28 protein-coding genes and 5 pseudogenes are annotated in these 40,501 nt (G+C 35.6%); 7 read left to right on the top strand and 26 right to left on the bottom strand.

What is annotated here, in order from left to right; genetic code table 11:
- Window positions 1-98, top strand: a pseudogene (locus GC105_RS17320) (cobalamin-binding protein); the annotation flags it as partial.
- Between the two features lie 31 nt (window positions 99-129).
- Window positions 130-1,107, top strand: a complete 978-nt coding sequence (locus tag GC105_RS13190) for a uroporphyrinogen decarboxylase family protein (RefSeq protein ID WP_152805613.1) — start codon at window positions 130-132, stop codon at window positions 1,105-1,107.
- A 300-nt stretch (window positions 1,108-1,407) separates the two neighbouring features.
- Here GC105_RS13190 and GC105_RS13185 read toward each other — a convergent pair whose 3' ends face one another.
- Both GC105_RS13185 and GC105_RS13180 read right to left on the bottom strand, forming a co-directional pair.
- Window positions 1,408-3,441 (bottom strand): hydantoinase/oxoprolinase family protein, encoded by a 2,034-nt coding sequence (locus GC105_RS13185; RefSeq protein ID WP_152805609.1) that lies wholly within the window; start codon window positions 3,439-3,441, stop codon window positions 1,408-1,410.
- An 89-nt stretch (window positions 3,442-3,530) separates the two neighbouring features.
- A complete protein-coding gene (locus GC105_RS13180) occupies window positions 3,531-4,484 on the bottom strand; it encodes a glycyl-radical enzyme activating protein (protein ID WP_152805606.1) in 954 nt (317 codons plus the stop codon).
- Window positions 4,485-4,646: 162 nt separating this feature from the next.
- Between GC105_RS13180 and GC105_RS13175 the strand changes: the two genes are divergently transcribed.
- Window positions 4,647-7,136 (top strand): glycyl radical protein, encoded by a 2,490-nt coding sequence (locus GC105_RS13175; protein ID WP_152805603.1) that lies wholly within the window; start codon window positions 4,647-4,649, stop codon window positions 7,134-7,136.
- 245 nt (window positions 7,137-7,381) lie between these two features.
- Here the strand turns inward: GC105_RS13175 and GC105_RS13170 are convergent, their stop codons facing one another.
- From GC105_RS13170 to GC105_RS13150, 5 genes are all read right to left on the bottom strand, one after another.
- Window positions 7,382-7,699, bottom strand: coding sequence for a TfoX/Sxy family protein (locus GC105_RS13170; RefSeq protein WP_152805600.1), 318 nt, complete (start codon window positions 7,697-7,699; stop codon window positions 7,382-7,384).
- 20 nt (window positions 7,700-7,719) lie between these two features.
- The gene (locus GC105_RS13165; protein ID WP_152805597.1) at window positions 7,720-8,160 is read right to left on the bottom strand and encodes a GyrI-like domain-containing protein; all 441 of its coding nucleotides are present in this window, start codon (window positions 8,158-8,160) and stop codon (window positions 7,720-7,722) included.
- Between the two features lie 67 nt (window positions 8,161-8,227).
- Window positions 8,228-9,124: a helix-turn-helix transcriptional regulator gene (locus GC105_RS13160; RefSeq protein WP_152805594.1), complete on the bottom strand. Its 897-nt coding sequence runs from the start codon at window positions 9,122-9,124 to the stop codon at window positions 8,228-8,230.
- A 135-nt stretch (window positions 9,125-9,259) separates the two neighbouring features.
- The gene (locus tag GC105_RS13155) at window positions 9,260-10,045 is read right to left on the bottom strand and encodes a 4Fe-4S dicluster domain-containing protein (protein ID WP_152805591.1); all 786 of its coding nucleotides are present in this window, start codon (window positions 10,043-10,045) and stop codon (window positions 9,260-9,262) included.
- On the bottom strand, window positions 10,032-11,747 hold the full coding sequence (locus tag GC105_RS13150) for a PatB family C-S lyase (protein ID WP_193708419.1): 1,716 nt from the start codon (window positions 11,745-11,747) through the stop codon (window positions 10,032-10,034). The genes GC105_RS13155 and GC105_RS13150 overlap by 14 nt, the downstream gene beginning before the upstream one ends.
- A gap of 951 nt (window positions 11,748-12,698) precedes the next feature.
- Here GC105_RS13150 and GC105_RS13145 point away from each other — a divergent pair.
- A complete protein-coding gene (locus tag GC105_RS13145; RefSeq protein WP_152805588.1) occupies window positions 12,699-13,262 on the top strand; it encodes a DUF421 domain-containing protein in 564 nt (187 codons plus the stop codon).
- A gap of 319 nt (window positions 13,263-13,581) precedes the next feature.
- Here GC105_RS13145 and GC105_RS13140 read toward each other — a convergent pair whose 3' ends face one another.
- The 6 genes from GC105_RS13140 to GC105_RS13115 all read right to left on the bottom strand — a co-directional run bounded on the left by GC105_RS13140 (window position 13,582) and on the right by GC105_RS13115 (window position 19,050).
- Window positions 13,582-14,400, bottom strand: a complete 819-nt coding sequence (locus tag GC105_RS13140) for a TIGR03943 family putative permease subunit (RefSeq protein WP_152805585.1) — start codon at window positions 14,398-14,400, stop codon at window positions 13,582-13,584.
- Between the two features lie 2 nt (window positions 14,401-14,402).
- Complete coding sequence (locus GC105_RS13135; RefSeq protein WP_152805582.1) at window positions 14,403-15,983, bottom strand: permease; 1,581 nt, start codon at window positions 15,981-15,983, stop codon at window positions 14,403-14,405.
- A gap of 4 nt (window positions 15,984-15,987) precedes the next feature.
- Entirely contained in the window at window positions 15,988-16,932 is a 945-nt protein-coding gene (locus GC105_RS13130; protein WP_343030034.1) for a CobW family GTP-binding protein, read from the bottom strand.
- A 35-nt stretch (window positions 16,933-16,967) separates the two neighbouring features.
- The gene (locus GC105_RS13125; protein WP_152805579.1) at window positions 16,968-17,399 is read right to left on the bottom strand and encodes a Fur family transcriptional regulator; all 432 of its coding nucleotides are present in this window, start codon (window positions 17,397-17,399) and stop codon (window positions 16,968-16,970) included.
- 165 nt (window positions 17,400-17,564) lie between these two features.
- Window positions 17,565-18,380, bottom strand: a complete 816-nt coding sequence (locus tag GC105_RS13120) for a metal ABC transporter permease (protein ID WP_343030033.1) — start codon at window positions 18,378-18,380, stop codon at window positions 17,565-17,567.
- Window positions 18,367-19,050, bottom strand: coding sequence for a metal ABC transporter ATP-binding protein (locus GC105_RS13115; RefSeq protein ID WP_152805574.1), 684 nt, complete (start codon window positions 19,048-19,050; stop codon window positions 18,367-18,369). The genes GC105_RS13120 and GC105_RS13115 overlap by 14 nt, the downstream gene beginning before the upstream one ends.
- Window positions 19,051-19,183: 133 nt before the next feature.
- Here GC105_RS13115 and GC105_RS13110 point away from each other — a divergent pair, with 133 nt between their 5' ends.
- A complete protein-coding gene (locus GC105_RS13110; protein ID WP_152805571.1) occupies window positions 19,184-20,173 on the top strand; it encodes a metal ABC transporter substrate-binding protein in 990 nt (329 codons plus the stop codon).
- Between the two features lie 416 nt (window positions 20,174-20,589).
- On the opposite strand, the pseudogene GC105_RS13105 reads toward GC105_RS13110, so the two are convergent.
- The 12 genes and pseudogenes from GC105_RS13105 to GC105_RS13060 all read right to left on the bottom strand — a co-directional run.
- Window positions 20,590-20,676: pseudogene (locus tag GC105_RS13105) on the bottom strand (23S rRNA (pseudouridine(1915)-N(3))-methyltransferase RlmH); the annotation flags it as partial.
- 111 nt (window positions 20,677-20,787) lie between these two features.
- Window positions 20,788-21,432: a hypothetical protein gene (locus GC105_RS13100; protein WP_193708418.1), complete on the bottom strand. Its 645-nt coding sequence runs from the start codon at window positions 21,430-21,432 to the stop codon at window positions 20,788-20,790.
- 163 nt (window positions 21,433-21,595) lie between these two features.
- A complete protein-coding gene (locus GC105_RS13095) occupies window positions 21,596-22,249 on the bottom strand; it encodes a double-CXXCG motif protein (protein WP_152805564.1) in 654 nt (217 codons plus the stop codon).
- Window positions 22,250-22,258: 9 nt separating this feature from the next.
- Entirely contained in the window at window positions 22,259-29,662 is a 7,404-nt protein-coding gene (locus GC105_RS13090) for a DNRLRE domain-containing protein (protein ID WP_152805561.1), read from the bottom strand.
- Window positions 29,663-30,076: 414 nt separating this feature from the next.
- A pseudogene (locus GC105_RS13085) lies at window positions 30,077-30,714 on the bottom strand (cobalamin B12-binding domain-containing protein).
- A gap of 328 nt (window positions 30,715-31,042) precedes the next feature.
- A pseudogene (locus tag GC105_RS13080) lies at window positions 31,043-31,851 on the bottom strand (methyltetrahydrofolate cobalamin methyltransferase).
- Between the two features lie 121 nt (window positions 31,852-31,972).
- Window positions 31,973-32,611, bottom strand: coding sequence for a cobalamin B12-binding domain-containing protein (locus GC105_RS13075; RefSeq protein ID WP_152805558.1), 639 nt, complete (start codon window positions 32,609-32,611; stop codon window positions 31,973-31,975).
- A gap of 521 nt (window positions 32,612-33,132) precedes the next feature.
- Window positions 33,133-34,389, bottom strand: a complete 1,257-nt coding sequence (locus GC105_RS13070; protein ID WP_152805556.1) for an MFS transporter — start codon at window positions 34,387-34,389, stop codon at window positions 33,133-33,135.
- A 253-nt stretch (window positions 34,390-34,642) separates the two neighbouring features.
- Window positions 34,643-34,777, bottom strand: a complete 135-nt coding sequence (locus GC105_RS17515; RefSeq protein ID WP_281350133.1) for a hypothetical protein — start codon at window positions 34,775-34,777, stop codon at window positions 34,643-34,645.
- 12 nt (window positions 34,778-34,789) lie between these two features.
- On the bottom strand, window positions 34,790-35,938 hold the full coding sequence (locus GC105_RS13065; RefSeq protein ID WP_152805553.1) for a uroporphyrinogen decarboxylase family protein: 1,149 nt from the start codon (window positions 35,936-35,938) through the stop codon (window positions 34,790-34,792).
- Window positions 35,939-36,041: 103 nt separating this feature from the next.
- Window positions 36,042-36,173 (bottom strand): hypothetical protein, encoded by a 132-nt coding sequence (locus GC105_RS17510; protein ID WP_281350132.1) that lies wholly within the window; start codon window positions 36,171-36,173, stop codon window positions 36,042-36,044.
- A 379-nt stretch (window positions 36,174-36,552) separates the two neighbouring features.
- Complete coding sequence (locus GC105_RS13060; RefSeq protein WP_152805549.1) at window positions 36,553-38,550, bottom strand: oxidoreductase; 1,998 nt, start codon at window positions 38,548-38,550, stop codon at window positions 36,553-36,555.
- A gap of 159 nt (window positions 38,551-38,709) precedes the next feature.
- On the opposite strand from GC105_RS13060, the gene GC105_RS13055 reads away from it, so the two are divergent.
- The gene (locus GC105_RS13055) at window positions 38,710-39,306 is read left to right on the top strand and encodes a TetR family transcriptional regulator (protein ID WP_152805546.1); all 597 of its coding nucleotides are present in this window, start codon (window positions 38,710-38,712) and stop codon (window positions 39,304-39,306) included.
- A gap of 383 nt (window positions 39,307-39,689) precedes the next feature.
- On the opposite strand, the pseudogene GC105_RS13050 reads toward GC105_RS13055, so the two are convergent.
- Window positions 39,690-39,851, bottom strand: a pseudogene (locus GC105_RS13050) (group II intron reverse transcriptase/maturase); the annotation flags it as partial.
- A 136-nt stretch (window positions 39,852-39,987) separates the two neighbouring features.
- Between GC105_RS13050 and GC105_RS13045 the strand changes: the two are divergent.
- Window positions 39,988-40,326 carry a hypothetical protein gene (locus GC105_RS13045; protein WP_152805543.1) on the top strand — a complete coding sequence of 113 codons (339 nt, stop codon included), beginning with the start codon at window positions 39,988-39,990 and terminating at the stop codon, window positions 40,324-40,326.
- Window positions 40,327-40,501 lie beyond the last annotated feature (175 nt).

Here is a 40,501-nt window from a genome sequence, read left to right as displayed (position 1 = left end):
CTGTAACTCCTGAATATGCAGCTGAAATTGGCGCAGATGGTTATGCTCCTGATGCAGGTAGTGCTGCTGTAAAATCTAAAGAATTAGTAACAGCTTAAAAACTTACCTAAATATAAGGAGGCATAATATATGTTAACTAAAAGACAAAATTTATTAGAAACAATAAAAGGTGGTAATCCTGATAGATTTGTAAACCAATATGAATTTATGGAATTAGTAATGGAAGCTCCTTTAGGAACAATGGTAGGTCCAGGTCAAGAAATAAAAAATGAATGGGGAGTTACATTTAGATGGCCAGAAGGTCAACTTGGAGGTTTCCCTGTACATGATGAAGAACATATTGTATTAAAAGATATTACAGAGTGGAGCAAGTATGTTAAAGCACCTGCTGTACCAACTTCTGATGAAGCATGGGCGGCTGCTGTAGAACATGCAAATAATATAGATCGTAACGAAGTATTTGTTGCAGCCTTTGTTGCACCTGGTCTATTTGAAATGACTCATCACCTTATGCGTATGGAAGAAGCATTAATGGCATTCTATGAAGAACCTGAAGCAATGCATGAACTAATTGCTTATCTTACTGAATATGAATTAGCATATGCTAAAGAAATGATTAATCGTCTTCATCCTGATTGCATATTTCATCACGATGATTGGGGTAGTCAAATTTCTTCATTCCTTTCACCTGATATGTTTGAAGAATTCTTTGTACCAGCTTATAAGAAAATATATGGCTACTACAAAGCAAATGGTGTTGAACTTATTGTCCATCATAGTGATACATATGGAGTTAACCTAGTTCCTTCTATGATCGAAGTAGGCATAGATATTTGGCAGGGAGTTATGACTACTAACAACACTCCTGAACTTATAAAAGAATACGGTAGCCAAATAACATTCATGGGCGAAATTGATAGCGGTAAAGTTGATTTCCCTGAATGGACACCTGAAATAGTAGCTGAGCATGTGGAAAAAGCTTGTAAGTCATGTGGTAAGTTATATTTTATTCCAAACTTAACTCAGGGCTTGAATTTTAGCTCATTCCCAGGAGTATATGAAGAAACAAGTGCTGCAATTGATAGAATGAGTAAAGAAATGTTTTAATTAACACACTTAAAATAACAGTCTAGATATAATACCTAGATAAAGGATTCATAATTTATAGCATGTTTCCCATGAAAAACACCCTCCAATGGGAGGGTGTTTTTATATTTTTAGCCATCCATTATTTTTGTCCACTTGACAAAAGTATTATTTTTCATACTTTTAAAAACTACTAAATCCACAAATCAATTAATTCTTCATTTTCATTCATCCATACCCTTGCAGATTTCAACCCACCTATGATTCCTTTAAAAGCTGCTAATATTCTAGTAATACTACAAACAGAGTCATTTTCAAAAACTAATTAGTCCCTATAGAAATTCTTCCAACTGCAGTAACACTTATAGTAGTACTCAAAAATACACTTGCAAGCTCTTTTATAGCTTCTGAATTATCTATATTAACTGTAACTGTAATTTCACCTGACGCACCACGTCTTCTTGCTTCATCTATAGCTTCTTTTTTTGCTTCATTTGTGGCAATTTCTAAAGCCTCTGTATAATCATCAGTATATTTGTTCTGAGATTTACAAAATACAATAAAACCTTTCTCATCATCCGGTTTCACATAAATATCATGTACAACACGTATATTACCTACGATAGCACCTATAGCATTGGCTACTCCCGCATTCTCAGGTATCACACATTGTGTTCCTAACACTTTTGCTACATCAGGCAAAAATAAATGAATAGGTGCTCCAACTCCAACTAGACTTGCAGATGGAATTAAAAATTGAACATTTAAAAATGCAGGGGTCTCATCCTTAGAATTTTTCCAGCTATCCTTAATGATTTGTTCCATGTTTTCATCTATACCATTCTTCTTATAATTTTCATATTTGTCTTCAAGAAGCATTCTTACTATATTAAAATATAAAGTCTCTTTAACTAGATCATAAACTTTATTACAAAAATCTTCGATTGTTATCTTTGTATTACTTGTACGTTGATTCAAATGATTATATAGATTTGATAGATAAGATACACCTAGTTCTGCAGCTTTTGTATTAAACTCACAAAAATCTCCTTTAATATGCATAATATCAGTTGGAGTCACTCCACATCTCATTATAATTCCTTCACTCTCTAATCGTCTTAGTTGAGATGTATAACCACGCTTTTGTAACAATTCTACTGCCTCTTGATAAAGAAGTGGCCCATCTACTAATGCAGTACATAGTGCTAATTCCTCTTTACTATAAGAATTTGAACTTGAAATGTCTTTTACAATGCAAAAAAATTCATGTAAAGGATCAAAAGAAAACTGACCTTGCCCAATTAGCTTATTCAATTTTTTTATGATTTGTGGCCATCTTTTTGCTGCAATAGATAAGGGTATGACACGACTAGTACCTAAACTTAGTTCACCGTGTTTATCTACTCTTACAGAGCTATCGCCACCTAACCCAAAGGTATCAATATACACAGCCTTAACAAAAGTTTGCCAATCTCCTATTTTAACACCTGCTCGGGCTTTCACCGGTATTCCGTCCTTTACCAATGCCATATCTGTGGTTGTTCCTCCCATGTCGATGATAACACAATCTTTCTTTCCTGTTAGTTCTATTCCTCCCATAACACTAGCTGCTGGACCACACAATAGCGTTTCTACAGGTCTAATATTAGTAAAACTCTCAGACATTAAGCTTCCATCACTACGTACAATAACAACTGGAGCTAAAATCTCTCGTTTATTTAATGATTTTTTTATTGCATCCAAAAACTGTTCTATTACTGGTATCAATCTTGCATTTAATAGAGTAGATGAGCCTCTTTTCACATAATTCAAATCAGAAAACAATTCATGTCCACATACCGTGTTTAATCCATATTCCTTAGTAATGATTGCCTTTGCCTTTTCTTCACTCCCTGAATTCCTAATTCCAAGGTGCTGAACAACTGCTATTGCATCTGCATCTTTTATCCATTCTTTAGAATCTACTTTAAATGCTTCCCAATCTGGTTCTTTTTCTATCTCACCACTATAGCTAATTTCACCATCTAAAAAAAATATTTCACTAGAGTCTGGCAAACCGTAAGACTTTCCAGTACGGTCAATCACATCCTTATCTGCCCCAATAAAGATAAGCTTTCCTCTCCCACCTATACCTTCTACACAGGCGTTGGTAGCCAAAGTAGTGGAAAGTGAAACCAAGCTAGCTTGTTTTAGAATTTGTGATGGCAATTGATCTAAAGCATTTCCAATTCCTATGGATAAATCCTGCTTTGTAGTAAGTGCCTTTGCTGAAAATAATATTTCTTTTTCACTAAATTCATATATTACAATATCCGTATATGTACCTCCAGTATCAATACCTATTCCTATTTTCATAAGAAAACCCCTTTTGTTTAAATATTCATTTTAATCTATATTATAATATAAGTATATCTTATTATTCAATATAGGGGCTTCTCCTTTAATTAATGTATCCTAACCTTTAACCCGTAACCTTCAAGTTGTTCCTTACGGGCTTGCATTAACTTATCATTTGGAGGCTCTGAAACAAATACCTTTTGATTATTAAGAAGTCGATCATACTTTGATATACCCATCTTATGGTAAGGAAGAAGTTGTACAATGTCTATGTTATATTTTATATCTCTTAGAAATTCACCATATTTTTCAAAATGTTCTTTCGAATCATTTAGCATCGGAATAACAGGAATACGAATCCAGAACCGCCCACCCTTATTTGCAATTTTTCGTGCATTTTCTAATATTAGCTCGTTAGGCACTCCGATAATTTTCTTGTGAAGTTCGCTATCCATGCACTTAAGATCGTAAAGAAATAAATCACTATAGGGTAGCGCTTTTTCTATGTTTTGCCACTTAACAAATCCAGTAGTATCAATAGCTGTATTTATTTGATTTTCCTTGCATTTTTTCAAAAGTTCAATAGTAAACTCAGGTTGACAGAGGCACTCTCCTCCTGAAATAGTCACACCACCATTTGATTCGTCAAAAAATGGCTTGTCACGAATTAAGCGGTTTACTACCTCATCAACGGACTGGTCAACTCCACATATATAAAGTGCGTCTGCTTTGCAGACATTAGCGCATACGCCGCAGTCATTGCATTTGGACTTATCTACATGAGGGTATACAATATCATCCCCCAACTCTATATGGTTAATCAGACCACGGTTAATTGCATCATTGGGACAAACACCAATACACATTCCACAGTCATCAATGCCAATGCAGCGAATACTCATCCAATTTAGTTCACTAGAAAACTCTTTGGATTCAGGACTGTGACACCACGGGCAATCCAGAGGACAACCTTTAAGAAAAACTGTAGTACGGATGCCAGGACCATCCTGTACGCTAAATCCTTGTATATCATAGGTCTTTCCCGTAATTACTTTTTCCATATTAAAATACCTCCATATATAATCTGCTTTGCCTTATTTCAGTATATCAAAAGAATAGATTATTTCAATAGATCTTTCTCTTTTAAACTATAAATTTTCTTAATTTTACAAATTATTGTGGTATAATATATAATAACTAAATTATGGAAAGGAGAATTACCTATGTTTGAATTTTTTCCTGTATCTGATCGAATTAAGCGCATCCGTGAGAAGCGTGATGTATTTACTAGCGGTCGAAATATGACTATTAATTCTGAGCGTACAAAAATCTATACAGATTATTATGAGGCACATGAAAACGAGTATCCCATCCTGAAGCGCGCAGGCGCCTTCTATACATGGTGTGCTACTAAACAGATTAATATTTTTGACGATGATATCTTTGTTGGAACTCCAGGTCCCGATGAACGCTCCCTAAGTCCTTATGTAGAGTGGAGCTGTCAGTGGATACCTGGCATTGTAGATGACACTGATGATAACTTTAAAAAGGCATGGCAAACATCCGACTCCATCTATATGAGCGACGAACAACGAATAATATTTCGTGAAGCAAATGAATTCTGGAAGGACAGAACTATCTCCAGAATGGTTGAAGGAGCGCTCTCCGATGACTTCTGGGACGCTGCTGGCAATGGTTGTATCCTTGGAACAGGTAAAAACGACCCATTTTTCTTTGGCGTATCAGGTATGCCTCAGGGGCATTTTATTGCCAACTTTAACAAGGTTATTAATGTAGGCTTCGGCGAAGTCCGAAAAGAAGCGTTGGAGAAACTCGAAGCACAAAAGGGAAAGATTTTCGGTAATGCTGCCAAGTCTCACGCTTTTTATAATGCAGTTGTTCGCATCTGTGATGGTGCTATCTTACTATCTAAACGTTATGCTGAAGGCTGCCGCCAAAAGGCGAGTATAGAAACTCTCGAGAGAAAAAGCGAACTTCTAAGCATGGCGGATTCACTTGATTGGATCATGGAGAACCCTGCACGCACCTATTGGGAAGGTCTACAGGCTACTATATTCTATCAATTAATGCTATCCACTGACGCACAACAACATGGACAGTCTATCGGTCGTATTGATAAATATACAGGTCATCTTCTTCAAAATCAACTGGATCAGGGTACTATTACACAAGAACAAGCTCAAGAATACTCAGATGCCTTTATTCTTCGCTTGAGCGACATTATTGTGCTACCAGGTTTCTTCATGGACAACAAACGCATCATCGATTTGATTGCCCAAGGTCAGAGCCTATATTCTTCAATTTATAATGGTCTAACTCCTACTGCCGGGATAAACCTTACATTAGGTGGTCATAAAGCTGACGGATCAGATGAAACCACCCCTGTCACCTACTCACTACTTCAGACCTATGGCAGAATGAATTTTCCAGATCCTACTGTTGCACTCCGAGTACATAAAAATACTCCAGATGATGTCTGGAGATTGGGTATTGAGTCTAGCAAACTTTGTGGTGGTATCCCTCAGATACAAAATGACGATGTTATTATTAAATCTCTAATGGATATTGGTTTTTCTCATGAAGACGCTTGTGACTACAGTATTGTTGGTTGTGTAGAGCCAGGGGGTACCGGTAATGAGTGGCCTGCTTGCGGTATGACAGGACGAGAATCTATCTGGAATATGGTTGACGTAGTGCAGCTCACCATAAATGGTGGCATCAATCCGAGAACAGGCAAAATGGCGCTACCTTGTAAAAAACTCTATGAGTATGAGAGTTTCGACCAGGTCAAAGAAGCCTTCAAAGCTGAGATGCAGTATGTCCTTGATTGGACTGTCTCATACGCCAATACTTTTGAAATGGTGTATTCCCAGTACTTCCCATCCATTGTTGCTTCATCTATGATGGAAGGATGCATGGAAAAAGGTAAAGATGTTACAGAGGGCGGCGCTAAATACAACCGTACAGGTTTAACCGCTTGTGGTACAGCTAATGTAGGCGATAGCCTAATGACTATAAAAAAACTCTGCTTTGACGACAAGACTGTTCCTTTAAAAGAACTATATGACGCTCTGATGAATAATTGGGAAGGCTACGAGCAGCTTCGCCAAACTGTGATCAATGAAGTACCACATTACGGTAATGACAACGATGAAGTAGATGAGCTGGCTTCATGGGCATTAGGTCTCTTTGCAGATATCATGGCCAATGCAGATGGTCCCAGAGGTAAATACTCCGGTGGCACATTTACCATGACTGCTCATATCTATATGGGCGAAATGCTAGGCGCTACACCTGACGGTAGAAAAAACGGTGAACCCATAGCTGATGCTATCTCACCACGTCAAGGTTTTGACAAAAATGGTCCTACCTCCTACCTAAGAAGTGCCGCTAAACTGCCTCACCAAGCGCTATCCAACGGAGATCAATTGAATATTCGATTTACTCCATCATCTGTCGAGGGAGAAGATGGCGCCGAAAAGCTAAAGCAACTTATTAAGGCTTATTTTTCCTTAGGTGGTATGCAAGTTCAGTTCAATGTAGTTAGTACTGCAGCACTCCAAGAAGCACAAAAAAATCCCGACGAACACAAGAACCTAATAGTGCGTATAGCAGGCTTCTCAACCTATTTTGTAACTCTGAGTAAGAACACTCAGGACGACTTTATACAACGTACCGAGCAAGCTATTTAATACTTTTATTTATAATACTAGTAAGATATATCTAATTTCTTGCAAAGGACCAGTTTAATCTTTCGAATACTAACCCTCTAGATGAAAGTCATATCTTGCACTTAGACTTAAGAAAAACCTACATTACTACTGCAAATCTTCATCTAGTTCATCCAAGGCATATGGACAGTGTGATTTCTAATTACATCCATTATGACGAAATTAATATAGTTAAGCGCCAGAATTGAAAAATTCTGGCGGCTATTTTAAATTTTCTTTCTTGGCTTTGGCAAAGGAATTACTTTTTCTAAAGAGAGTATTACATCTTTGCTAAAATCTTTATTATCAATATCTAAAATATAATGAGCCTTAGAACCCGTATACGGAATACCTGTTTGTTCATTTTTCATTTGTTCCGCGATACAATCAAGACATTTTACATATACAGTGCTATCACAAACCAGTAGGATTGGTTTGTCATTCACATACAACATATATTCACCGAACATCTTTTTATATCGGATATCACCGATTCCCCTTATTTGGTCACATATATACTCCATGTATTCTACTGATGTTGCCATATTGCAACTCCTTTATCCCATTATTTTAATGCAATATAAATATCAATATCTGCATTCGCAAAGTCGCTGTTTATGTATTCTTCAAAATCGCCTGTAAAACTCCTGTCTAAATCCATACTCCATATTTTGCCCCATGCTTGCGCAACTGCTTTTTCCATATGTCCACGCACAGAGAATTTTGCATATCTACCAGCAGGAATAACTTTTGTTGTAAGCTCATCATTTTCTGACTTTTCTACTTCATTTCCTGCGGTCACAATATAACCGTTTTCTGTATAATTAGAATAAAGCCCTATTGCATAATTATTCACTTTATTATTTATTTTTGCATTAACGCCACCTTGATATAACTCTGCCCAAAGCTTGCCGATTTTCTCACCCATTTTGGGATCTTCGTTACTTGTTTCCGTGCTTACACCAACAATAATTTTTTCTTCAAGATTTACTATTTCATAATTCATTTTAAACGACCTCCATATATTTGATATGGTTAGTATAAACAAGGTAATATGACAACAGCGTGTCATATTATAAATAATTATTCAAAGTCTTTTGGAATTCCTCTTTAATTGAGTTTCTTATATCTAAAGGTTCCAACACCTCACAGTTACTACCAAAAGAAGATATATAAGCGAACAACCACTCACCCACAGGATATACTGTTTGGATAATAAAACTACCATCCGGTTCTATGGTATAATTATCAAATTCATCATAAATCCGAAAAGCCATATTAGGGGATAGCTTTAATTTTAAAGTAATATATTGCTCCTCAAACATATTATCTGTCTTGAATACGGGTCTCGTAACTATTCGCTCAAAATGTTTCTCTGTAACCACATTATCTTTTATTCGACTTAGTTTAAAAAAGCGAAAATCCTGTCTCAAAATGCAATAAGCGTACAAATATCGTGACATCCCTTTAAAACAAAGCTTCAAAGGCTCAACCTCTCGTGAAGTTTTTTCGCCCTTTCCACTTGAATAGGTAAAGTTTATTATTTTCTTAGATAGAATAGCGGACTTAATATCATTAAAAGTTTCAGACTCTTTCTCTGAATTGTACCATGATGAAAAATCTACCTCAATCCAATCCGAGTTATTTTCTCCAAATAGGCTGTTTAACTTTTTTAATGCAGAATCTGTTGCATTAAAATTAATTGCACCTACTGCTTTCATCGAGGATAAAACATCAGTTTTTTCTTCCTCTGTTAATACAGCTTTATTCAGTACATAGTCATCTAAAATTGATATCCCACCACCTTTGCCTTTGCTCATAAAAATAGGAATTCCTGCTGATGATAAAGTTTCAATATCACGATAAATTGTTCTTTGAGAAACTTCAAATCTCTCTGCCAATTCTCTTGCTTTAACAGTTTTCTTATCAATAAGTATATATATTATTTCAAACATTCGGTTAATTTGCATCTCATCACCTCTATATGACAACCTTATGTCATATTTATGTGGTATTTTTTAATTAATTCAATTATCAACTTTTCGCCTCTATATGTAAAGAGATGTAAAACAAGTCAATTATAGAGAATAAGCTGACAAGTATTTTTAAATGAATATCTCCGGTTTTTTTCTTTCTTGGTTCATAGCGGCTAAAAGTTTGCTTTGCATAATAAATTCAGATACTGTAATGCTTCGAGCATTTTCAGTACAATCCCTAATGCATTTAAAACACAAAATACATCTGAAATTATCTGATCGGGTGTAATCATAAGGGTCAATTGCTTTCATGGGGCAACCAATCTGACATTTACCGCAACCCACGCATTTTTCTTCATCAGTTTCTGGTGAAATGTGAATATCCTTAACATATTTATATGGGTCATTACCAGGGATTTTAATGCAAACTTCATCAAAAATGGATATGTTCTCTATCTTTCCAGCTACTTTTTGACCAAAATCTATTTGCATCTTTTCATCTTTTTCATCAGGTCTTGCATTAGCTACTTCATTATTCCATGCGTGTTCTCCTATGAATGCAGCTGCAGAAATTACTTTAAATCCACTTTTTCCTGATTTGTTTTTTAATTCAATCAGTGCATCCTCATAGGCTCTGTTACCATATACCACAACAGCAATACAGGGAGTACCCTTAGCCTCAGTTCGATTGAATATTTCTTTTGCTGTGGGAGCTATTCTGCCACCGTAAACCGGCATACCAATAATCACTAGTTCATCTGCTTCAAACTTTCTTTTTTTCCAACGCATATCAAAGTCCGTTAAATCCATATGGATAATCTCGTTAATAGCTATACCTTTTGCAATATTTTCTATTGTCTTCTTTGTGGTATCTGTTGGCGAGAAGTACATTAATGTTGCCTTAGTAAATTTCATTTTGACCCTCCTCTAACTTTTCAAGCATTTCGTCAACATTAGGAATATCAGCCGGATTCAGTCCATATTTAATATACATCACCTTTTGATTTCCATCAAAAAGAACAACAGCAGGAAATTGTAGTTCATTTCCTTCATATTCTCCATGCTTAAGCCCAAGCTCTGTCGCCTTCAATACTTTTTCTAAAACAGATTCACAGAACATACCAGCCATGCTGTATGCAGTATTTACATTGTATAATTTATAGACTTCTTGTAGCGGATCACAAATGATTTCAAAGGGTATATCTTTCTCTAATACTTGCTTGCACAAAGTTTGTGGCAGGCTCTGCAATACGACAAACACCTGTGAATCTTTATCTATAAATTCTTGGTATCTTTCCTTGATTTGCATCATATCCAGTTGACAAATTGGACATCCATAATATCTTAAGAACATTAAATAAGTTTTTTTATGTACTTTAGTTTGAAAATTAATGCCCTGCTTCCAAGGTGAGTCATAAGTAAAATTACGTAGTTTCTCACCTATGCGTACTTTATTCATCGTTTTAGAAATACGATTAAGACATTCCGTAAGGATACTTCTTGGGCAGGCTACATTTATTCTTTGAAAAACTTCTCCTTCAGTACCAAACATATTACCCCCATCTAATAGTACCTTTGCATCTTTCACCAACAAATCGTTTAACTCTTCGCCATTAAACCCATAGGCCTCAAAATCGATCCATGCAAGATATGTTCCTTCAGATGGTATAAATTTTGTTTCAGGTAAGTTTTTATGTAAAAATTTCTTTAAATAATTCATATTGTCATCAATATAATCATTTACCTGATCCATCCAATCCTCACATTCATCATAAGCCGCTTGTACCGCCCATATAGAGATTGGATTAAGCATTTGCATACCCGAGACTTCTTTCCATCTTTTTTGATATGCCTTGTTTTTTATCACAATATGTGAAGTTTGAAGTCCTGCCAGATTAAAGGATTTACTTGGTGCAGTGCATGTAATGATTCTATCATCATGGGGAAATAGCTTATCTAGGATTGTATGGGAACAACCTTTTCTCACAATGTCGTAATGAATCTCATCAGACACCAATATTACATTATTTCCTAAACATATCTCACCAACTTGTTTTAACTCCTCTGCTTTCCATACTCTGCCAACAGGATTATGGGGAGAACAAAGAATCATCATCTTATTCTTTGGATCCTTTGCTTTCTGTTCCAAATCATCGAAATCCATGGTATAGTAACCATTGTTATTGACTAGTGCGTTATTTACAACTACACGGTGATTTTCTTCTATACTAGAAGAAAAAGGATAGTATACTGGTCTTTGAATAATTACTCCATCACCTTCATCTGAAAAGCATTTAATCAAACAACTTAACGCTGGCACTACTCCAGAAAATATAAAAATATCATTTGAATTTACATACCAATCAAATCTTCTCTGCATCCATGATCCCACAGATCTGAAATACTCTCCGGTCAAATGCATACTATAGCCATAAATCTCCCTATTTATTCTTGCTTTCATTGCTTCTTGTATGGGTCTAGCAACTGCAAAATCCATGTCTGCTACCCAGAGCGGCAATGTATCCAAATCTGCTTTTGGATTAATCATTGCACCAAACTCATATTTTGCACTATTTGTACCCAAGCGATTAACAATTCTATCTAAATCATAATTCATGCTACCACTCTCCTTCTTTTATTTATAGCGAATATGATATAATATGCGCACCAGCAGATTGGTTCGCAGAATTCATATGATTTTCCGTGCTTGCACGAGAAAAACAAATGACTTCTATGAACAAGTGCCAACGACTGAGACCGCAAAGCGGTCGAAGCAATCTGCGGAGGATAAAGTAGACAATAGGTACTGCTACTACGAATATTCACAAACAAGTATCTGTAAGCAATGGTCTATGAGCAATGTCTTAATAATAGAGTTTGGCTAACTGTTATTGTATCAGACGGAATTGCCTCTTTTATACCATAAAAGCTACAATAAGCTTTAAAAGTACTACCTGTTACTACACGTGCTTATATTCGTTTATTTTTTTACACTTTGTACCTCTTGTATTATAATATTTCTATTATCCCTTTCAATTAATATACCTTTTGTTCCTTTAGTATTCATAATGATTTAATATCCTATTTTTCATTATTTTACCATAAAAACTATAAAAAAGCTTTAAAGTAAACTACATAATTTAAATACCAATAAACAGGAATTGTGATAAAATTCTGTCTTTGACAGTTGTAAGAGATAAAAAAGCTTGTAACCCATATAAATAAGGACTTACAAGCTTTCTTTATTTTAAAAAAAGTGCGTATTTTTTTCTTTTTTAGAGTCTTTGAATATGGGTTTATATCTATTTGCTTAATGGAAGCATATTCATCTTTTAATCTCTCTCAATATTATATTTATATTGTTTAGACTTTACCTATTAATGAATTACCTTGAAAAATCCTTTCTATCTTTTCTTATAATTACTCATCTGTGTTATATTCTTTATCCATAGAACTGTTCCCTTTGCTTATATGAGTAAATATCTCATGAAGTTATTAAAATATCGCATATATCCTTTGAGTAAGTCAAAACTATGTATAATAATCTTCTTAGGATGTGATGAATTATATGGAACTAGCGTTAATAAAAGAATCCATTATTCTCGTATTAACAGGTGTGATTTTGCTTCGGATCTCTGGTCGAAAATCCATTTCCCAGATGACCATAGCGCAAACAGTAGTTATGATCTCAATTGGATCTATTATTATTCAACCTATTATTGAAGACAGTATCAAGAGAACAGCTATCGCAGCTGCTGTATTTGTTACTTCCATGATGTTAATGGAATATTTGCAAGTGCGATATAACTTTATAGAAAAGCTACTTACGGGTAAGTCAAAAATTGTTATTAAAGATGGAGAAATTGTTTTAACAAATTTAAGAAAGCTAAGATTTACAGCTGACCAACTGGAGATGCGACTTCGCCAGAAGGGAATCTCCAATATAACAGATGTAAAAACTGCCACCTTAGAACCAAATGGACAACTTGGATATGAACTTATGCCAGATGCAAAGCCTTTAACTGTAGGAGATTTAAAACAAATGTTTGAACCTTACCTTCAACAACAGCAGCCACGATCCAACTCATCCAATATTTTTGACGAAATAAGAAACACAGATAATCAACCTTAATGTATTTATACTAAATATTGTCTAGAAATAACGAATAAAGCCTCCTATAACTTTAATAGGAGACCCTTTTTATCATATAATAGTAAGTACGACATCAAATATCTTCACAAAAAAGTAACATTTTTGTACCGAGCTGTAAACTTCTGTGAACTTCACTTATATACACATTATAACTACTCCATCAGTAATCTTCAATTTTATCAACTATCATTGCTTATATTTGGTTTTGAGGTATGTATCTTAGTAATGTTAATAAATTCTGTAAACCCGCATTGCAACAAGTATTGCATTAGAACAGTGTGAACAGCGGTGCATTAATTTAATATAGATAGACATATCCCTCTACCGCCTCTGCGGGCGTAATATTTGTGACATTAATCTGTGGATCATCATAGTTCTTTCCATCATATTCGTATTGCCCGATAAAGAAAGTTCCTTCAACCGTTATCCATGTATCATTTTTTAGGTCAGAAACATCGTCATGTTTACATAATAATCCAGCAGGTGCTAAATCCGCAACGCAGCAGGACATTATCAGGTGGGCAAGTATAAACTCATCCTCTTCCAGTACTTCAGAATTTTTTAATACGAACCCCGTCATGATAATCGTATACCCTTCATATTTCTCCATATTCATATGTATTTCAGAAAGCCATTTGCCGAAATCATCATTTGATACGGTAATTTTTTTATTTACTGTATCTAATCCAGGTAATTCCGGCACATTGGTTTGCGTGTAGAGATTAGTGGTATCTGTCGGTGATCTATCTTCCAATGATAAATCATTTGAGTTCTGCTCACGACGATTGGCAAATGTATTTCCACCGATAAAATTATCTGAAAAATCGGAAGTGCTTAGTGGACCATGGGGAAGCAAAAACAACAATATAGGAATAACCAGCACAAAACAGTGCATGGAGCGTACTTTGTGTTGCGGGCGAAACATCCTGCCAAGCACTGCCAAAGCCCATATTCCCATGATGATTGCCGTAAAATATAGATAAGGCTCCATTCTAGGTGTAACATACGAAAGGTACTTACCACTGCTAATCAAATAAAGCATCAATCCCGCAAAAGCGGAATAGCACAAAAATTCTAAAAATATTTGAGGATTAAAAGCTTTTACCCTCGTTTGCATAGTTACATCACTCCCAACCCATAAAGTATAAAGACAACGGCAAAGCACACGATAAACATAGTATACAATAGTTTTCCGATAAAGCGCTTTGAAAATCCCGAAGAGAGCATCATCACGTTCTTGATATCCATCATCGGCCCAAACACAAGAAATCCCATGATCGCGCCCATTGGAAATTGCATGGAAAAGCTGCGCGCCACTATGGCGTCCGAGGATGAACATAGGGAAAGTACAAAGGACATTACCATCATAATAATGATGGATAAAGCCAGACCCGCGCCGCTCTGAGCGGTGGTAAATAAGCCAGTTCCAAAAATCTGAAAGACAGACGCTACAAACGATCCAATCACCAAATATTTTCCTACATTGAAAAATTCCGCTTGAGAATGCCGTATGAACAGCCTTACCTTTCCTTTGAATGTGGTAATTGATTCTATATCTTCATAACAGCCGCAGCTGCACATCAGCCTGTCAAGCCCTCCCCCGGATAATACATGACCTTTTGGAGGACGAATTGCAAAAACAAACCCAATGATAAAAGAGGCAATAATTCCAAGAGCCACACGCCCAATCACGATGTTTAAATCTCCACTAAAAGCATAATAGGTTGACAATATAACCACAGGATTAATGACCGGCGAAGCTGTCATAAATGTTATTGCTACTGGCAAAGGAATTCCCTTTTTTACCAGACTTCTAAAAACGGGAATAGACGCACAGTCGCAAACTGGTAAACAAAAACCGGCTAAAATCGCTACCAGCATTCCAATACCAATCGATTTGGGAAATCTGCGTTCAATTACGCTTTGAGGAACAAAAACCTGTATTGCTGATGAAAGCAACACTCCAATCAACAAAAAAGGTATAGCCTGCAGGATAATTCCCAAAAATACATTGATAATCGTATTAACAGGTATCTGAAAAATCTCTAAAATTGGTTTGACCATAATGTGAATGGCCACGATAAAGACGAGTGCCGCAAAGAAAAAGTTGACAGGATTTTCTTTTTTCCTAAACAGCTGTTTATATAAATCATCATACTCTTTTATGTCATATATATCAACGCCTGGGTTGATGCCATTCAACAGGCGACGAATTCGTTTATAAGTAACTGCCACACTCACATTACGCAGGACTACAAAATCACTATTTGCAATCTGCTCGAGCAAAGCGCCGCCTGTCCTGCCTAGCAGATTTTCTATATTCGCGGCATCCGCTATATGTACTGTTTTTTGGATCTTGCACAGAAAACGTAGCGACGGATCCAAAAACATTGACTGTAGCTCTGAAAAAGGGACGACGCCGTTCCACTCGATCCAAATTTCATCAAGTTCTTCTTCATGGCTTTGTAAATAACCATTTATTTGACTGATAATCTGCTTTGGCTGTTGCTCAAGTACTTTTTTGGGAAAGGATATTTTATGGCAATTTCCGTTCTGGCTTTGAAATACTTCCTCACCGGTTTCAAACTGTATAATAAGTATCCTAATATCCTTCCAATCGCGCCTGTTCAACAGGATGTTCAGAAATGTTGTTTTCCCGGAGTCAAGAAAACCGGTTACAACATAAACAGGTATCGACATCTTATCACTCCCCGCTAAAGAGGGTGCATAGCTCCTGCCGGCTTAAATTCCGGCCAATGATGCAAATCATACCACCTCTGGTTTCACATTTTGTTACCTTTATATCCCCAGGGAGATATTGCAGATTCATATATCCACTCGGACCGCGAACGATACCCTTTGCGCGAAGAATCGTTCCCCTCGCGTTTCTTTCCATATTCAATACTCGTTCCTTCAAGTCATCAATGCTAAATACCCTATTTATCCTTATGGTAACAGTATCAAAAACTTCTTCCGCCGCATGATCTTGCCCACAATGGCAGTGTTCTCCATGACAATGCTCCTCGTGATTGTGTTTTTGCCGAGCGTCCGCTAGATACTCATACTTCGGACATAAAATTTCATCGGCGACAATTTGATGCCAAGGCTTCGAAAGGATAGGTGCGTGTGCGTTTAGTTCTTTTATCAACTTACAAGCGTCGTTCACACTATCGGGAAACTCCTCCGAACGACTAAGCAAGACAATATCAGCGTTTTGAATCTGATCCTCAAAGAATTCTCCGAAGTTATCAAGGTATGTTTTACAGCGTTTTACATCCGCAATTGTTATTTTAGCCTTTACTTTTGCAAGGGGTAGTATACGAGGATCCGAACAGACCTTCATAATATCCGACAGCTTGCCAACGCCGGAAGGCTCTATGACAACTTTATCGGGATGAAAGCGTTCCAAAAGTTCTTTGAGGGCTTTCATAAAATCACCCGAAAGACTGCAACAAATACAGCCTGAATTTATTTCTTTCACTTCGATACCACCGGACTTCAACAAGGCTGCATCGACGCTAATATCGCCAAAATCATTTTCGATTAAAACAACCTTCTCATTTTGAAATGCCTCTTTCAGCAACTTTTGAATCAGAGTGGTTTTTCCCGCTCCTAGAAAGCCTGAGATTATAAATATTTCTGTCACGATGTAACACCTCCTTAATCATAGTAATCCGACAACTCTCAGGCACGGTCGCAATCCTTGCAGAACCCAAATACCTCCAGATTATGGCCCATGATATGAAAATCCTTATCCTCAATCTTTGGAATGAATTTTTCCATCGGGCAATTATCCATTGGGATAATCTTTCGGCAGTTAATGCAGACGGCATAATGTTTATGCTTGGAACGGTTTCGTTCATACACTGCCATTTCATTATTAATAACATTTGTTTTGATGATTATACCTTTCTTTACAAAAATCTCCAATATTCGATAAACAGTAGACATCCAAGCCGTGTCCCCGCTTTTCTCCATTCTAGAGCATATATCCGCAGCACTTAAGGGTTTATCTGTATTCTCAAGTACCGATAGTACACTTTCACGCTGACGAGTTCTCTTTATTCCCGCAGACCAGATGTTTTGTTCCTCTTTCACTGTATTCACCTCATACATTTTTGTAAGTACTATATCGTAGGTTTGCTATATTTCCCTACAATGCGTGATTCATTTCTTTATATGACGTCCAAATGCTTTTTATTCGCATTTACTTTATTATAGATTGTTCATTCTATAATATCAAGTTTTTTAAAGATTCAGCCAAACGTTAGCTTGTAGATGTCATTTGCAACGGGCGGTACGAATGCTAGATTGCAGCTTTTTGGCTAGCAACACAAAGACAAGAACTGCGACGGAAATTAGGGCGGTAAATCCACCTGGGGCCACATTGAGATAATACGAAATAAATAGTCCTAGCATGATGTCAATTACACTGAAAACAATTGAAAATACTAAGGTGAGCTTGAATCCCTTCCCAAGTTGAAGCGCCGTGGCGACGGGAAGGGCAATCATGGAGCTGAGTACTAACACACCCACGATTCTGATGGATACAGAAATAGCGGAGGCCACGAGTATGGAAAAGATATAGTTTATCAATCTAACTTTTACGCCTGCCACCTTGGCGGCTTCCTCGTCGTATGCTATATAAACCATTTGATGATACAGTAGAATAAGGGTCAAAACAGAAATTACGCTGAGGATTAGCACCATGATCATATCAAAATGAGTTACAGTCAGGATGCTTCCAAACATAAAAGAATCCGCATTTACATGAAGCTTTCCAGAACTGATTATGGTAATAGCGGTACCCACGCTTAGGGAAAGCACAATCGTGAGGATCAAATCGGTGTATTTTTTGAAATAGCTGCGCAGAAATTCGATCAGCGCGCCGCAGATGGATGTAAAGACAAATGCGCCAAGTATGGGGTTTTGATTTAACAGCAGACCAATTGTGACTCCTGCCAGGGAGGCATGTGCTAATGTATCCCCAATCATCGAATAACGTCGTAGCACTAAAAAGATTCCGATGCAGGGACACAGAATCGAAATAAACACGGAAACGAAAATTGCATTTTGCATGAAGCTATAATTGAATATTGTCATTGCTTTTCCCCCCGTTTTTCATGAATTCATCTGTATATTGCTGTGGGGTACAGAGATGCCCCTGTCCACAAGTGAGATGATAGATCAATGTTGAATTTGAAATGGCGGCATTGAGATTGTGTTCTACTGAAACAACGGTGATTCCATTTTCTTTGTTTATTTTCTTAAGAAAAGAATAAATTTCTTTTTGACTCCCAATATCCACTCCAGTTGAAGGTTCATCCAAAATAAGTAAATCCGGGTTGCCCATAAGCGCCCGTGCAATCCGTATTTTTTGGCTTTGCCCTCCGGAAAGAGTACCCATCAAGGAACCCTTAACACTGAGCAATCCAACCTGCTCAAGAGCTTCCGTTATTATGTCTTTATTTTTGATCTTCAATAATCTGCGATAAGAATTCAGCACCTCATAGACTGTAATAGGAAAACTTGAATTTGAGAAATCGTTTTTTTGAGGGACATATCCAATTCTCTTTGTCTGAGGCACTATGCTGCCACTTGTGGGTTTTATGAAATTCAATATCAATCGCATTAGTGTACTTTTTCCGCTACCATTCTCACCCACTACGGATACATACTCTCCATCACGTATTTCCAGATCAATGCCGTCTAGTACATATGGCGACGAACCTGTATAGGAAAAAAATAGGTTTTCGGCTTTAATCATAAGCAAAACAACACCCTTTCTATGAATGCGAATGCATTTCATTTGCACTTGACAAATATTTCTTGTCATGCTAGTATACATTATAAACGCAAATGGGTCGCATTTGCAACTAAATTATTAGGAGGTTGATGATATGCTAAAAAGATGGGTCACTATGCTATTTTGCTTGATTGTCATCGTTAGTTTTTCAGCGTGCAGCAGTAATAATAACTCGACTGGAGGTACTGAAACGACAGACGCATCGGAAGAAAACAAGATTAAAGTTTCTGTTACCTTTGATGCAATGAAAGAGTTTGTTGAAGCTGTGGGTAAGGACAAAGTTGAAATTTCTACGATTATACCTGCCGGAACGGAAGCACATGATTTTGAACCAAAGGCACAGGATTTGGTAACCATAAGCACTGTTCAAATCTTTGTTTATAACGGTCTGGAGATGGAAGGATGGGCGGAGGAAACAATTTCTGCTGCCAATAATGCAAATCTGTTCATTGTGGAAGCTTCCAAAGGGGCAGATCTCATTGAAAGAGAAACAGCATCTGAAGATCATCATGAACACGAAGAGGACACCGACCATGAAGAAGATGCAGATCACGAAGAAGATCATTCGCATGGAAAGTATGACCCTCATCTATGGTTAGGTATAAAGGGCGCACAAACAGAAGTGAGTAACATCAAGGATGGACTTGTCCAAGTAGATCCTTCAAATAAGGATTATTACGAACAAAACTACAATGATTTCATCTCCCAGCTGGAGAACCTTTATAACGAATATAATGCTAAATTCCAGTCCTTGGACAAAAACAGTTTTGTGACAGGGCACGCTGCTTTTGGGTATCTCTGTCGGGATTTCGGTTTGGAACAAAACAGCGTGAGAGATGTTTTTGCGGAAGGTGAACCCTCAGCACAGCAATTGACCGAACTTGTAGAATATTGTCGAGAAAATAATGTAACGACCATTTTTGCTGAAGAGATGGTAAGTCCTGCCGTTTCCCAAACGCTGGCCAACGAAGTAGGCGCAAAGGTTGAAGTTATTTACACAATGGAAAATGCCCAGGATGGTATGACATATCTAGAGCGAATGGAAGAAAACCTGTCTAAAATCTATGATAGTATGACCAAGTAATCAGCAAAATATTGTGGTTTTCATATCACACCAATTAGGAGCTGGCTTTATGCATCAGGACAAGATTCTTGTTTGCATGGACTGCGTCAAAAAAATCTTGTGTACGGTTAGTTAACAAGATTTTTTCTGAAAAGCTTCAATAATGTATGCTTTTTATCATTCGTAAATATTAAAGAATTCTATATTTATCATCTCAACGTTAGTGATTCCACTCTTAAATTTATTAACAGCAATTGGTTGGTCGATAACTTTGCTTTTATTGGTAAACTATAGTACCACTACATTTAAACATACAATAGAACTGTCTACTAGGTATGTATAATGGTTTTTCAAAAAAACACAAAACGCAGAAAAGGTCAATTCCTACATTTTCTGCGTTTATTTATTTCACCTATAAGTAATATTCTAAACTTCATTTACTTATGGTAAGGTTGACCCTTTAAGATTCTAAATCCCCTATAGATTTGTTCCAACAACATTACTCTAAACAGTTGGTGTGGGAATTCTTTATCTATATCTACTTATCAATGATATTATTGTAATATTTTTACGTTAAACTTTAGATATGTAGTACCCTATCAATATCCTTAACTTCTGTCTCTAATGTTCTTCTTTTATATTAGGTCAGATGTTTTAAATAAATACACTTTGCTCATAGCTTCTATTGCAAAATAAATACCATCAGGTGAGAACACCGTTGCCATTGCAAAGTCTATTTTAATTTGTCTAATACATATGCAGTCTTCAACTCTTATTATTTCAACTACTTCAGAGTAAGTTAGAGCAATATATTTATCATCACTCGACCAATTAATCCTACAAAAGTACCCTTTATTTCCTTCTGAAATATACATCCCAATTCGTTCACTTAAATTTTGATCTGTAATTACTAATTTTTGTTGAGTAGCTGTTGTATCATCATATAATGCATATTTATCATTCCAATTGCTTAACTTAGTTACACTCCACTCTTTAATAAACAACGATGTAATCTTTTGTGGTTTATTTTCTTCAAATGGATATTTCCATTTTAATATGTATGTTGTATCAACACAGTTATCTTCATGTTCTAGCCCATTCCTATCAAAAACTTCAAACAAATATTCTTGTGTAGTACTATTAAACTGTATTTGCCTAATCACACAATTCTCCAAACTCATTAACTTCTTTACTTCTCCACTGTCTAAACATATCAAGGCAATGTTTGTATCACTAAAATTATTAATTTCACAAATCAACTCACACTCAGTTGGTGACAATAAACAATTTGATTCATGCGACCCTGCAGGCTTAATATACTAATAAGGGACATGTTTCAATTTATCAAGTACTGAAAAAACAAACATGTCCCTCACTGCCTATGGTTCACTAATCAAATTTATTTCTAATTCTTTCTAGATATGCAACAGCCTCAAAATTTTCTTATATTGCTTCTATTCTATCAAATCCCAAGCCTGTTAAGCTATGCTTATGATATATTTCAACAAATCTTTCTGAACAAAACATAGTAGTTCCGTATTCCTTAACTCCAAATATGTCATCACCATTCCACGAATCTTTTTCAATATAATCAGGATCAAAATAACTTCCTTCTTTATCATATTCTTCATAGCCACAAACATCACATTTGCCTATCAAAATTACTCTGGATCTTGGATGTAGTTTTGCTGTTTTTTTAGCAAGTATTTTATAATATATGGGGGGATTGTTGGGAATAGATTTCAATGCTTTAATTCCGTATTCTTCTTTGAAATCTTTCACTTGTTCATCTGTAAGTTCTTCTTTTGACATAGTATTTATTTCTTCATAGGTCCATCCAGTTGTATTTTCTTTTAACAATATGTTTAGACTCTTTTGAGAAATGAGTTCGAAATATAGTGCCATTATAAAGTCAGCATAATTTGAATTACCAAGAACAACTTTCAACTTATTATCTGAATCTAGTAATGGATCATATTCCCATGTTCTATTGCATACTGGGCATTCAACTTTCTTAAACTCATTATCATTCATAATGATGCCATAAGAATATTTTTTTCTTTTCCCTTCATCAGTATATATTCGGTAAAAGTTCATTTTCCCCTCCTAAAAATGTGTTTTAAATTTATATTTCTTAGCTAATTCTCGTCCATACTTTAATATTTTACTTGCAGATGCACTTGGATTATTTTTAATAAATAATTCCCAATCTTTATTATAAGCATAGCTCCACTTTCTATGAGTTGCAGAATTGACCCATGTTCCAAACCTAGGATCATGAATGTTCTTAAATCTTTTAGTAAAATAGTTTCGAAACTTTTGTGTTTGAGGTAAAATATGATGTGCTTCTACCTTCCCCATATATTTAGGTGCAACTCCTATAACTCTAGTTAAATTATGTCTAAAATTGAAGCTAGTAAATTTTCTTAACTTAGAAACACCCTTAACTAACTTTGCACTTTTATATGTATATGAACCAGGAATGAAAGGTAATACCGTCGCGCCTACATCCCAAGCTAGAAACCCTAAATTTACCCAACTGGGATTTTTAGCCAGATCATTTAAACTCCAACCAATACTTGCGATATCTATAATAGTTTCAATAATATATCCTGATGGATCAACTCTATTTATAGGATTATTTCCTACATATATATATACATTATAATTATGGGAGTTTATATCTGCATTAATTATACTATCCCCATTAACAAACCTACCCCACTCAGCATTATAATACCTGCTCTGTAGATAATATAATCCTGTCTCGGTATCATACCGATATCCTCTATATCTATAAGGATTCTTCTCTCCTACAGTATCTTTTAAACTTCCATCAATAGAGACTAACTTACCCCAACTGTCATAAGTATAGGATACTACCTCTTCTCCTGCTCCATCTACTATTCCAATAATATCACTTTGAGCATTTCTCACATAGTAGTATTCTGTCCCATTTAGATTCATAGATATTAGGTTATCTGCAGAGTCGTAGGTATACCAGATGGTATCTGTTCCATTGGTTTCTCTGATTACCTTGTCTCCTGATAGGAAGTACTTTGTGGTTACTCCATTTACTGTCTTTTCTGTTCTGATACCTGAATCGTTGTACTTGTAGGTAATGATGGTATCTTCGGTTGTTGTCTGGGTAACTTGTGATTGTTCTGGTTCTGGTTCTGTAGTGGTTTCTGGTTGTTCTGGATCTTCTGTTACCATTGGTTCTGTAGTGGTCTCTTGTGAAGATGTAGGTTCTTCTACAGTTGGTGTTGTTTCCCCTTCCACAACTTCACTTGTGGTCTCTGTTGTACTTAAGGGGCTTTCTTCAGTTTGAGTGGTTCCACCTTCTGTTGGTGTTACTTCTGGATTTTCTGTTGTTTCAGTACCTTCTTCTGTTACTATTGTATCTGGAGTTGCATCTTCATCTCCATCTACCGGTGGATCCTGAGGTTCCTCTGGTACTGATGTTTCTTCAGGTTCTGTTGGAGGTTCTTCTGGTGATTCTGTTGTTGGTAACACTTCATTCTTAATAGTCAATCCCTTTAAGAGTCTTCCTGCTTCCCAGCTAAAAGTCATGTTGCCGTAGGTTAAAGGGTTTCCTATGGCATCATAGGTGATTTCTTTATCGCCATAGGCTGTTAGTTTATCCTTCCAAGCATCATCTCCATAGGTATAGGCTACTTCTAATACTGGTTCTTCTGAGATTTCACCTGTTGTGTAATTGTATTCTTGTTTTTGTGTGATATTGCCACCATTATCGTAGGTGTAGATAACGGTTTTCCCAGTATCTGCGTTGTTTTCTCTTGTAAGCTGGTTTAATTCGTCGTAGGTGTAGCTAGTGGTTTTATCTCCTGATTTGATACTGATAATATTGCCTTTTGCATCATATTCGTAGTTGATCTCTTTATTGTTGTTCTTGATTCTTTGGATCTTTTCTGTGGTTTTTGTTTGTGATCCTTCTACATTTTTATATGTGTATTCTGTACTTAATACAGTCTTGTTACTATCACTTACCACCCTTCCATTTACTCTGCCTAGGCTGTCATATTTATTGGTAATTTTGCCTGTTCCAAAGGCAATTTCTTTTGAACGGTTGTTTTCGTCATAGGTGTAAGTCAAGGTTTTGCTTTGATTATCTATGGTATAGGTAATGGTTTCTATGGTATCTGAATTGGTATAGGTGTAGGTTATACTATTGCCTACTGGCGAATTATCTTCTATACGTATTACTCTACCTTTGTCGTCATAAGTGTAGGTGTATATTACGTCGTTTACTTTATCTGTCAAAGTTTTTAGTGATCCTAAATAGTTGCCGTCAGTTTCTGCATTGCTATAGTATTCATATGCAAATTTAACATCTTCATTATACTTCTTGCCGGTTAATTTGTCATTTTCATTATATGTATATTGTATCAGTAAACTTGTATCGTTAGCATACTGAGTACTGGTTAGTTTACCTGTTTGAAACGAATTTGTAATTAAATTTTGGTCCCCTACACTTATGGTAGTGTTGTTGCCTTCATTATCGTATCCAAAGCTGTAGTCAAATCCATTATGGGTAATGGTTTTCAACTTGTCTTTTTCATATGTATATGCATTTGTAATAGGTGTACCATTAGCTTCTGTGGATACAGTAGTTACTCTATCCATGGTGTCATAAGTATACTCTGTAACTTGTCCCTGTGGATCTGTCTGAGTTGCTACTTCTCCTGTTACTTCGTCATAGGTATATTCTACTGTATTTCCGTCTGCATCGCTAATGCTCTCTATATCACTTGTACCTGGAATATAGGCTACTTCTTCTTCTATACTCACTTCTCCATCTGAATCCTCTGCAACTGTTTTGGTGACATTTCCTAAAGAATCATAGGTATAGGCATAGAGTACTTCTTCTGGAGTTTTTTCTGTTGTTTTATTATTTTCTTTGTCATAGGTATAGGTAGTAATTAGGGTCTTCGCTTCTGTACTCTCTGATGCCGGTATTTCTTCTGTAATGGTAGTAGTATTGTTTGCTTGATCGTAAGTATAGGTGCTTGTTTTTTCGTCACTGGTTTCTTTTACTATTCTACCTACACCGTCATAGGTAGTGGTTGATATCACTTTTCCAGTGGTATCGGTGGTACTGATTCTATATCCTTTTTCATCATATTTATGGGTAGTTTGAGTCCCTTCTTTGTCTACGGTTTTTTCTAAAAGATATTTGTCATTATAATGATATGTTGTTTCTCCATCACTAATGAGATTATGATTTTCATCATATGTATGGGTAGTCACTTTACCATCTGGGTCTGTTTTTGTGAGTAGTTCTCCATGTTCATCATAAGCATATATGGTCATGAGTCCAGCATAGTCTGTCTCTGCTATGGTATCACCAGATGCATTGTAGTCGTATTGTAATTTTTCACCACTTTCTACTGAATCAACGACTTTCTTTGTGATTGCTTTCGTATATAATCTAGGATTATTTTCATCTAAATACTCATATATAGTTTCTCTACTCTCATCTTTATCTTCATTATTTACATCTACTAGCTTAACTAGCCTATTTTGTTCATCCTTATGGTACTCTTTGACTCTTGTATTTGATGTTTCAGGTGCAAATACAACTGTAATGTAATCTCCATTATAGGTAATAGTAGTAGATACCCCTTGGGTATCTGTGGTTTCTACTAGTTTTCCTGACTCATAGTTGTAGTTGGTTCTTTTCGGTGTATACTCTTCATCTTCTTCTAATTGTGCTATCTTCTCATTCTCATTTGGAGTAGTGATGGTTTTTAGGTTATGTTCTTTGTCATAGGTATAAGTAGTTTCTGCTCCTCCTAGTCCTATAACTTTTGATAGGTTATTATTCTTATCATACTCATATTGTGCTAAGATATCTGGGTCTTCATTCCCATATTCTATTTTCACAATTCTCTTGTATGTTGGGTCTATTATCATGGTCATGGTTCTATAGAAACTATCTGTGATAGTGACGTTTGTATCTGTTATCTCATATGTGACCATGTAATCATTGTTATCAATAATATGCACTTTGTTCTCTGTATTATTAAAGATAGTTTTATTTCCGCCCTTGTATTGTAGCGTATAAATTCCTTCTGTATCTTTTATCAAGGTTTCATAGTGTCCCTGTGGAGATGAGTATTTTCCTATTTCTGTATCGTAGGCAAAGGTATATTTTGCGCCAGTCTCGTCTGTAATGGTGACGGATTGATCTGCATTTTCATTTAGTTGAGGAATATTAACATTCCATCCCCATCCTAGTAGCCCTAGTGTCTTATCCACGCTATTGTAGGTTCTTCCAAAACTAATTTCTGGTCCTACACCTACAGGGATATTTGCATCTGTTGCACTTATGATGAGGTTGCCTGTGACGGTATTAATCTCTCCCTTAGTAACAGAGGCGTATGGATAACTGTCTTCTGTGCCTAGAGCTGTTACTTTTACCCTCTCTGGGATAAGGACTTCTCTTGTTTTATTAATGATATTACCTGCTCCATCAGTTACTGAAAGCTTAAGGGTATAAGTTCCTGGATTAATTCCTGTTGTATCCCATGTAGCCAGGACATTTTCCTCTGAAATTGGTTCTGATAAGTTCCCTATGGTTTGCCACTGTGTAGGAGTTGTACCTAACCCATAGCTAATAGTTGCATTTACAAAGGTTGCCTCGTCTGCAATCCCCCATATATCGACTTTTCCATCTATGAGACCTCCTCTTTCAGGGGAGGTAATAATAACGCCACTTCCATCTGCTGTATTATCGATGGTAATATAATCAATAACTTTAGTGCTTGTATTATTATTGTCTGTTACAGTAAGTCTTATTTTGTAATTCCCGTCTGGGTAGTTTTTGGTGTTGATACTTTGTAGCGTTCCATTTGTAACAGCCACGGTTTTAATGGTACCTATTAGTGTCCAACTTTCTACTCCTGTTGGTGATATCTCAACCTTGTAGTTTTTAAAATTTGCGTCACTAGCTGTACCAACTACGTTAATGGACCCATGAACAACACTATTTAAAGTTGGAGAGGTTATCACGGCTGCAGGTGCTGTAGCATCTCTATAGTAGATAGCCGTCTTTGGTGTTACTGTATAGTTCCCTTGTTTATCTAAGGCCCTTATATGTATTGTATGTTGCCCATTGGTAAGTGTTGAGGTCGTTATTGTCTTGGTACCGCTTGCTGTTGTTACACCAGTATCTGTCCAAGAACCTGAGTCAATTTTATATTGAATCTTTGCTAGTCCACTATTTGCATCACTGGCTCCTGACCAATTCAGGATTAATGAACTTGTATTGGTCCATCCTGATGGATTTAGAGTCAACGTGGTAGGCCCTGTAGGTGGAGTCCTGTCAGGGATAGTTAGGGTACTTGACTGAGTAAAATCTGATGTGTTCGCTTTGTTATCTTCAGCACGAACCTTTATATAGGCTGTAGCATTGTCTGGTTTATTGCTAAAGCTTACAGAAGTTGTAGTAATAACTTTTTCTTCGTTTAATGCACCATTTATGTATAATTGTGCTCGATATTGTTTGATTCCTGAGTTAGAAAATGTCGGTAAGTCCGTTACTGCCGGCCACGAAGCGGATATACTTGCACTTTTACCACTATTCACTGCCATACTTGCAAGTGTTGCAGTTACAGATGTTGGTTTATTTGGTTTTGTGGTATCTATGGCATTCGCTGATACTGCCGCTGTTTCTGTATATTGATTATAGCTATTATAGGCTCTTAATTTAAATGCGTAATTGTTTCTTGTTTCATATCCCGAAGCTTGCTTAACATATAATGCTTTAGGATCATTTGGTAGTTCAATCCCTGTACCATCCGTACGTAGCACAGTAGCATTGGGAGGCGATATAGCTGATATCTGACTAGTTGTTGGCCATATTTTTTTCCCTTTACTTGTCCAACTCGTGGAAGAACCTGCACTAAACCACTCGTATTTATAACCATTGTATATACCTACTTTATAACTAGTCGCTCCACTAACTGCTGACCAACTTATAGTTGAATAGCTGGTAGCAGAGTTTGTCCCACTTCCTGTCATAATTACATTTGGTGCTGTAGGTTTTGCTGTATACGTAATAGTTAATACTGGTTTATTGGAACCACTATCTGAGGAATAAAATTTTCTGTATCTTAAGTTCTCAGTGCTGTCTCTCAATACAAATCCATTATTAGCTACTGCTCCTGAATACCACTGGCTCACTAAATCTGGAATTACCCATTCATGATAACCTGATCGATCTACTACATCTCTATCATAAGAACTTCCAGTAGTTCCTGGCTGATTATTCCACGTAATTGACGAAGGTGACCATGAACTTGCTGCTCTATAAAGATCAACATAGGCTGAAGTTGTATTACCTGTAAATTCATAGAACTTAACTTTGGCATCTGTAATGAGTCCTCCTGCAATGTCAGGGAGATTAAATTTTATATAACTTCTAATTTTTCCAGTTGAACTATCCCAGCCTGTTCGTAAGTGATCACTTGTATGATAGTTGCTGCTAGCATAGCCACTTTGTACATAAGTATCATGAGTACCACTTGCTCCAGTCATCGTCACTGTTGGATCAATAATTATTGGGTATTTGTTTTTAGGATCAGTTAGAAAACCTTCGTCTACAGAAATAGACAGATGATATGTTCCTGTGCTTATTTCTTCTAATTCCATAGTAATATCTTCTGAGTAATTATAGGGTTCTGATGAATCCATCATAAAACACTCTTGAAATTGTCCTACCACTTTCTTGCTTATTTTATCTAATAATAGAAATCTGCCATCTTCTTGCCTCTCTGGGTATAGTCCTTCGAGTTTTACTTCATAACGAAATGTATTTATTTCTGGTTTTTCATAGAGGATGATATTTTGTTTGACACCGTCATTTATAGGTTGATATTCAATATTAACGTTTTCATCAAAGTTGCTTTGATATTCTATAGAGATTGGTTCCGTAACCACAGTTCCATCTTCTTGTTTTACTTCCTTCTCTATCATTTCAGAGGGTTCTTGTTTATCTTGTAATGGTACTTGTTTTTCATATAGAGGCTTCATTTTGATTATGTATTTGTCTTTTTCGACAAGAACGTTATTTTCGTCTTCCATAAGATCGCTTGGAAGGTATACGCTTACTTCATTGGATTTATTTTTTGCATAGTAATCATCTTTGTCTAAAGAAGACTTCTCTTTTTCACTTAAGGGGACAATGGTGTTATCAATTTCTAATAGTTTGCCTTCTTCATCTTTATACCTAATTGGCTCTGAGTATATGTAAGCTGTTTTGGTTCCATCTCCATTATCATAAATGGTAGCATTCTCTGTATTTTCTTCATATACTTGAACTGATTCATTTTCATCTTCTTCTTTTGATTTTTCTTCGACTCTGGTCGCTTCTGCTTGTACCTTTCTAATGCTACTAAATGGTGTACTTACACATGAAAAAACCATTGTAAATACGAGTACGATACTAATTATTTTATACAATTTTGACTTATAAATCCGTATCATAGCTATCACCTATCTTCTTATAATTTTTCTCAATAGCACCACAATAGTAATTTATTGTTATATTATTGAATATAATGTATTAATAATAGGTTACGATGCATTATTTTGTCAATCATATATTGTAATTTGTCGAACGATTCTTATAAAGCAATAAAAAATAATCCCTAGAAATTTTGTTCTTGGGGATTATTAATATTACTGCATTGTATTTAATTGATTATACTAGTCATTATAAACTCATAATCTAACCTTACTTATGGTACGGTTCACCGTAACAGTTTCAAGTGAGGTTATTCTAATGTCTATTTCATTTTTTAATTATTTGCCGCCTTATATATAATTTCATACCAAATTACAAATCTGCAAATGGCAGAATATAATAATTTCTCTCAGTATTAACACAAAATACAAAAATCATTTCACCCAGCCTAGAGATATTTTTACCCCTTCATCTGTGTTTGTTGTAAATTCATCCGCTCCAATATGAACACACGCTGCCTTACTCACGGCATTTCCACCGATAATTATCTTTACAATATCCCTTAAGCCCGGCTTTTTTTAGTCGTCTACAGTATCCTTCATGGCATCAAGTGTTAGTGTAAGTACGCCACTCATTCCCACAATATTTGGTTTAACTTCTTATACTTTCTCTACAAAGGCACTTACTGGTTGGTTTATTCCTATGTCAATCACTTCTAATCCTGCTGCTTCTGACATAATCTTAAAAATATTTTTCCCTATATCATGTAGATCACCTTAAACTGTACCTAGCACAATTTTCCCAACGGTAGTTGCATTTCCATTACCTATTACTGGTTTTAATACTTCGATTGCATCTATTAATAATTCACCCGCAAAGATAGATCGCCTACAAAGTATTCTCCTTTTTCAAATAAGTCCCCTACAGTTACCATACCTTCCTGACATGCAACTATTGCTTTTAGTCCTTCCTCTTCCGTTGGATTAGAAGTTACAAAGTCACTTAACATTTTCATTATTTTTTTCTCTTCTAAATCCGCTATGCCCTGTTTTAACGCTTTTAAGTCCATTATTATCCCTTCCTTGCTATGTGTGCTTTTGATGTTCCTGTATGTACTTCTTTATAGTAGCGTCATTAACATGATATATATTTACTGCAATAATTTGGACTGGTCTTTTATAGGTGATTGCTACAATACAAATCTTGAATGAATTACTTTAAAATCCTTTTTTCATTGCATTAGATTTTTTTGCTTTTTAAAATCACCTTATCTTCCCAACATATTTTGAATATTTTTTATCCATGATATGCTTCTAGTTCATCAAATATAACCGATGATTTACATTGATTAACTAGCATTATTATTATAATTATAGTGCTTATACTACCTGTATTATTTTTTAGCTAATTCTTCCTTTTCTGACAGCTGCTGAGAATTTTCTGGTATGTCTATCTCTTCCGAGTAGTGCTTCTGTCGCAAAAATTGAACTCATGATACCATTATTTAATGGGTCCATGATAGCTGAATCCATACCAGCATAGATTGCGAGAGTCATAAAATTCTGATTTATAAGTTTTCTTGCCGGCATACCAAATGAGATGTTGCTTAGTCCTGAAGTAATTTTGATTGTAGGATAAATGCCTTTAATTTACGTTATGCTATCGATGAAGTTTAAAAGCGAGTTATTATCTGTAGAAAGTGCCATTACCAATGGATCTATATGAATTCTTTCTGGTGGGATTCCATATTTCGCTGCTTTTTCAACAATACCTTTTGTAATTTCAACTCTCGTTGGTACGTCTTGTGGTGTACCGTGTTCGCTGTCACAAGTTAGTGCTACAACACCCCACTCTGTTCCTTCTATTAATGGGAAAATTACATTCCTGATCTGTTCCTGTTATTTTCTCCAAATTAACAGAGTTAATTAAACCTGGTTTTTTGATAAAAGGGAGAACTGCTTTTAAAAAGAATGGATCTGGACTGTCAATGCATATTGGGGTATTTACTGCCTCTTGTACAATATCAATCAGCCATTTTAATGTCTCAACTTCAACATTTGGTACTATCACTGCACATATGTCAATATAATCTCGCTCCTGCTTCTGCTTGTTGGATTGCTCTGTTTCTGATAAACTCTACATCTCTTTCCTCAATTGCTTTTTTAACTGGTGGGATTACTCCGTTTATTTTTTCTCCTATGATAATCATTTGTGATACCTCCTCGAATGAATAAATTTAATTCTTTTATACTTACCTCTAAAATAATCAAAGGATCATTAATCCTCTGATTATTTGTAACCATTAAAATTTATTACTAAAAAGGATAAACTTACTTTACCCAAGCCTGAGAAATTTTTACACCTTCTGCTGCATTTGTAGTAAAAGCATCTGCTCCTATATGTAAACAAGCTTCTTTAGTTACAGGGTTTCCTCCGATGATAACTTTTACATCTTCTCTGAGACCTGCTTCTTTTAATCCATCTACCGTATCTTTCATCGCTTCTAAAGCGAGTGTAAGTACGCCACTCATTCCAATGATATTTGGTTTAACTTCTTTCACTTTTTCCACAAAAGCACTGACAGGTTGATCTATGCCAATATCATATACTTTAAATCCTGCGGCTTCTGCCATACTACGAAAGATGTTTTTACCGATATCGTGAAGGTCTCCGTGAACTGTCCCTAAAACAATTTTTCCTGCTGTGGCTGAGCTGGAGGAACCGATTACGGGTTTGAGGGTAATAATTGCATTAGTTAAAAGTTCTCCTGCAAAGATCAAATCCCCTACAAAATAATCTCCTTTTTCAAATAGATCACCAACAATCGCCATACCTGCTTGGCAGGCACCAACAGCTTCCAGTCCTTCTTCCTCTGAAGGATTCATAGATACAAATTCTTTCAACATATTCATTACCTGATCTTCTTCTAAATCTCCCATTGCTTGTGTCAATACTTTTAAATCCATCATACTAACTTTCCTCCTAATTAATTAATTAAATTTATTTATTTATTTATACATACATGCACAGCAGTTATGTGCATGTTATGTGTACTTTTCAGAACAGTTCACCTGAGTCGTTCAACTCACCTTTTAAATGAATTGCGATTACTCTTAACCTCAATACTTCGTTAGCTACTGCAACTTTTTCCAGTGTTTTGGGTTCGAATTACATATTGTTAAACTTCAAAAATATATAGTATTTAAAATTGAATAATTCTAAATCCGTATTCATATAAAGTGAAAAACTTATCTAATATTATTTTACTGTGGTTGATTTTTCCCAATCAAAACCCGCTCTAATCATGCAGTTCTGTTATCTTATCATCGTATGCTTCAGGTATAAAACCTACTTATGTTCTAATGATTCTCCGCTTTTACATCTAGACATAATATCCACCTCTACATGTAGTATGTTATGTTAATATTATTCCATTTTTCACTATTTTATCTTATTATAGGTTATTCGTTTACACACATCCTGACGGTTCTTATATACCCTTTTCATACAGTAAATTTTCCCCAAATTTTAAAGCTGCAAGCATGCTTACAAACCCGATGATTAACATTGAAAAAGCAAAAATCAATCCCGGCAAATAAGATTTGGTAGCATCGTAAATAAACCCGTAAAGCGGAATAGCAATTGCACTGCTAAATAACATGGACATTGTAACATAAGAAAAGATATTACTAAAATTTTTCAGGCCAAATACATGTCTTGTAATGATAGGTGGTTCTACCCCAGTCAAAGCAAAAGCTAACCCCATCAACGCCGCCCCGGTAAGGAACACAACAACATGTGCCTTGTAAATTAATAATGAGAGACCGATAACACTCATTACGACAGCGAAAGTTGATGCTTTAACTATTCCAAATTTGTCATTTAGCCAGCCAAGAAGCATTTTACCAGCAATAGCTCCAAGTAAGACTACAGATGCTGCTGTTCCACCTAGAGCGGGTGACATTCCCAGTGATTCTGCATATCCGGGCATAGCAGAATTAAATGCTGCAAGACATGTTGATCCAATTGTAAATATAATAATAAGATATAAGGAAGGCGATTTCAGGGCTCTTCTAGATGTAACACCTGGCAACTGAGTTGTGACTACCGTTTGAATCTGAGTTGCATCTATCCCCTCATTAGCTCCATAAGGCTGTAATCCTATATCGGCCGGTTTATAACGAACAAGAAAAAGGGTAGTTGGTAATAAAACAATTAAACCAATTACACCTAAGCTCAAATACCCCGCCTGCCATCCAAAATCTTGAATGATTATGCTACCGAAGGGGTTGAAAACTGCTCCACCAATACTGGAGAATGCAAATACCACTCCGAGAACTGTCCCCGCTTTTGCTTCAAACCAATTATTGACCAGAATAGGAAGAACCAAAGGACCAATAAAGGCTAATCCTATTCCGCAGAGAGAACCTGCAATATAAAACTGATACATAGCTGTGATTTGTGACATTCCCATAAAAGTACCGCAAACTAATACAACTGCTAAAGAGAGAGTAACTCTAATGTTCACCTTTGGCAGTATTCTTCCAGCAATAAGCATGAAAAACATACTGACAATGTTTTGTACCGCAATATAAGTTGCGACCGTACCTCTACCAACATGAAATGAATCCGCCACTGGTTTAAAGAATATTCCTGAGCAGTTTTGAAATATTCCCGTTCCTACAAACGCTAAAAGACAGGCTGCTACAGCTATAGTCCATGCATAATGCGTTTTCTTTTTACTCATATATACAATTCTCCTTTAATTTAAGTATGGTTAGCCATTGGAAGTATTATAGATGATTTTCCTCCAACAATGGAAACATGGATTTGCCGGTCGTTACTGGTACTGTATTTAACTGGATGTCCATTTAATCTCTTGTGGGATACGATTTGTTAATTATGATAGAAAATCTCCTTTTTAGGAGGTTTCATTATATCTATATTGTTATGCCCACTTTATGACCATGCCGGGCATGGTCATAAAGTGGGCTACAATACTACATCATAATCAATACGGTTACAAAGATACTTAAAAATTGGTTTCTTGTTTCATCATCCGGCAGAAAATCCATGGATTTGATAACTTCGTTCCATCCCTCTGGATATGTACTTAAATTATTTTCTTGACTCATATGATTCTCCTCCTATCCTCTATAATTTCTAACTACTTCATTTACCGCCAGTAAGTTTTCGCGTTTACAATCGTTCCTAAAAGACATCATTTTGTTTTGGCTGAAGATATAACCACCGTCTTGACCTAATTCATCGATAAGTCTCTTCGCATAGTTGACGCACTGATCAGGTGTTCCGTTTCCCAGTAAGTCTGTGGTCATACCTCCCACAAAACAAATGTTCGGTAATTTCTTTCGCATATCAAATATATTGTCCTGTTCCAAATGTATGGCTAAACACCCCTTAGGCACCTCTTGGAAAAATTCATAGAAACGCATCATTTCACTTTCGCAAAATAAGTACATTGTCTTACCATTTTCAGCTAAATTATCAAAAACCTTTTTAAAAGTTGGCCAATATAATTCTTCAAATTGCTTGACATTTAGAATGCTATGACCCAAAATTACGGAGCTCGTATCAAAAGGAATGTCACTAGTATCTGCCAACATTGCCGCTTTAAGTGTAGGAGCTAAAGACATTTCATACATTACGTCTAATACTTCTAGCATCTCAGATTTATGTCGTCTTAAGTCTGATGACAACTCCTTCATCCCTCTTAAAAAATTGAATAACATGTCGAATCCAAACATTAATATAAACCTGCGATCCAATATCAATGGGGATTGATATTTTTCACGAAATATATTACTTATATTTTCAGAATAATTATTAAAGGCTCCAAATTCAAACATAGATTTCTTTAAATTTTCTATGGTTATGTTGGGGTATCTCCTTGGTAATGCTTTTGTCCAGTAAAACTTTGTCGGGTTCGTTTTCAACTCATCATATTCATCACCATTCATAATAGTAATATCATCAACGTTAATAATTTCTTTTTCGTCATCAATTTGATAAAAATGCTCCCCTAGAGGATTAATCATAGCGATGGGGTTCCTAGTGCCAAGATCCATATGAGCGTCAAAATTATATCTTTCTTGAAAATCACAGACTAATTTAAACATTTTATCCCAATCTAGCATAGCTTCACTTAATTTGTACTCTGAATCAAGTATCTTCCACGTCCAAAAGTTTGAAACATTAGGGATTTTATTAGTTTTTTTCATTTGAACAGTGTCTCGAAATAATTGTAATCTTTCTTCCAATAAACCTTGTTCTCTCATTTATTTACCCACCTTTTTATATTTTTTCTTTGTTGTTAATATATCCGCACCAATAAGCTTGCGTGCCTCTAGGTCGTAGGACTTCGTCGTCCTATAATAACGTTTACATTGCCATGAATGTCTTTTCCACAAATGCACTCTCAAGTAGATCAACGACTTCAAAACGAGCAGTTCCTGTCATTAGTTTGAAAATATAACTGCCGATATTATGCTGATATCCATGACTTATTATCAAAGCAGTTGTTCTTGATTTTTCACTGCTACAATTGTTGATAACATGTTATTGAGTATTATTTTCTCCTATGAATATTTCTCTTGTTAATATTAAGTCCCCTACAAAATCTCCAATAATCTCTCGCGATAATATGCTCCTTTGACATGCAGCCGCCACATTCCCAGCTACTTTTTCATCATATGATTATTATGATATCAGCATTATGAGCACCTATTCTTACTTTTAATTCTCCCTACCGCTTTGTCTGTATTTCCAGCTAAATCATCATAACCCACTCCCTTGGATCATATAACATATTATGAATAACTGTCTCAAGCAAACATATTTATACAAAATTATGAATGTTTCATTCATAGAGTCTATAATAGTCTATTGAATTTTATATTGCCATAGCAATTTCATAAGCATCCCAAATAGCTCCCATTAGATTAGATACCTTTGATGCATCTCCAATTAAATGCACATCTGCACCACAATCTTTTATTGCTTCATATAAAGACTTATCGCTGATATATCCAATACTTGTAATAATTGTGTCAGCTTCTAATTCAACAATGTTACCATTTTCCTCAAACTGTACACCTTTCGATGTGATTGCGGTAACCTTTGTACCAGTATGAACACCAATGTTATGAGTCGCTATAAGATTTTGAAGCATCATTTTATTGGCAGAGTTTAAGCCCTGAATTTGTAAAATTTCAGGAAGCATTTCAAGTATTTCAACTTGTTTTCCATTATCTTTTGTTAGGCTATACCCAATTTCAACGCCAGTAAGTCCTCCACCTATAACAACCACTTTATCACCGATTGGCTTTGTCTCCAATAATGCTTCCACTGCGGTTATAACTTTTTCTGAACTTGCTCCATCTACGTTTAACTTTCTTGCAGCGGAACCAGTTGCTACAAAAATAGAATCTGGTTTAGAAGCTTTTATAATGTTTTCATTTACTTCTGTGTTCATATGAACTGTTACACCAGTATCTTTAAGTTGTTTAACATACCACTGTATTAACCTTTTATCCTCTTCTTTAAAACTCATAGAAGAAGCAGGAATGAAAACACCGCCAAGACTATTTGTGCGTTCATATAAATCTACTTTATGTCCTCTAAGTGCACTAACTCTCGCTGCCTCCATACCGCTTATACCGCCACCGATGACCATAATATTCTTTTTAACATCAGCAGGTTTAATTTCATATTCTCTTTCCATGCCAACCTGTGGATTAATTGCACATGAAGTATACTTTCCATCGAAAAATCTCTCCAAACATCCTGCATGACATCCTATGCAAGGTCTGATATCTGCTAAATTATCAGTCTGTACTTTATTTACCCATTCAGGGTCAGCAAGTAGTGCTCGTCCAACAGAAATAGCATCTATACTTCCACTTGCAACAGCTTCAGCTGATATTTCAGGATCATCCATTTTACCTGCACATATAACGGGAATATCAACAAATTGTTTTATATATTGAGCATCTGCCAAGTTGCATGCTTTTGGCATATATACTGGTGGGTGTGCAAAATACCATGATTCATATGTGCCATTGTCTGCATCTAAAGCATCATAACCAGCATCTTGGAGAATTTTTGCTATTTTAGCACTTTCCTCTAAATCACGGCCAAATTCTTTAAACTCTTCTCCAAGAAGGGCACCTTTATCAGTACCAAATCCTTTCATATAGCTTTTAACACTATATCTTATCAAAACAGGAAAATCTTTTCCGCATTTCTCTTTTATTGCTTTTACTGTTTCTGTAGCATAGCCAAGTCTGTTCTCTAAGCTTCCTCCATATTGGTCTGTACGACGATTAGTACATTCCATAGAAAATTGGTCCATTAAATATCCTTCATGAAGTGCATGAACTTCTACCCCATCAAAGCCTGCTTGCTTTACAGCATAAGCACCATCAGCATAAGATTGTATAAGAAATTGAACTTCTTCTGTTGTTAATGCACGATGCATAATTTCAGGATGCCAAACATTTGGATTTTCTGATGAAGAAATAGGGTCATCATCTAGAAAGAAACCATCCTTACGATTTCTGCCACCACCGTTTGCTATTTGAATTATAATTTTTGCACCATACTTATGGACTTCCTCGGTAAGCTTTTTAGAAGCTTCTATATAAGCATCACCTGCTGTTGCCAATGTAGCTCGCATTGAGTCCAACTTATTCTGACATGCTATACCTGTTGTTACAATTAATCCTACACCACCTTTAGCACGTGCAACGTAAAAATCCACACCCTGTTGATTAAAACTTCCGTCAGGATTTTTTGAATGTGAACCCATTGGAGCCATTGCTATTCTGTTTTTTACTTCCATTGTACCTATTTTCATAGGTTGAAATAATGCATTGATTTTATCTTTCATGATGAATCATCTCTCTCCTAATAAATTTTTAACGAATGTTACCGCGGTATACATTAATTGTACACTGCGGTATACTAAGTGTCAACATTTTCACATTTATAATTTATATATATTTTTATAATTATGATATAATGGCATATATGCATCGGAGGGATAAATGTGATAGGAAAAACAAAACCTAAAATTTTAGTTAAATCTATTGAACTTTTTAAGAAAAAGGGGTTTGACAATGTAACTATTAATCAAATATGCGAAAGCTGTAATATTACAAAGAGGACATTCTATTATCATTATGATTCAAAGAAAGCTCTACTTTTAGATTATTTTTCTTTAGTTGATGATGATATAGAAACTACCTTAAAGAATATAGATACTGAAGCAACATGGCTTGATAAGTGTTGGATGTTGAAGCAAGTTTATGTAAGAGGAATTGCTAACTTAAATGCAGATATATTAAAAAACTTACTTATAATTGATATGGCACAACAAAATCTTATGTTCAGTTTTGAATTAAATGATTTTGATCCTAAAAAGAAAAGATTGCGACAAATCGTTATTGAGTATACGCGCAAAGCACAAGAAACAGGAGAAATTTGCGACGATATTTCTGCTGTAGATTTATCACATTGTTTTGCATCTGCATTTTTGGGGTTAGCCGTAAACTGGAGTTCAACAGGGGGGGACTATGATTTGGTAGAGGCATCAAAAAAATATTTCGATTTAATATACAAGAAAACTTCAAAAGTGCCTAAATAGGACTTGCTAAACGGGTCACAGCCCCTAAACAGCAACCTATTCTTTGAATGTATTTGTATTTTTATAAAATTGAAGCTGTACTAATTTATTCCAATATGGCTTCAAGTAATTATTATGTGTGTATGATATGCTCACCTTATAGTAGATACTTCCTCATTCACTTAAGGTGATTTATGTGCAGTAACATTCTCACTTAAATCGAGTAGGAGGTAATTAATTATTTTAATTACCGTCCTCTCACACCACCAGAGCATACCGTTCGGTATACGGCGGTTCATTAAGACAATCTTACTTTCGTATACTGTGAAGATAGACTTTTATAACCGCGACGAACTAATCTTTCATCTGTTATGGTTCTATTAAGAATCGGACTACCAGATGAGTTTATGTCCATCTCTTTCAAGTTCTTTATCTAAATCATCTAAAAGTATATTACTAAGAAGTGGACTAAGTGGTCCACCCTGAATTGTGCCTTCTTCACTTTTTACTACAACTCCATTTAGCATAATACCAGATACCAAATATTGACGTATTAATTTCAAAACAAGAAAGGCAATTTTTGTGTAGGTGTAGTTTTACAAATACGATGTATTTATAGATTTAAGCGTCGTAATAAATAATGTCAACATAAGAACAACGTTTTATAAATAGGGATGAACTTTATCTGAAAGGAGGAGAATTGTGATATTAATAATTGAGTTAGTTATACTTATAACTGTATCGTTAACTATTTCTACTTTTTCATTTTTGCAGAAAGGGCCTTTAATTTCAGTTATGTATTATATGTCAAATAAAGAAGAAAGAATAAGATTAAAAACAAAAAAACGATATTACTTTATTGGAACTATCTTCTTAGTGTCAGCAATTCTATTTGGAATTGTATTAGTAGGAGAAATATTTAAATTACCTCCAATGCAAAAACCTTTAATTGTTATTTCAATTGTTCTAAGTATATATTTTATTATTAGATATACACAACTTGAATTGGAAAGAATGAAAAGTAAAAAAAACAAGAATTAATGTCTATATTATACAAATTAACTATAAAGTAAGTCACAAAATTCTTAAATTATGAAACAACAAGGGAACTCTATGGGGTAGTGTAATAAATTTTGTGTCTATGGTAAAAAATAACTCTTTAATGGCAAGAATTTAGATATGAATTCAAACCAGTAAGGAGTTTTTTAATATGGGA

The organism is Alkalibaculum sporogenes, assembly GCF_009362815.1.
Taxonomy (GTDB): domain Bacteria; phylum Bacillota; class Clostridia; order Eubacteriales; family Alkalibacteraceae; genus Alkalibaculum_A; species Alkalibaculum_A sporogenes.
This window is presented reverse-complemented; position numbering and strand designations above follow the sequence as displayed.

Bases quoted from the DNA above. Each gene is read 5' to 3' on its own strand.
- GC105_RS13155 (WP_152805591.1), bottom strand. From the start codon at position 10,045: ATGAAATTTACTAAGGCAACATTAATGTACTTCTCGCCAACAGATACC.
- GC105_RS13140 (WP_152805585.1), bottom strand. From the start codon at position 14,400: ATGCAAACGAGGGTAAAAGCTTTTAATCCTCAAATATTTTTAGAATTT.
- GC105_RS13180 (WP_152805606.1), bottom strand. From the start codon at position 4,484: ATGGAAAAAGTAATTACGGGAAAGACCTATGATATACAAGGATTTAGC.
- GC105_RS13135 (WP_152805582.1), bottom strand. From the start codon at position 15,983: ATGTCGATACCTGTTTATGTTGTAACCGGTTTTCTTGACTCCGGGAAA.
- GC105_RS13160 (WP_152805594.1), bottom strand. From the start codon at position 9,124: ATGCAAATTAACCGAATGTTTGAAATAATATATATACTTATTGATAAG.
- GC105_RS13185 (WP_152805609.1), bottom strand. From the start codon at position 3,441: ATGAAAATAGGAATAGGTATTGATACTGGAGGTACATATACGGATATT.
- GC105_RS13165 (WP_152805597.1), bottom strand. From the start codon at position 8,160: ATGAATTATGAAATAGTAAATCTTGAAGAAAAAATTATTGTTGGTGTA.
- GC105_RS13170 (WP_152805600.1), bottom strand. From the start codon at position 7,699: ATGGCAACATCAGTAGAATACATGGAGTATATATGTGACCAAATAAGG.
- GC105_RS13065 (WP_152805553.1), bottom strand. From the start codon at position 35,938: ATGAGAGAACAAGGTTTATTGGAAGAAAGATTACAATTATTTCGAGAC.
- GC105_RS13115 (WP_152805574.1), bottom strand. From the start codon at position 19,050: ATGATTAAAGCCGAAAACCTATTTTTTTCCTATACAGGTTCGTCGCCA.
- GC105_RS13190 (WP_152805613.1), top strand. From the start codon at position 130: ATGTTAACTAAAAGACAAAATTTATTAGAAACAATAAAAGGTGGTAAT.
- GC105_RS13125 (WP_152805579.1), bottom strand. From the start codon at position 17,399: ATGTATGAGGTGAATACAGTGAAAGAGGAACAAAACATCTGGTCTGCG.
- GC105_RS13075 (WP_152805558.1), bottom strand. From the start codon at position 32,611: ATGATGGATTTAAAAGTATTGACACAAGCAATGGGAGATTTAGAAGAA.
- GC105_RS13145 (WP_152805588.1), top strand. From the start codon at position 12,699: ATGGAACTAGCGTTAATAAAAGAATCCATTATTCTCGTATTAACAGGT.
- GC105_RS13150 (WP_193708419.1), bottom strand. From the start codon at position 11,747: ATGAATTATGATTTAGATAGAATTGTTAATCGCTTGGGTACAAATAGT.
- GC105_RS13175 (WP_152805603.1), top strand. From the start codon at position 4,647: ATGTTTGAATTTTTTCCTGTATCTGATCGAATTAAGCGCATCCGTGAG.
- GC105_RS13095 (WP_152805564.1), bottom strand. From the start codon at position 22,249: ATGAACTTTTACCGAATATATACTGATGAAGGGAAAAGAAAAAAATAT.
- GC105_RS13110 (WP_152805571.1), top strand. From the start codon at position 19,184: ATGCTAAAAAGATGGGTCACTATGCTATTTTGCTTGATTGTCATCGTT.
- GC105_RS13070 (WP_152805556.1), bottom strand. From the start codon at position 34,389: ATGAGTAAAAAGAAAACGCATTATGCATGGACTATAGCTGTAGCAGCC.
- GC105_RS17515 (WP_281350133.1), bottom strand. From the start codon at position 34,777: ATGAGTCAAGAAAATAATTTAAGTACATATCCAGAGGGATGGAACGAA.
- GC105_RS13090 (WP_152805561.1), bottom strand. From the start codon at position 29,662: ATGATACGGATTTATAAGTCAAAATTGTATAAAATAATTAGTATCGTA.
- GC105_RS13060 (WP_152805549.1), bottom strand. From the start codon at position 38,550: ATGAAAGATAAAATCAATGCATTATTTCAACCTATGAAAATAGGTACA.